At 71.6% G+C, this 48975-nt stretch carries 35 protein-coding genes (1 of these 35 cut by a window edge); 14 read left to right on the forward strand and 21 right to left on the reverse strand.

Annotation, left to right across the window (positions count from 1 at the left end; genetic code table 11):
• From CcI49_RS15200 to CcI49_RS15210, 3 genes are all read right to left on the reverse strand, one after another.
• A protein-coding gene (locus tag CcI49_RS15200; RefSeq protein ID WP_076827285.1) for a hypothetical protein crosses the window boundary here: on the reverse strand, positions 1-693 show its start. 1557 nt of this gene lie to the left of the window's left edge; 693 of the gene's 2250 nt are visible here — the first part of the coding sequence; its start codon is at positions 691-693; the stop codon falls past the left edge of the window.
• A 510-nt stretch (positions 694-1203) separates the two neighbouring features.
• Complete coding sequence (locus CcI49_RS15205) at positions 1204-3726, reverse strand: serine/threonine-protein kinase (RefSeq protein WP_241840074.1); 2523 nt, start codon at positions 3724-3726, stop codon at positions 1204-1206.
• Between the two features lie 2 nt (positions 3727-3728).
• Positions 3729-4148 carry a hypothetical protein gene (locus CcI49_RS15210; protein WP_235498237.1) on the reverse strand — a complete coding sequence of 140 codons (420 nt, stop codon included), beginning with the start codon at positions 4146-4148 and terminating at the stop codon, positions 3729-3731.
• Positions 4149-4194: 46 nt separating this feature from the next.
• Between CcI49_RS15210 and CcI49_RS15215 the strand changes: the two genes are divergently transcribed.
• The 3 genes from CcI49_RS15215 to CcI49_RS15225 all read left to right on the forward strand — a co-directional run bounded on the left by CcI49_RS15215 (position 4195) and on the right by CcI49_RS15225 (position 6692).
• Complete coding sequence (locus CcI49_RS15215) at positions 4195-4854, forward strand: hypothetical protein (protein ID WP_198955547.1); 660 nt, start codon at positions 4195-4197, stop codon at positions 4852-4854.
• Positions 4855-4959: 105 nt separating this feature from the next.
• Entirely contained in the window at positions 4960-5547 is a 588-nt protein-coding gene (locus CcI49_RS15220) for a hypothetical protein (protein ID WP_131831102.1), read from the forward strand.
• Between the two features lie 407 nt (positions 5548-5954).
• On the forward strand, positions 5955-6692 hold the full coding sequence (locus CcI49_RS15225) for a hypothetical protein (RefSeq protein WP_241840075.1): 738 nt from the start codon (positions 5955-5957) through the stop codon (positions 6690-6692).
• 40 nt (positions 6693-6732) lie between these two features.
• Here CcI49_RS15225 and CcI49_RS15230 read toward each other — a convergent pair whose 3' ends face one another.
• Together CcI49_RS15230 and CcI49_RS15235 are read right to left on the reverse strand one after the other, a co-directional pair.
• Positions 6733-7545, reverse strand: coding sequence for a mycofactocin-coupled SDR family oxidoreductase (locus CcI49_RS15230; protein WP_076827296.1), 813 nt, complete (start codon positions 7543-7545; stop codon positions 6733-6735).
• 244 nt (positions 7546-7789) lie between these two features.
• Entirely contained in the window at positions 7790-9238 is a 1449-nt protein-coding gene (locus CcI49_RS15235) for an alkaline phosphatase PhoX (RefSeq protein WP_076827298.1), read from the reverse strand.
• Positions 9239-9597: 359 nt separating this feature from the next.
• Between CcI49_RS15235 and CcI49_RS15240 the strand changes: the two genes are divergently transcribed.
• The 4 genes from CcI49_RS15240 to CcI49_RS15255 all read left to right on the forward strand — a co-directional run bounded on the left by CcI49_RS15240 (position 9598) and on the right by CcI49_RS15255 (position 13549).
• Positions 9598-10152 (forward strand): Uma2 family endonuclease, encoded by a 555-nt coding sequence (locus CcI49_RS15240; protein WP_076827300.1) that lies wholly within the window; start codon positions 9598-9600, stop codon positions 10150-10152.
• A gap of 496 nt (positions 10153-10648) precedes the next feature.
• Positions 10649-11956: a cytochrome P450 gene (locus CcI49_RS15245; protein ID WP_347280118.1), complete on the forward strand. Its 1308-nt coding sequence runs from the start codon at positions 10649-10651 to the stop codon at positions 11954-11956.
• Positions 11957-12189: 233 nt separating this feature from the next.
• Positions 12190-12963 (forward strand): hypothetical protein, encoded by a 774-nt coding sequence (locus CcI49_RS15250; RefSeq protein ID WP_235498235.1) that lies wholly within the window; start codon positions 12190-12192, stop codon positions 12961-12963.
• A gap of 202 nt (positions 12964-13165) precedes the next feature.
• Positions 13166-13549, forward strand: coding sequence for a hypothetical protein (locus CcI49_RS15255; protein WP_054569264.1), 384 nt, complete (start codon positions 13166-13168; stop codon positions 13547-13549).
• 56 nt (positions 13550-13605) lie between these two features.
• On the opposite strand, the gene CcI49_RS15260 is transcribed toward CcI49_RS15255, so the two are convergent.
• Together CcI49_RS15260 and CcI49_RS15265 are read right to left on the reverse strand one after the other, a co-directional pair.
• Positions 13606-14901, reverse strand: coding sequence for a DUF6596 domain-containing protein (locus tag CcI49_RS15260; RefSeq protein ID WP_076827304.1), 1296 nt, complete (start codon positions 14899-14901; stop codon positions 13606-13608).
• Positions 14902-14928: 27 nt separating this feature from the next.
• Positions 14929-15348, reverse strand: a complete 420-nt coding sequence (locus CcI49_RS15265) for a YciI family protein (RefSeq protein WP_054569262.1) — start codon at positions 15346-15348, stop codon at positions 14929-14931.
• Between the two features lie 474 nt (positions 15349-15822).
• Here CcI49_RS15265 and CcI49_RS15270 point away from each other — a divergent pair, with 474 nt between their 5' ends.
• Together CcI49_RS15270 and CcI49_RS15275 are read left to right on the forward strand one after the other, a co-directional pair.
• Positions 15823-16887: a hypothetical protein gene (locus tag CcI49_RS15270; RefSeq protein ID WP_076827306.1), complete on the forward strand. Its 1065-nt coding sequence runs from the start codon at positions 15823-15825 to the stop codon at positions 16885-16887.
• Between the two features lie 14 nt (positions 16888-16901).
• Positions 16902-17660 (forward strand): effector-associated domain EAD1-containing protein, encoded by a 759-nt coding sequence (locus CcI49_RS15275; protein ID WP_054569260.1) that lies wholly within the window; start codon positions 16902-16904, stop codon positions 17658-17660.
• A gap of 268 nt (positions 17661-17928) precedes the next feature.
• Here the strand turns inward: CcI49_RS15275 and CcI49_RS15280 are convergent, their stop codons facing one another.
• A complete protein-coding gene (locus CcI49_RS15280) occupies positions 17929-18264 on the reverse strand; it encodes a DUF6458 family protein (RefSeq protein WP_054569259.1) in 336 nt (111 codons plus the stop codon).
• Positions 18265-18693: 429 nt separating this feature from the next.
• On the opposite strand from CcI49_RS15280, the gene CcI49_RS15285 reads away from it, so the two are divergent.
• The 3 genes from CcI49_RS15285 to CcI49_RS15295 all read left to right on the forward strand — a co-directional run bounded on the left by CcI49_RS15285 (position 18694) and on the right by CcI49_RS15295 (position 22540).
• Positions 18694-19461 carry a response regulator transcription factor gene (locus CcI49_RS15285; protein ID WP_277872723.1) on the forward strand — a complete coding sequence of 256 codons (768 nt, stop codon included), beginning with the start codon at positions 18694-18696 and terminating at the stop codon, positions 19459-19461.
• Positions 19458-20915 carry a HAMP domain-containing sensor histidine kinase gene (locus CcI49_RS15290; RefSeq protein ID WP_076827310.1) on the forward strand — a complete coding sequence of 486 codons (1458 nt, stop codon included), beginning with the start codon at positions 19458-19460 and terminating at the stop codon, positions 20913-20915. Before CcI49_RS15285 ends, CcI49_RS15290 begins: the two co-directional genes overlap by 4 nt.
• 149 nt (positions 20916-21064) lie before the next feature.
• Entirely contained in the window at positions 21065-22540 is a 1476-nt protein-coding gene (locus CcI49_RS15295; RefSeq protein WP_054569257.1) for a cytochrome P450, read from the forward strand.
• 67 nt (positions 22541-22607) lie between these two features.
• On the opposite strand, the gene CcI49_RS15300 is transcribed toward CcI49_RS15295, so the two are convergent.
• From CcI49_RS15300 to CcI49_RS15310, 3 genes are all read right to left on the reverse strand, one after another.
• Complete coding sequence (locus tag CcI49_RS15300) at positions 22608-23123, reverse strand: hypothetical protein (protein WP_241840076.1); 516 nt, start codon at positions 23121-23123, stop codon at positions 22608-22610.
• Between the two features lie 219 nt (positions 23124-23342).
• Positions 23343-24824, reverse strand: coding sequence for an aspartate aminotransferase family protein (locus CcI49_RS15305; protein ID WP_241840077.1), 1482 nt, complete (start codon positions 24822-24824; stop codon positions 23343-23345).
• An 80-nt stretch (positions 24825-24904) separates the two neighbouring features.
• Positions 24905-26473 carry a CoA-acylating methylmalonate-semialdehyde dehydrogenase gene (locus CcI49_RS15310; protein WP_076827403.1) on the reverse strand — a complete coding sequence of 523 codons (1569 nt, stop codon included), beginning with the start codon at positions 26471-26473 and terminating at the stop codon, positions 24905-24907.
• A gap of 201 nt (positions 26474-26674) precedes the next feature.
• Here CcI49_RS15310 and CcI49_RS15315 point away from each other — a divergent pair, with 201 nt between their 5' ends.
• Positions 26675-28501 (forward strand): PucR family transcriptional regulator, encoded by a 1827-nt coding sequence (locus tag CcI49_RS15315; protein ID WP_158230772.1) that lies wholly within the window; start codon positions 26675-26677, stop codon positions 28499-28501.
• A 123-nt stretch (positions 28502-28624) separates the two neighbouring features.
• Here the strand turns inward: CcI49_RS15315 and CcI49_RS15320 are convergent, their stop codons facing one another.
• Complete coding sequence (locus tag CcI49_RS15320) at positions 28625-29047, reverse strand: TOBE domain-containing protein (RefSeq protein WP_054569254.1); 423 nt, start codon at positions 29045-29047, stop codon at positions 28625-28627.
• A gap of 365 nt (positions 29048-29412) precedes the next feature.
• Here CcI49_RS15320 and CcI49_RS15325 point away from each other — a divergent pair, with 365 nt between their 5' ends.
• Entirely contained in the window at positions 29413-30465 is a 1053-nt protein-coding gene (locus CcI49_RS15325; RefSeq protein ID WP_076827405.1) for a phospholipase A2, read from the forward strand.
• Here CcI49_RS15325 and CcI49_RS15330 read toward each other — a convergent pair.
• From CcI49_RS15330 to CcI49_RS15370, 9 genes are all read right to left on the reverse strand, one after another.
• Positions 30462-31070 carry a TetR/AcrR family transcriptional regulator gene (locus CcI49_RS15330; protein ID WP_054569252.1) on the reverse strand — a complete coding sequence of 203 codons (609 nt, stop codon included), beginning with the start codon at positions 31068-31070 and terminating at the stop codon, positions 30462-30464. The genes CcI49_RS15325 and CcI49_RS15330 overlap by 4 nt on opposite strands.
• A gap of 22 nt (positions 31071-31092) precedes the next feature.
• The gene (locus CcI49_RS15335) at positions 31093-32862 is read right to left on the reverse strand and encodes an ABC transporter ATP-binding protein (protein ID WP_076827316.1); all 1770 of its coding nucleotides are present in this window, start codon (positions 32860-32862) and stop codon (positions 31093-31095) included.
• Positions 32859-34067, reverse strand: coding sequence for a glycosyltransferase (locus tag CcI49_RS15340; RefSeq protein WP_076827318.1), 1209 nt, complete (start codon positions 34065-34067; stop codon positions 32859-32861). Before CcI49_RS15340 ends, CcI49_RS15335 begins: the two co-directional genes overlap by 4 nt.
• Positions 34064-34876: an alpha/beta hydrolase gene (locus tag CcI49_RS15345; protein ID WP_076827320.1), complete on the reverse strand. Its 813-nt coding sequence runs from the start codon at positions 34874-34876 to the stop codon at positions 34064-34066. The genes CcI49_RS15340 and CcI49_RS15345 overlap by 4 nt, the downstream gene beginning before the upstream one ends.
• A gap of 1 nt (position 34877) precedes the next feature.
• Entirely contained in the window at positions 34878-35183 is a 306-nt protein-coding gene (locus CcI49_RS15350) for an acyl carrier protein (protein ID WP_076827322.1), read from the reverse strand.
• On the reverse strand, positions 35183-39532 hold the full coding sequence (locus CcI49_RS15355; protein ID WP_076827324.1) for a type I polyketide synthase: 4350 nt from the start codon (positions 39530-39532) through the stop codon (positions 35183-35185). The genes CcI49_RS15350 and CcI49_RS15355 overlap by 1 nt, the downstream gene beginning before the upstream one ends.
• Positions 39533-39535: 3 nt before the next feature.
• Positions 39536-46627, reverse strand: coding sequence for a type I polyketide synthase (locus CcI49_RS15360; RefSeq protein WP_076827326.1), 7092 nt, complete (start codon positions 46625-46627; stop codon positions 39536-39538).
• Positions 46628-46774: 147 nt separating this feature from the next.
• Positions 46775-47599: an SDR family NAD(P)-dependent oxidoreductase gene (locus CcI49_RS15365; protein WP_054569245.1), complete on the reverse strand. Its 825-nt coding sequence runs from the start codon at positions 47597-47599 to the stop codon at positions 46775-46777.
• A gap of 1043 nt (positions 47600-48642) precedes the next feature.
• On the reverse strand, positions 48643-48975 hold a 333-nt coding region (locus CcI49_RS15370), incomplete at its 5' end, for a GMC oxidoreductase (protein ID WP_241840079.1).

Raw genomic sequence — 48975 nt, forward strand, 5'->3', positions numbered from 1 at the left:
GAACCGCCAGAGATGGTCGCTCGCCGCCGAGGAGGTGAGGTGATAGGCCTCCGAGCGGGCCTGCCGCCCCCCGATCGCCGGCAGCGGCAGGAACGGCGCCGCGTCGTCGACGGCGACGAGGTCGGTGGCGATGCGGCGGATCCGCGGTACCAGCGGGGCTGGGACCTCGTCGGCGTAGATCTGGTCACCGGACATGACGAGCAGGTGCGGGCGGGCGGACGGTGTGCCCGCGGCGAGCCGCCCGGTGATGAGCTCCTCGGCCCCGGCCAGGCCGTCCCGGCCGTTGCCGTGGACCTTGCGGCAGGAGGTGTGCAGGATCGTCAGGTCGTCGAGGGAAGCGGGCGGGGCGGGGAACGCCGGTCGCCCGGTGCCGATCGAGACCTCGCCCCAGTTCGGTTCGGGCCAGCCGGGTGAGCTGATCCGGTACTCGTAGAGGTCACCCGCGGTGAACTGCCCGCCCGGTGCGGTGCCGGTGACGACCACGATCCACAGGCTGCCGCCGACCCTGACCGGTGTCGCGCTCCCCGCGGCGATCTCCGAGGCGGGCACCCCGGCTCGGCGGACATGCAGCGTGACCGGATCCGGCCGGCTCAGCGCCAGCCACACGGACACCTTCGTCCGGGTCACCCGGCGCAGCACGGGGCCCGCGATGATGCCTGGGAGAGCCGCGACCTGCAGCGGCACGTCGTCCATTTCTGACCCCTGTCCGGCAGGTCGCCGCGGCCGCGCCTTCCTGCGCTGTCGTCGGTGACGGCAGCGGGCCCGGATCCGACCTACGCATCAGAAACTGAGCATTCATTGCGGGGAATGTCCGCACCGGACTGTCCGATGCGGACCATGTGTAGCAGAAACGCAGGGCGATACCGTCGGATATCAATCTTCCGCATTTAACTGTTCACCATCGCGCAACGCTGACCCGGAAGCCTCGTCGGGCTTGTCCGATTCGACTGCCTTGTCCGACCGGTTCTATCCGCGCGTAACGACGGATCTCCTTCGCTGAAAACGGAGCGGAATGTTGACTCCGCCTACACTCGCGATCGTTGCTCGGTGCCCGTCGCGGCCCCGATGGTGCTCGCGGCACCTACCCCCTGAATCCAGCGGCAACTTTACCGCGCCGAAAGGCCGGACCGCCGGGACTCCGGAATTTTTGTTCCTGAGCAGAGAACCCGGAAACCGGAATCAGGTTTCCGGGTGGGTGCGGTGTCAGGCACACGGCGGTTCAAAGCGCAGGCTCCCGAAGTGCTCACGCCATTCCCCCGTGGAGATCTGGTTCGCCGGGTCGGCGCAGGCGTTCCGGGCCAGCGCCGCGGGGTCGATGGTCCAGAGCCGGACCGATCCGTCCCCGCTGGCCGAGAGCACGGTCCGCCCGTCCGGCGTCAGCACGACCGCGTTCACCGCCTTCGTGTGCCCGCGCAGACCGGTCAGCGGGACGGGCCTGGCCGGCGACGAGACGTCGGTCAGCCGGACGATGTCGTCCTCGCCCGCGGTGGCGAGGATCCCGCCGTCCTGGTCGAAGCCGACGCTGGTCACCCCGCCCAGGCCGCCGGCGGTCGAGCCGAGGTCGACCGCCTCCGCCGAGCGGAGCCCCCACAGCTGCACCGAGCCGTCGATACCGCCGGCGGCGAGTGCCGAACCATCGGGGGAGAAGGCGACAGCCTGCAGCGTCCGCCCGCCACCGCCGCCGCCACTTTCACCGCCGCGCAGTGCGGGTCGCGCCGTGGGGCGCGCGGGATCCGTGGCGTCCCACAGCCGCACGGTGCCGTCGTTGCCGCCGAAGGCAAGCAACCGGCCGCGCGGCGAGAACGCGACCGCTCGGATCCCGGCGGTGGCGCCGTCAGCCGCCCAGGCCCGGGTGGGATTCGACGGATCAGCCACCGTCCACAACGCGATCTGCCCGTCGTCCCCGCCGGAGGCGAGGACCTGGCCATCCGGGGCGAAGGCGATCGAGCGAACCCTGTCCTGGTGGAACCTCATGGTGGCCAGCGCCTTCGGCCGTGCCGGGTTCGCCAGATCCCACAGGCGGACCTGACCGTTACCGACACCGGCCGCGAGCACGCTTCCGTTCGGATGGAACGCGACCGAATACACCCAGTCGCCGACGTTCGTGATGGTGCCGGCATGGGTGAGGCCGGCCGGGTCGGCACCGCCGCCGACAGCCCACAACTCGATCGTCCCGGCCTCCGTCCCGGCCGCTAGCAGTCGGCCGTCCGGGCGCAGCGCGGCGCTCAGCACCCGGCTGCCGAGCGGGACGGCCAGCGGATCGAGATCCGCGGCGAACAGGCCGATCATTGCGGATCGGGTGGCCGGCGAGTCCGGCGACGCCTGGTAGCTCGCCAGCGCGAGTCGGCGGGCAAGCGGGCGGTTCTCGACCTGCAGGCGCAGCGTTCTGGCCGCGACCTGCGCGGGGGTGTCCGCCGGTGGCGACTCGCCGCTCCTGGACAGCGCGACGAGCACAGCCGCGGCGACGACCACGGCGAGGATGGCCGCGAGCGCTCTCGCCCCGCGGGGCCCGATCCCGGCCCGCCCGGCCCGCCCGGCCCGCCCGGCCCGCCCGGTGGGTTTCCCGCCCGGCTTCGGCCGCTCGGACTTCCGCCGCTCCGGCTCTCGCCGCTCGGGGCCGGTGCCCACGGGCGGCGTCGACGGGATGACGGTCGGATGGGTCTCGACGATCTCAGCCACGGCGGGCTCAGCCGCGGCGGGACGAGCGGGGATCGCTGGCTCCGGGTCAGCGGAGTCCGGCGGGACCATCACTGTCGCCGCGGTCGACGTGGACGTGTGGGCCGGCGGGGACAGTGAGTGCGTCACTGCGTCCACGGGGGTCGCCGCCGTGCCGGGCGTCCGCGGGGTGACCGGCTCGATCAGCACCGTCACCTCCGCGAGCGGCGGCCCCACAGGTGGCTCGGACTCGGTGTGGCGCAGGTCGAGCAGGCGGGCGTAGAGCTGCTCGGCGGTGGGCCGCTCCTGCGGATTCTTGCGCATCGCGTCCTCGACGAGCGGGCGCAGGGAATCCTCGAATCCGTCCAGCGCCGGTTCGTCGTTGACCACCCGGCGGAGCAGCGTGGCGGCCGGGCCGGTGCCGAACGGATGATGGCCGGTCGCGGCGTAGACGAGCACCCCGCCCCAGGCGAACACGTCCGCCGCGGGGGTGATCAGGCCGCTGCGGGCCTGTTCGGGTGCCATGAACGCGGGTGTGCCCACCGCCTGGTCCCGGCTGGAGAAGACGGCCGTGTCGAGCGCGCGGGCGATGCCGAAGTCGATGACCTTCGGACCGAGCCTGGACAGCACGATGTTGCCCGGCTTGAGGTCCCGGTGCACGATTCCCGCCCGGTGGATCGCCATCAGCGCGGTGGCCATGCTCGCGGCGAGCAGATGCAGCTCCGAGTGGCTGAGTGGCCCGCGCGCACGTACCGACCCGGCCAGGGTCGGCCCGTCCACGAACTCCGTGACCAGGTACGGGACGTCCCCGGTGACGTCGACGTCCAGAACCGCGGCCGTGCAGAACCGGGCGACCCGCCGGGCACTGTCCGCCTCCTGCTTGAGCCGCTCCCGGAACTCCGGCCGGGAGGCCAGATCGGTGCGGATGAGCTTGACGGCCACCTGGCGGCCGGCGGGGTCCACACCCAGGTGGACGGTGCCCATTCCGCCCGCCCCGAGGCGCCGCACCAACCGGTACCGGCCGACCTCGGCCGGGTCGGCAGGCGGGTCCGGGGAGGCGGATGAGCTCATCGTCATCCGTCGCGGCCGGCCGTGCTCGGGGCGACGGCCGGCAGGCCGGGTATCCGCCAGCGCCGGGGCGCCGCCTGCTGGTGGACAGCCAGGCCTCCGGCGGCGAGGCAGAAAAGCAGCAGCAGGGACGAGACGGAGACGCTGCTGTCGGCCGAGACCAGCATCATGTCGACCCCGGCCTGAAGCCGAACGCCACAGTCGGCGACGACCTGCCGGTGGCCCGGCCGGAAGCTGGCGAAACGCACGACCGTCTCGAAGCGGCCGTCCTGGTCGGCGACGGTGCGCCCGACGAGCTCACCGCCCGCGGTCAGCATCGTCTCACCGCCTGGTGAGCAGCCGGCGCCCTGAGCGTAGAGAGGGTCACCAGCGGACAACACGTAGCGGTCGAAGCGCAGCTCGCCGGGTTCCGGTTCGCGTGCCACCGGCACACCACGCGCCGGCTGCGGAGCGCCCGCCCTCGCGATCGGGGTGCAGACACCCAGCACCCGCACGCTCCCCGCCCGGCAGGCCACCGTCTCGACCGGTTCGGCGCATCTCCCGCCGAGCGGCACGGTGACTCCGCCCGGGCAGAAGGTGCGCCCCGGCGGGCAGTCGGCGGTGCTCGGCGCGGACGAGCCGTCCCAGCAGGCGACGGACGTCCGCCTGGTCGCGGCAGGCCTGGGACACTGCTCCCCGACCGCCACGCTGACCGGGCTGTCGGGGCACTGGACACGCTGGACCGGGCAGGTGGCGGACGTCGGTGCCCAGGAACCGTCGGCGCAGCGCACCCACGGCGTGCCGTTCCCGGTACCGCTGCCATTCCCGGTGCCGGTGCCGGTGCCGGTGCCGCCCGCTGGGCCCGTGCCGCCGCCGGAACCGGAACCGGAACCCGAACTGGGACCGGAACTGGGACCGGGACCGGGACCGGATCCCGACCCGCTGGTGCCCGTGCTCCCGTCCGTCCCGCTCGTCCCGCTGGTGGCGGTGCCCGTCCCGCCCACACCGCCTCCCGTGCCGGGATCGGGGATGCCGTTCCCCGGCCCGTTGCCCGTGGTGGCRCCGCCGTCCGGCCCGCCGCCGGACGTGCTCCCGGTACCGCGGGTCGGGCTCCCGGCCGGCGGGCAGGACGCCGCGCGCTGCGCACCGTAGCCCCGGCCGGAACCCGGACATGCCGACGAGCGTGTCGGCGCGGGCCGCTGCGTCGGCGTCGGCATCCGTGTCGGCGTGGCCTTGGTCGTTCGTGTCGGTGTGGCCTTGGTCGTCCGTGTTGCGCGCGACGTCGGTGGTGGCGCCTGTGTCGCCCGTGCCGCCGGGGTTGTGGACGTGGCCCGGGTGGTCGTCGCCGGCTTTGTGGACGGTGCCCGGGTCGTTGTCGCCGGCTTCGTGGACGGTGCCCGGGCCGTTGTCGCGGGCTTCGTCGACGGTGCCCGGGTCGCCGGTCCTGCCGATGTCGCGGGTGCGGCCCGTGTCGACGGCGCGGTCGAGGCGGCCTGCGACCTCCGCGTGGCCGGGGACGTGCGCGTGGCCGGGGACGTGCGTGCGGGTGGAGACGTGTGTGCAGGTGGGGTTGTGCGCGCGGGCGGGGTGGCATCGCCGGACGTGTCGTGGCGAGCCTGCGTGTCCGCGGTGGCAGCGGTCGCCACCGGCGCAGGCGATGGTGGTGGCGGTGGTGGCGACGGCCGTGGGGTGGACGCGGCCACGGGCTCGGGCTCGGCGGTGGCGCCCGAGGACTCGGACCCGGCTGCCGGGCTCTCGGCGGCTGCCGCCACGGCTGTTGCCAGTGAGCCGCCTGCCAGGGCGGTGATCAGCAGCGCCGCGAGCGCGAGCAGCGGAAACCGCTGACGCCGCCGCCGTGCCGCCATACGCGCGACAACGGTCCTTCTCCAGCCCAACATCGGCCTGCCCCCAGATCGCCTGCCTGCCCGTGACGCGCGCCGACGGTGGCGTGGCGCCGGTCACCAACGAAATGCCCGCCATCGGCTTTCTCTGTCACCACCCGAGGGTGGAATTCAACGGTGACCTGCAGTGGAAAGGTGCGACGCTGCCAGCCATTGCACTGCCGGTTCATTGCGCCGCCACCTGCCGGCGTGCCTGCGTACCCTCCGGTCGTCGGCCGGAGCGCGTCACCTGTTTTCCAGCGTAACATCGGAGTTGGTGACCACCCGGTCCATGGGGGAGATGTGATTTCCGGATCGCGTGAACCGAAAGCAACATCAAAATGGCGTGTGCTGGCATTTGTTGTGGTGTTCGTGACAAGCCTCGGCGTGTTTCCTGCTGCTGCCGCCCGGGCGGGCGGAGACAATACCGCACGGCTGTCCGTCACCATCGATGGTCAGCCCCTCGATGGTGACGTCGTGCTGGACCTGTCGGCCGCCACGCAGCTCGTGGTGGGTGTCGAGAATCTCGGCGGCTCGGCCCTGGAGATCGATTCCGTGCGCCTGCGCGGAGCGGTCCTGGGGCTCACGTTCTTCGACTACGACACACGGGTCCGAACCACCGTGCCCGCCCGCGGCGAGGCCACCTGGACGGTGGACCTCGACCTGCGTGACCTCGCCGGCCGGGCGAGCGGCCTGATGCCGATCCGGGTGGAGATCCGCGACGGCGACCTGGCCGTGGCAGCCGTGCGGGACGGCCGCGCGCGGATCCATGGGTCGCTGTTGTCGACCTACGGCCTGTTCGGCCTGGGCCTGCTGATGCTGGCCGCGCTGCTCGCCGCCGCCGCGGTTCTCTCGCTGGGGCGGAACCCGTTGCCGGCGCCGTCGTCCCGACGCGGCCTGCGTTTCGTTCCCGCTGGCTGCGTCGGTGGGCTGTTCGGTGTCTTCGCGCTGTCGGCGCTGCGTCTGGTGACGCCTTCACCGCCGACCGACTTCGCGATCACCCTCGGCGCAACTCTGATCGTCTTCGGAATCGGCCGGCAGTTGCCCGCGGCCCGACCGCGCCGGGCCGACGAGAAAGCGGCGCCGACAGCGCCGACGGCGTCCTCGTGACCGCACCACCGCGCGCGGCCGTGTTCCGCGGCCGGCATCTTCAGCGTTTGTTGACGAATCCGGCGTCCACCGGGAGGGTCACGCCGGTGACATAGCGGGCGTGGTCGGAGGCGAGCCACAGGACGGCCTCGGAGATGTCCGAGCACTCCAGCATCGCCACTGGCAGGGCATGCGGATTCACCATGTTCGGGTCGCTTCGCAGAAACCCGAGCATCATGTCGTTCATCACCATCGGCGTGCCCACACCGCTCGGATGCACGGTGTTGACGCGGATTCGGTGCGGTGCCAGGGCGTTGGCCCAGGTCCTCATCAGGCCCACCAGCCCGTGTTTCGACGCCGTGTAGCCGAGGACCCCCGGCGTGTCGACGGACATCCCGGTGAGGCCGGCCGTCGAGCTGGTGATGACGATGGAACCGCCCGCACCCCGCTCGACCATGGCGGGCGCCGCGGCCCGGACGGTGTTGTAGGTGCCGGTGAGGTTGACGTCCAGCACGTCGCGCCATTCGTTCCCGCTGCCGGCGCCTGCGGCGGAGAACGGAGCGATACCGGCGTTGGCGACCACGATGTCGACCGGCCCCAGCGCCGCCACACCGGCGTCGAGGGCCGCCTGTAAGGCGACCGGATCACGGACGTCGGCCACCGCCGGGTGAATACCGCCGCCGAGGGCCTCGACCTGGCGCACCGTCTCCTTCAGGTCGTCCGGGGTGGCCAGTGGATAGCCGACCGAATCGATATCCGCGCAGATGTCGACGGCAATGATGTCGGCACCTTCCTGGGCGAGCCGCACCGCGTGCGAGCGGCCCTGCCCGCGGGCCGCGCCGGTGATGAAGGCGACCTTGCCGGCAAGAATCATGGGAGCCTCCTGGCCCTGGAACAGGTGACGGCGACGCGTAACGCGTAACGGTCGACGCGCGACTGTCAACGGGTGACGGCAACGTGGAACCAGAGAACGGCGCAACTCGACAGAACGCCGGACCGGGAACTTCGGGTAGCCCGGTCTGACGTCCGGTCAGCGTAGTGCCTTTCACGGTTGTACGTCGCCGCCAGAAGCCGGCGCGGTCGCTGTGTCCAGGGCCAGGAATGGAAGGGCGCGGTGATCAGACCAGGGCGCCCCAGGGGCCGGTGATGACGAGGGTGAGGCCCGGGTACTGGAGGTTGACGAACAGATGGCGGCCGTCGGCGGTGAAACGCGGGCCGGCGAGCTCGCTGGCGCCGATCGCGCCGGGCTCGGGGAAGTCCTCGGCCTCCCAGTAGTGCAGGTCCAGCGGCGCGATCACCTTCGCCAGGTCGACGATCCGTCCGGAGGCGGTGAGCAGCCGCAGGTAGTTGTCGCCGCCGTCCTCATCCTCACCGTCACCGTCCTCGGTCATCAGGACGCCGCCGTGCGGGCCGACGGTGACGCCGTCCGGCTGGTTGAGGACGCCTGCGCTCTTCGACTCGTACAGCAGGGTGAGGACGCCGGTGTCGCGGCCGGTCGGCTGATAGCGCCACACCTGGCCCTGGCCGGCGTCGCCGGACTCCGACGCGACGAAGGTCAGCGCCCCGCGCGCCCATTCGGCGCCTTCGAGGCCGATGAACCGGGCACCGCCGCGGGCCCGGCCCTGGCTGTAGACGGAGCCGGGGAACGACTCCGCATCGGACGGATCCGGATTCGCGATGTCGACCCAGGTCACCGGCAGCTTCTGGCTGACGCGCTGGCCGGTCTCGGTGTCGTACGTCGGCTCGCCGCGCACGGCGAGCATCTGCAGCCGCCCGCCGGCGGCGAGCTTGCCGGGCCGGGCCGGCAGGAAGCGGTAGAGGCCGTCGCCCGGGTCGCCGTTGTCCTCGGTCAGGTAGACGACGCCGGTCGCCGGGTCGACGGGCGCGCACTCGTGCTCGAACCGGCCCATCGCCCGCAGCGGCACCGGGTCGACCGGCCCGCGGGCGTTCGCCGGGACCTCGAAGACGTAGCCGTGCGGCTTCTCGTAGCCGGCGTCGATCCCGTCGACCGTCTCCTCGCAGGACAGCCAGCTTCCCCACGGCGTCGGCGAGCCGTTGCAGTTCACCAGGGTCCCGTTCAGGACCAGGAAGCTCTCACGCAGCCGACCGGCCGCCAGGTCGTAACGTGACGAGGTGACACCGGCAGGCGCCGCCCGGTCGTAGGCCGCCTTCCTGCCGATGCTGCGCTGGGTGATGCCGGGCAGGTCCGTGTCGATCTCGTGGTTGCGCAGCAGCACGACCGTGTCCCGGCCGGCGGCGAAGAGCGCCTGCCCGTCGTGGGCGAGCGGGGTGGCCAGGCCGTCCGACATCCGGCTGCCCGCCGCGCCGAAGGATCGGTAGCTGAAGCCCGGTGGCAGCGCCAGCTCCGGGCCCGCCTTGCGCAGCGCTCCGAACCCGGCCGAACCCGAGCCGGTGCCGCCCGAGGCCGTTCCGCCGCTCGTGCCCGCGCCCGCGCCGGCGCCAGAGGTGCTGCCGGCCCACGCCGCCTGACCGAGGCCGGGTGCTAGGCCCGCACCGAGCAGGCCGAGACCCGTCGCGGTGATCAGCTGCCTACGTGTCGTGGCCATGGGCCCCCCGTTTTCGTGTTTTCGCAGATGGCGCGTTTGGGACGAACGGATCGTAGTGAGGGACGCAAGGACCCCGGGCGGCGGCTTGATGTCTCGCGGGTAGCTATCCAGCAAACACCCGGCCACTTGCCGGAGGGTGGGACCCTTCGTGCGGCGCCGGCAATTCATCTCAAGAGAGACAAGAGGGGCGCAGGTTCGTTTGGTAATCAGCAGGACCGCACGACCGGACGCACCCGCCTCGATGAGGCCACCAAGGGCACACCGGGGCCGGGACAGGCGAATCCCGGCTTGGTTACGCTGGCCAAGGGGCCCGACCGACTGCAGGACCCGACTGAGGGAGGTCCGCCATCACCGCGGAGATGATCGCCCCGGCCTGGATGCACCAGCAGATCACGGCGGCGCAGTATGGCTCCTGGTCCGAGGAGCAGTGCGCGGGCATCGAGATCGTGGACGGGATGGTCGTCGTGAGTCCCAGTGCCTCCAGACGTCACAACCGGCTGGTCAGGCTCATCACGAACGCGCTGGACACGGCCGGAGGGCCGGGCTGGAAGGCTGACAGCGACTTTGATCTGCGGCTCCAGGACGTGCCGCTGACCAACCGCCGGCCGGATGTCGTTGTGTACCGCGCCGACACCCTCGACATCATGCCGGCCCGCCCCGAGCATGTGCTGCTGGTCGCGGAGGTGGTCTCGCCGGGCTCCGAGTCGACGGACAGATTCGTCAAGGCCGGAGAGTACGCGCGAGCAGACATCACCTACTACTGGCGCGTCGAGCAGCCCGCCGGCGGGGTTCCGCTCGTCTACGCACACATCCTTGATCCGGCCGCGGGAACCTACCGGGATGCCGGCGTCTGGGCGGGCGTCGTCGAGGCGGTCGCCCCCTTCCAGGTCACGATCGACCTCACCCGGCTGTAGCACGGTCCCAGCCACCGGAGGTCGGGTCGTCGTTGCCAGGCCCGCGGCGCCTGTGGCGGTGCCGCCGCCCACGCCCGCGGTGCCGCCAGCCCAGGCCGCCTGACCGAGGCCGGGCGCGAGGGGCCACTGCGCCGCACTCGCTGTGCCGGCGGGGACGGGACAACTCGGCGCCTGCTTTGACGCGTTGAAAATCGACGCCCGAATACCGTGCCCGGGAATATCGAATCCCCCGGAGAGGGACGTCTCCGGGGCTGGAGATGGCAGTTACCGCAGCCACTCCGAACCCGCGCCCGGCGACCTGGCCAGCTCCTGGTAGGGGCACAAGGCCATTCCTATCCGGTGATAGCTCCGTTACGCGAGCGTTGACGATCTTTATTTCACCTCATACGGTTGGCGACATAGGTCGTGGGTCGATTCATCGTCTTCTCTCGGCGTTTTCGTGGTCGTCGGAGAGATGCGGGTCGACTCCCTCGAACCAAGAAGGAGGATCGAGCTCGTGACAGCGGAAAATATAGACAGCGGATCGCTGACCAGGGCCGACGCCATCGAAACAGAAATCATGTCGACTGGTTCCGGGAGTGACACGAATCCGGTGCGGCAGGCCGTTGCGCAGCTGGCCGATCCAGAATTCCGCGCGGATCCGTACTCGCGATACCGCGTGCTGCGGGAAGCCGGGCCCTTTCACTCGACCTCATACGGGATGAACCTGGCCACACGGTACGCCGACTGCGCCGCGGTGCTGTCAAGCCCCAACTGGGGTCACGACAACCAGGCGGCCAGACTGCATCCCACGAGGGCCGCAGACGAGTTCCCCGCGGTCTTCCTGTGGATGGAACCCCCCGACCACACCCGGCTTCGTGGTCTGGTCTCCAAGGCCTTCACCCCCCGCCGGGTCGCGGCCCTGCGACCGCGGATCCAGGCCCTGGCAGCCGCGCTGGTGGACGACATGCTCGCGGCCGGTACGTCCGACCTGATCAGCGCGATGGCCTATCCACTGCCGCTCACCATCATCTGCGAGATCCTCGGCGTGCCCGCGGAGGATCATCCGGTGATTCAGCGCTGGTCGCACATGCTCGCCAGGGCCCTGGATCCCGACGCGACACTTCCCGCGGCGGTGCTCGCCGACCGGAACACCGCGATTCCCGAGTTCCTGGGCTACTTCCTGAACCTCGTGCGCCGCGAGCGCCTCGACCCGGGACCGAGCATCCTGGGCGCACTGGTGCAGGTCGAGGAGAAGGGCGAGAAACTCACCGATAGCGAGTTGCTGGGAACCTGTATCCTGCTCGTCGTCGCTGGCCATGAAACAACCGTGAACCAGATCGGGAATGGGATGCTAGCCCTGTTGCGGCACCCTGACCAGGTCGCCGACCTGCCCATCCGACGGGATCTCATGCCCAGCGCCGTCAACGAGCTTCTCCGCTACGACGCGCCTGTTCAGATGGTCAACAGATTCGCCAAGGAACGGGTAACGGTGGGGGGCCGCGTCTTCGAGGCAGGTGAAGGCGTCACCGTGCTGATCGCCTCCGCGAACCGTGACGGGAGCGCTTTTCCGGAGCCGGACCGGCTGGATCTCACCCGTTACCAGAACACACCCGGAACCGCACCGGCGAACAGGCACCTGTCGTTCAGCCTCGGTCACCACTACTGTCTCGGCACGCCGTTGGCACTCCTGGAGATGGAGGTTCTCCTGGGCGAGGTCCTCGACCGTGTCACGGTCCTGGATCTGTGCACGGATACGCCGTCCTACAAGCCGGACCAGCTCGTCCGCGGGCTGGCGGAGCTGCCGGTCTCCTTCCGCGCCTGATGGCGGAACGCCGACGCCGGCGGGTAGATCGGCGCCGGCACGGGGTGTGCTCAGCCATCCGCCGTGGCGGCGGGACGCTCTCCATGGATCCGACGCGCCGTGAAAGGATCGGATCGTCCCCTGGCGACGTCCGGATGTGCGTCCGGGCAGGCCCGGGTCGGGCCAGGTGAGAAGACGGGTCGGGCCAGGTGAGAAGAACTGCGGATCCACGACCGACAGCCGGGGTGATGTCCATGCGCGCCGCTGACGCCGATCGACTCGCGAGGTTCGTCCTGCTCGCGCAGCCGATGGCCATGGCAGCCGTCCACGTGACCCGGCCCGGTGACGTCGCGGGGACCGACGCGCGACCTCCCGCCGCCGACGAGGGCCGACAGGCGCGCCGGGAGCACGCGGACCGGGTCGTCCGGCACTGGCGCTCGGAGCTCGCGCCGCTGTCGGCGCTGCCCGGTTTCGCCGGGCGGTTCGGTGGGCCGGTGCGTGACGTCCTGTCCGCCACGGTGCAGGGCCTGTTGGTGCTGTCCCTGGCCCGCCTGTGCGACGTGACGGATGTGCACAGCCAGGTGCGGCTGCTCGCGCACACGGTGCTCGACGAGACGCTCCCCGCCGGTTGGGCACCGCCGGTTGCCGTGCCGCCGCAGCCGCCCGCCGGCGAGGTCCCGGCCCCGAGTGCCAGTTCCATCCCAGGCGCCCGCCCCGCCCAGGACGCCGACCCCAGCCTGGACGCCGGCTCCGCCCTGGGTATCGACGGAACCGAGGAGGAGCGGGCGCAGTGGCTGCGGCTGGTGCGTCGGGTGCCGGCCGGAGTCGTCGCGCTGGCCCGCGAGATGTGGGCCGTGCGGCGGCTGATCGACGGGCGTGCGGAGGGCCGGCGGTGGCATCGCGCGGTCGCGAACGTGCCCGCGGTCGGGGTGGTCGGCGCGGCCCTCGGGGAGCGGCACGCCGCCACCGAGATCTCCGCGCGGGTCTATGTCGCACTCGGCCTGGCCGACGAGCTTCCCGGCATCTGAGCTGTCCGACCGCCTGACCGCCTGACCGACCTTCCGCCGACCGGCTCCGGCCGATCCGTCGCGGCCTGGCCTGTTGTGTCCTGATCGGTTCTGACCGCTTCTGACCTGGGTGGATGGCGCCGCGACAACGGAGGCGCGACAGTGCCTCGCCGGACATCCGCGACTCTTGACAGAACGATCTACCGAGGCCAGGATCGAAAGTATGTTCGATCTCCTCGGGGTCCGGCCACGTCCTCGCACCGCTCACGGCGAGCCCGCCGTCCAGGGCGAGCACACGGCGCCGGGTCGTCCGCTGCCGTCACAGCGGAGTGCCCCGTCCGGCCGCTCGTTGCCCGGTCGCCCGGCGACGACGCTACCGCCCAGCGTGGCCCGGGTTGCGGCGCGTACCCGGCTGTCCGCTGAGCTGTTGGCGGCGATTCTGACGGTCGACGGGCGCACCCGCGCCACGCTCGACGACATGGAGCGGGCGGATGCGCTCGCCGATGTTCTTCTCGCCCGGCGCCGTGAGCGGGTGGGCCAGCACCGCCACGAGGCTCCCGTCCGGCCCTCGGGTGAAGGCGGTCCGCCGCTTCGCTGGTCGGCCTGACGCTCAGTATCAGGCCTGCCCCGACGCCGGGCTGCCTGGCCCGGCCCGGCCGGTGCTCAGCCCAGCGCGGCCGCCTTGCGCAGCAGCACCGACCGTTCGCGCAGGTTCTGGCACAGCCGCGCGGCGAGCTCCAGCTCGGCCCGCGCTTCGGCGGCGCGGCCGAGCCGGGCGAGCAGCTCGCCGCGCACGGTCGGCAGCAGGTGGGACTGTGCCAGCCGGCCACCGGCGACCAGTTCGTCGACGAGGGCCAACGCCTGGCGGGGCCCGTCGGCCATCGCCACGGCCACCGCCCGGTTGAGCTCGACGACCGGCGACGGCGCCACCCGGCCGAGCGCCTCGTAGAGCAGCACGATCCGCGCCCAGTCCGTCTCCGCGACGGACGGCGCCGACGTGTGGCAGGCGGCGATCGCGGCCTGCAGGCCGTACGGTCCGAGGCCCCGCCCGGCCGCCACGGCCTGGCCCAGTGCGCCCCGACCGCGGCGGATCGCCGACAGATCCCAGCGGCCCCGGTCCTGGTCCTCCAACAGGATCGCCTCACCGTCCGGCCCGGTGCGCGCGGGGAAACGTGCCGCGGTGAGCTCGCACAGCGCGAGCAGCCCGAACACCTCCGGCTCGTCGGGCAGCAGCGCGGCGAGCATCCGGGTGAGCCGCATCGCCTCGTGAGCGAGGTCGACGCGCAGCAGGCTGTCGCCGGACGTCGCCGTCGCCCCCTCCGTGAAGATCACGTAGAGCACGCTGAGCATCCCACCGAGGCGCTCGCGCCGATTGTCGGCCGGCGGCAGCGCGAACGGCACCGCCGCCGCCGCGATGGTCTTCTTCGCGCGGGTGATCCGTGCCTGGACGGTCGGCACCGGCACGAGGAAGGCCCGCGCGATCTCCTCGCTCGTCAGGCCGCCGACCGCCCGCAGGGTCAGCGCCACCCGGGCCTCGGCGGAGAGCACCGGGTGGCACGCAATGAACATCAGCGCGAGGACGTCGTCGTCGACCCGGTCGGGATCCCAGAGCAGATCCGGATCGGCTCCGAGGCCACCGTGGCGCGGGCTGCCCGCACCCGAGCTGGCCTCTCCCTCGGTGAGCGGCCCGGCGAGCAGCGTGTACCGCTCACCGAGGGCCGACCGGCGGCGGAAGCTGTCGATCGCGCGCCGCCGCGCCGTCGACAGCAGCCAGCCGACCGGGCTCGCCGGGGTGCCTGTCCGCGGCCAGCTGACGAGCGCCTCCGCCACCGCCTCCTGGGCGACGTCCTCGGCGAGCGCGAAGTCGCCGGTGTAGCGGGCGAGCGCGCTCACGATTCGCGCGGACTCGATCCGCCACACCGCCTCGACCGCCCGCCGCGCCGCCTCAGACCCGGCCATGGACGTACGCCGGAGCTGGCCGAGTGGTCAGAGCTGGCCGAGCTTCTCGCGCCACGCCCGCTCCTTGATGATCCACTCGTTGTCCTGGGGGAACTCGTCGATGCCCGGCACCCGCCGGATCTCGCACTTCGAGCCGGGGACCGCCGGCAGCCGCCGGGCCCACTCGATCGCCTCCTCCCTGGAAGCCACCTCGATCAGGTAGAAGCCGCCGAACAGCTCCTTCGTCTCGCCGTACGGTCCGTCGGTGACCACCGGCGTGTCACCGCTGAAATCGACGACGACACCCTCGGACGGGTCGTCGAGGCCCTCGGCGGCCACCACGACACCTGCCCGCATCAGCTCCTCGTTGTAACGCCCGATCCGGGCGAGCATCTCCTCGAACGGCGTCTCCTGCATCCGCGCGAGAGACTCGTCCGTGTTCCGCATGATCAGCATGTACTTCGCCATCGTGTGCCTCCCTGCCGCCGGGTCGCGCGTCGACCCTCTCACCCACAGGTCGAACGGCACGGCCCCGGATCGACACGTCGTGACCGCCGCTCGAAGATCCCGCACGGCCGCGGTGCACTGACAATTCATCCTAAGGTGGGCAAAAGGGGCGGAGATCCGCCTGGCGGCCCGCAAGAAAGAAGGATTCTGGTCGTTGCAACGACCAGAATCCTTCACTTTTGCGATTCGCCAAACCGGGCCGTCCGGGCACCGAGCTCTCGGCTCTCGGTCATCCGAATGTGCTCGTGGAGTGAATGCAGGATTCCTCGCTCGCCGACGGCCAATCTTGATCGGCGCCAGCCTGCGAGGCCCGCTGGCGACCAGAATCCCTGCCGTCCTGCTCGGCAGCCGCAGTACCGACTACTGGAATGCGGTGATCAATGGAAGCGACGGTTGGTGAAAGGTCTACTGGGGCGTCGCACTATCCTGATCGTCGTGCGAGTCCAAGAAACGACCGTCCTGGCCGACTATCACCAGTTCCTCGTCTACAGCGGGAACGGGGCTGGTCAAGAGGGGCATGTTCCGGAAGGATGCGGCGACGGGCTGGTCGTCGTCAACAAGGCCACCCTGAAGATTCTCACCGGGACCAGTTACGGCGAGGTCGGCGTGCGTCTGGAGCTCCACAACACGGAGCCCGCGCTGCCTGCCCCGGGCTGGACCGAGGTGTCCGACACGAGCTTCCACCTGCGGAACGGCCCGCTGGAGATCGGCACCCTGATGGGAGGGCCCGAGCCCGGCGGCCTCGACCTCGCCTTCGCCGGCCTGGGCTGGTACCGGATCAGGGTGGCGGCGAGTGGGCGGGACGACGGCCCGCGAGGCGGCGAGGTGCCCCCGGGCGGTCCACACGAGCGCTACGTCATCGCGGTCTGGGTAGGGCCGCGTGCGCCCGCGGTGACCCACCGCGGATCGGACCTGGCCGGCCGCGCGTTCCGCGGCGAGCCGCTTGCCCCGAAGCTCGACGAAGCGGTGGAGGGGCCGGCGCACGCCGCGTTCCGCGACCTCCTCCACCTGCTGCGCACCGGCGCCGGTGCCGCGTCGGCCGCGACCGGTCGCATCGACCGCACGACCGCGGTCGCGGTGAGGCCCGAGCGGCTGTCGGAATGGCTCGCCAACGCGGATTTCTGGGCTGGCTGGCTCGGTAGCGGTGGAGGTAGCACGAATCTTCGGGGCGGATGGAGTTCCCACCTGGACAGCACCGACAACCTGAAGATCGTGGGGGAAATGGTGCGCGGACCTGCGGCCGTGCACACGTCCTGGAACTACGAGCTGCTCACCACTCCCTCCGCCGCGGATCCGTTCCCGCGACGTGAGCTGCTGCTCCCCGCGACATCCCACCTCGACATCGACTGGGTCGCGGGCGGAACCGGGACGCTCGTCAGCGTTCGGCACCGTGATGTTCCGCAGGTGCTGACCGCATGCCTGGGGGATCTCTGGCGCTACTATCTCGCCCGGCTGGCGGGGCTGGGCGAGGCCGGAGCGTTCAGCCGACTGCCGTGGTAGGTACGGAGGAGCACATGGGGGGCCGCCCCGACCGTCTGACCGAGGCCGAGGTCACCGAACTCGCCCGAGTGCTCTATCACCTCGGCGACGCGCTCGGGGTTCTCGACGAGGCGGGAGCGGACCGGTCCCGCCTGCCGCACTGGCAGGGCCGCAGCTCCCTGGAGTTCTGGCGCGAGATCAACGTTCTGCTGGACGCGGGTTTCCTGGCCGACGGGCGGCGGCGGATTCTCACCGCCGCGGCGCGGCGGTTTCCGGTGAACGAGGTCTTCGGCCCCGGCGCAGACCTGCCTCCGCCCACCGAGGGTGGCTCCGCCACCGAGTACGGGCCCATGGGGATGCTGTCGACCGCTCAGGTCCGAGAGTTCGTCCTCGCGAAGTTCCCGCCGGTTCAGCTCTGGAACGACACGGACAGCCTGGTCAGACTGGTGAGCTGCATGCTGCTGCCGGGTGAGACGCCGTTCGACATCGGCAACGGCGTTTTCGGTCGTTCGACCCCTGGCTCGGGGGTCATGCTGCTGACCGACCGCGGCATCACCCTCGCCGACCGGACGGGACGTGGCGCTCTGGAGCAGGTGGTCCGGTTTGGCTGGCCGCTCGTGACCGAGGTGAGGCTCCTGCACCGGCGCCGGGTCGGCATAGCGGTCAGTGACGTCGATCTCGCGGCCGGCGGAAGTCGGATTCTGTTCCGCGGAATGCTGCGGGCACCGGCGCTCCGGATGGAGGATCAGATCCGGCGGAGAATTTCCCGCGGTGGAGGCAGCTCCAGGAGCTGAGGATGTGCGTCGTCGCGGCGACCATGACCGCCGCCACCCGTCAGACCCGACCGAGCCGACCTGTCTGACGGATCGCAGGCAATCTGGCGTGGTGGCTCGTTCGGCTCTCCTGGCAGGTGGTCTCGCGCGGGCCGCCCCCGTCACCGGGGGATTCTGGTGTGACGGGGGCGACCCGCGCGGGACCACGCTGTCCACGCACGGTAGGGCGGCCGGTGTGGCGATGTGGCTGCGGTCTGGTCTGGGAGCGCTGGTGGGCGCTGCGGTGCGATCAGCCGCGGTAGACGTCGGTGACCCGGCGCCGGCGCCAGGGCCGGCCGGCCGGCTGGTCCTCGTAGACGTCGGTGGTCCGCTGGTAGTCGCTGCCAGGCGGGGAGTCGACGCCGGGCGGGTAGAGCTCGCTGTCGGACTCCGCCAGGCCGGCGCCGTAGCCGACCCGGCGGCGGCGCGGCGCGAACACGGCGAGATCGAGGATGAGCCCGGCGGCGCCCGCCAGCATCAGAACAATGCCGATGACCGCGATGTCGAGCCCGGAAACGCTGACGTCGACGGCGAATGTGAGGATCGCGCCGAGCGCCATCAAAGCGATGGCTGCGCCGATGCCCATGGTCTGCGCTCCTTCCATGACATCCCGCGTGGGCGGGACGAGGCGCCCGGCCTGGCCTGCCCGGGCGGCGATGGAGCGTGAGCTACCCGGCATCGGGCGTGATAGTCCGTCGGATCCGAAGAAATACTCAAACAAAGAATTTTTCGGGCTCGCCGGTTTCCCCGGCGGCTCGGCCGGGTCAGGTCGGTCGCGTGGACGTCCGCGGGGCCTGTCCGGGGGCGACGGCGCCCACCTCGACGGTGCGGTGAGGGGTCGATCCAGGACCACCGCGCCACCGGCGCCTGATCCATCCGGCATCCGATCCGGCGCCTGATCCGGTATCCGGTCCGGCGCCTGAGCTGGCAGGTGACGGCCCGGTGACGCCCGATCCGCCACGAACTCGTATGTTCTCCTCACCGGGTCGCAAGCATGCAGCGTCGGGGGTGGGGCGTGGACACGAAGGCGCTGCGGCTGCTGGTCGTCGACGACGAGCCCAACATCGTGGACATGCTGCGGATGGCGCTGCGGTTCCACGGCTTCGAGGTCGAGACCGCCAGCTCCGGCCGGGAGGCCACCGCCGCGGTGACCGCCAGCTGCCCGGACCTGGTGGTGCTCGACGTCATGCTGCCCGACTGCGAGGGGCTTGCGCTGTGCCGGCAGTGGCGGCAGGCCGGCGTCGAGGTGCCGGTGGTGTTCCTGACCGCGCGGGACCGGCACGCCGACAAGGTCGCCGGGCTGACCTACGGCGGCGACGACTACGTCACCAAGCCGTTCGCGATCGACGAGCTGGTCGCGCGGGTACGCGCCGTGCTGCGGCGGACGCGGCGCGAGCAGCCCGTGCCGGTGCGGGCGTCGATGCTGGAGTTCGCCGACGTCGTCCTGGACGAGGACACGCATCAGGTCACCCGTGCCGGCCACCCGGTCGAGCTCGCGCCGACCGAGTTCAGGCTGCTGCGCTACCTGCTGGAGAACCCGAACCGGGTGCTGTCCCGGGAGCAGATCCTCGACGCGGTGTGGAGTGAGGACTTCCGCGGCGGTCTCACGGTGGTCGACCAGTACGTCAGCTACCTGCGGCGCAAACTGGCCCCGTACGGCCCGCCGCTGATCCACACCCAGCGCGGGTTCGGGTACGCGCTGCGCGCCGGCACCCGGGCGGAGCCGGGCAGCACGCTCCAACCGGGCGAGCCGGCCCGGCCGGGCAGCACGGTCCAGCCGTGACGTTGCGAGCCAGGTTGATGTTCGGCCTGGTCGGCCTGATGGCGGTCTGCCTGACCGTCGCGGGCGCCGCGAGCGTGCTGGCCCTGCGTTCCCATCTTGTCGACCAGACCGACCGCCGGCTGCGGGCCGCGCAGGCCCTGTTCGAGACCCGCGCCGCGACGGCGCTGTCCCAGCTCGCCCCGCTGCTGCACGGCGTCGGGCTGCAACAGGCGGTGGCCCCCACCGACTTCATCGTCGAGATGCGGGAGCCGGACGGCTCCCTGACGGTGTTGACCGGCCTCGCCGAGACGCCGGCCGCCGGCAGCTCAGGCGCCGGCGGTTCCGGAACCGGTAGCTCTGGCGGCGGCAGCTCTGGGACCGGCAGCCTGCTCGCGGCGGTCCCGGACCTGGACCGGCGGATCGCCTCGCGCGCGCCGTTCGGGCTGGTGGCCGGCGGCGTCCGGTACCGGGCGGTCGTCGGGGAGCTGCCGAGCGGTGTCACAGCCCTGGTCGCGCTGCCGATGCGCCCGGTCGTCGAGACGACCGGGCAGTTGATCCTCATCGAGGTCCTGGCCGGTGCCGCGGTGCTGGCGCTCGGCGGGGCGAGTGCCTGGTTCCTGCTCGGCCGCGGACTGCGCCCGCTGCGCGACATCACCGACACGGCTGTCGCCATCGCCGGCGGCGATCTCGCCCGCCGGGTGGCGCACGGCCCGCCCCGCAGCGAGACCGGCCAGCTCGCCGCCGCGCTCAACGTGATGCTCGCCCAGATCCAGGCGGCCTTCGAGGATCGCCGCCGCTCCCAGCAGCGCCTGCGCCGGTTCGTCGCCGACGCCTCGCACGAGCTGCGCACCCCGTTGACGTCGGTGCGCGGGTACGTCGACATGCTGCGCCAGGGAATGGTGCCGCCGTCGGGCGCGGACGACGCGCTGCGCCGGGTGCAGGACGAGACGAGGCGGATGGGAACCCTCGTCGACGACATGCTCTACCTCGCCCACCTCGACGAGGCGCGGCCGCTGGCACGCGACGAGGTCGACCTGGCCGCCGTCGTGCGGGACGCGGTCGCCGATGCCGCCGCAGTGGAGCCGGACCGCCCCCTGACCGTGCTGGGCCCGTCGGCCTGCCCGGTCGTGGGCGACCCTGACGCGCTGCGGCAGGTGATCGGCAACCTGCTCGCCAACGTCCGCGTGCACACCCCGGCCGGGACGCCGGCCGAGGTCAGCCTGCGCGGCCCGGTGGACGGTCAGGTCGAGCTGCGCGTCCGCGACGACGGCCCCGGGATGGCCCCGGCCGACCTCGATCGGATCTTCGACCGCTTCTACCGCTCGGCCGCCGGGCGGGAGCGCGGCCGCGGCGGCAGCGGCCTCGGGATGGCGATCGTGGCCGCGGTCGCCGCCGCGCACGGCGGCAGCGCCCACGCCCAGGCCAGCGCCGACGACGGCCGCGGCCTCACCGTGCGGATCGTGCTGCCTGGCTGACGTGCTGCCTGGCTGACGTGCTCCTGGCTGACGGGGTGCGGTCCGCTGCCGGCGCGCCTACCGTGCAAAGCGTGGCCGTGTCCGGTCTGAGCGGCCGGTGTCGGAAGACGCCCGTCCGCGACCGGCGCCCCGATCGCGAAAGGTCCCTTGTGGTGTCTGCTTCTCTGGTGACGACGCGGAGCACCCAGCGTGCGCCGCGTCCCGTCGACGAGGTGCCCGGGCCGGCCGACGGGCCGCTCGCGGCGGTACGTCGCATGCGCGCAGATCCGTTGTCCCAGTTCACCGCGCTGCACGACCGGTACGGGCCGTTGGTGCGCCTGATCCGGTGGCCGGTGTCGCTGTTCCTCGTCAGCGACCCGGAGGCGATCGGGGACATCCTCGTGGGCGGTCAGAAGGCGTACGGCAAGGGCGCGGTGCTGAGCGGCCCCGGTTCCCGGCGCCGCGTCGTCCAGCCGCTGCGGACGCTGCTCGGTGACGGCCTGCTGACCAGCGCGGGTGAGGATCACCTGCGACAGCGGCGGCTCATGCAGCCGCTGTTCCACAAACAGCGCATCGCGGAATACGGCCAGCAGTTCGTCGCCATCGCGGAGTCCACCGCGGCGAGCTGGCACGACGGCCAGCGACTCGACGTGCACGCCGAGATGTCCGAGATGACCCTGGCGATCGTCGCTCGGACCATCTTCGACGTCGACATCAGCGACCATGTCCTGGACGTCGTCCGCGCCGCTCTCGACGAGACGATGTCCGGCTCGGCGGTCCAGCAGGCCAGCGGGCTGGGGCTGGGGGAGTCGTCGCGGCTCCCTCTGCCGTCGGTCCGCCGTCGCCGCGCTACCCGGGCCGCGCTCGACCGGACCATCTACGACCTGATCGACGCGCATCGCGCCGCCGGGGCCGGCGGCACTGATCTGATGTCGCTGCTGATGGCCGCCCGGGACGGCGACACCGGCGGGCAGCTGACCGACCACGAGATCAGGGACGAGGCCGTGACCCTCCTGCTCGCCGGTCACGAAACCGCCGCGAATGCCCTGACCTGGACGTTCCACCTGCTTGGCGGTGCACCAGCGGTCGCGGCGAAGCTGGGCGAGGAACTCGACACCGTCCTCGCCGGCCGGCTGCCGACCTTCGACGATCTGCCGCGGCTTGCCTACACCAACGCGGTGTTCAACGAATCCATGCGGCTGTACCCGCCCGTGTGGGCGATGGTCCGCCACCTCGTGGAGGACCGGGAGGTGGCCGGGTACCTGCTGCCGGCCTGGTCGACGCTGGTCATCGGCCAGTGGGTGATGCACCGGGACGGACGCTGGTGGCCTCATCCGGAACGGTTCGATCCCGGCCGCTGGCTCGAACCGGCGGGTGGTGCCGCTGGTACGTCCGACGCGGCCGGTGGGGCCGTTGCGACTGATTCGTCCGGTACGCGGCCGCGGTTTGCCTATTTTCCGTTCGGTGGTGGCAGGCGTCAGTGCATCGGGAACGGCTTCGCCGTCGCGGAAGGTGTCCTGGCCCTGGCAACGATCGCCGGCCGGTGGACGCTGACTCCGGCCAGCAACACCCCGGTCCAACCCGAACCGGCGATCACCCTCCGTCCGCGGGGCCCCGTGTCGATGATCGTGCACAGCCGGCGCTGAGAGCGCGGCGGTGCGGGCACGCGGCGGCGCGGGAGCCCCCCGATCTGTCGGCTCCCGCGCCGCCGCGTCAGGAGCAGGCCCAGCTGATCGAGCCGGCCAGGGCACGCCCGCCGGAGGTACTGGCGTTGAAGGAGACCGCACCGCCATCCGCGGTGACCTGCACTGTTGTCGGGACCGCACTGATCGCGTATTTCGACCCGTCGGCCGCCACCACCGACACGCTGATCACCGCCGGATAGCTCCCCGGGCCCGCGTAGCCGGCGACGCGCACGTTCTGCGTGACGGTGGCGCCGTCGAGCGTGCCGGTGGCCGAGGCGACGTACCTGCGGGCGGCGGTTTCGCAGCTCACCGTGGTGTTGACGTGGCCGCTGAGCATGACCGGGCTGGTGATGGCGAGGGTCAGCGACCCCGGGCCGCCGTCGCCCGTGCCCACCGGCGCCGCTGGCTGCCCGGCTTCCGCCGGCGTCGTCGCGGCAGCCGTGGCCGGCGCGGCGGTCGCGGCGGTCGTGGTCGTGGTCGTGCTGTCGGCCGCCGCGCTGCCCGCCTGACCCGCGCCGGCCCGGCAGGCCGACACACTCGTCATCAGCACGCATCCGACAAGGACCGCGGCACCCCGGTGAACCCGGCTCCGAGCGTTCACAACCGCATCTCCCGACCTCGATGGCATGAGGACACAGGTCGGAGCCCTCGTACCGACGCGCCGCGCCGGCGGGATCCGACACCGTCACCACACCAGCGGCCGATGCGGAAGGGTTCTGAGGAACGTGTGAGATCCGTGAGAGGCCGGGAGAGGCCGCGCGGGTCAGCCTTCGGCGGCGCCCAGGGCGCGGTCGAGCATCGCGAGGCCGGCACGGGCGTCGCCGTCCGAGATGTTCAGCGGAGGCACGACGTGGATCCGGTTGCTGCTCACGAACGGCAGCAGACCCTCGGCCCGGCAGGCCGCGGTGATGCGTCCCATGCGTTCGCTGGTTCCGCCGGTCGGGGCGATCGGTGTGCGGCTCGCCCGGTCCTCGACGAGGTCGAGAGCCCAGAAGGCACCGACGCCGCGGACGTCACCGATCACCGGATGCCGCGCCGCGAGACCGCGCAGGCCCGGGCCGAGGACGTCCCGACCGAGGCGGTCGGCTGCCGCCACGGCGCCCTCGTCCTCCATCGCGCGGACGGTCGCCACCGCCGCCGCGCAGGCGAGCGGATGGCCCGAGTAGGTCAGCCCGCCGGGATAGGCCCGGTCGTCGAAGGCCCGCAGCACCGGGCCGGTGATCGCGACCCCGCCGAGCGGCACGTACCCGCTGGTGACGCCCTTCGCGAACGTCACCAGGTCGGGCCGGACGTCGTCGAGCTCGAACGCGAACCAGCGCCCGGCGCGGCCGAACCCGGCCATCACCTCGTCGACGATCATGATCAGGCCGTGGTGGTCGCAGAGCTCACGGACCCCCCGCAGATAGCCCGCCGGGGGAACCATGACACCGGCCGTTCCGGGGATGGACTCCAGCACGACCGCGGCGATCGTCCCCGGCCCCTCCAGCGCGATGACCTGCTCCAGGTGGGCGAGGGCGCGCTCGCGCTCCTGCGCCTCGTCCGTCGCGTGGAACGGGCTGCGGTACAGGAACGGCCCGAAGAAGTGGACGACCCCGGCGGCGCCGTGGTCGTTCTCCCACCGGCGCGGGTCACCGGTCACGTTGATCGCCAGGTCGGTGCCGCCGTGGTACGAGCGGTAGGTCGAGAGCACCTTGATCCGTCCGGTGTGCAGCCGGGCCATCCGGATGGCGTGCTCGACCGCGTCGGCCCCGCCGTTCGTGAAGAAGATCTTCTCGAAGGTGTCCGGCAGGTGCGACAGGATCAGCCGGGCCGCCTCGCCGCGCGCCGCGTTCGCGTGCTGCGGGGCGACCGTGCACAGCGTGGCCGCCTGCTGCTGGATCGCCGCGACCACCCGCGGGTGCTGGTGGCCGAGGTTCGTGAACACGAGCTGCGAGCTGAAGTCGAGCAGCGGGTGGTCGTAGTCGTCCCACACCCAGGACCCCTCGGCGCGGGTGATCACCATCGGGCTGATCCGCTCCTGGGCCGACCAGGAGTGGAAGACGTGCCTGCGGTCGAGCTCGTACGTCCGCGCGGCGGCGGGTGTGCGCGGCACCGCGGAGCCGCCGCCGCGCGCGGCCAGGCCGCCGGTCGGGGAGGTGCGGCTGGCCGACGCGCTGCGGCTGCTCGAGGTGATGCGGTTGCTCGAGGTGATGCGGCTGTTCGATGTGGTGCGGCCGGTCGCGGTGATGGTGTCGTTCGTCGTCATTGGTGGTCCTCTCGGCCGCGGTGGTCGGTGCCCGGGCGTCAGTGCTCCGGCGTCGGTGCTCGGTGCTCGGTGGTCGGCGGTCAGGCGTTCTGGGGGAACCCGAGCTGGAGGCCGCCGCCTGAGCGACTGGCCGGGTCCGGCCAGCGCGATGTCACGACCTTGGCGCGGGTGAAGAAGTGGACGCCCTCGGTCCCGTGGGCATGGGTGTCGCCGAACAGCGACCGCTTCCATCCGCCGAACGAGTAGTAGGCGACGGGGACCGGGATTGGCACGTTCACGCCGATCATGCCGACCCGCACCTCGTTCTCGAACCGGCGGGCGGCCCCGCCGTCGGCCGTGAAGATCGCGGTGCCGTTGCCGTACGGGTTGCCGTTGACCAGTTCGAGCGCCGCGGCGTAGCTGGGAACGCGGACGACCGACAGCACCGGCCCGAAGATCTCCTCGGCGTAGATCGGCATGTCCGGTGTCACCTGGTCGAACAGCGTCGGGCCGAGCCAGAAGCCGGCGGCGTCGCCACGCGGCTCGACGCCTCGGCCGTCGACGACCAGCTTGGCGCCGGCGGCCTCGCCCTGCGCGACGAGGTCCGCGACCCGGTCCCGGTGGGCACGGGTGACGAGCGGCCCCATGTCGCTTTCGCGGTCGGTGCCGGCATGGCCGCCGGTGCTGCCGGTGCTGCCGGTGGCGACGGCCGCGCCGTCCCCGGTGACGAGCCCGCGGGTGCGTTCGGCGATCCTCGCCACCAGCTCGTCACCGATCGGGTCGACGGCGACCAGCACGCTGATGGCCATGCACCGCTCGCCGGCGCTGCCGTAGCCGGCGCTGACGGCGGCGTCGGCGGCCAGGTCGAGGTCGGCGTCGGGCAGGACGACCATGTGGTTCTTGGCACCGCCGAGGGCCTGGACGCGCTTGCCGTGGGCGCTGGCGCGGGTGTAGACGTACTCGGCCACCGGGGTGGAGCCGACGAAGCTGATCGCCGCGACGTCCGGGCTGTCCAGCAGGGCGTCGACCGCGGCCTTGTCCCCGTGCAGGACGTTGAACACCCCGTCGGGAAGGCCGGCCTCCTGCCACAGCCGAGCGAGCCAGAGCGCCGCCGAGGGCGCCTTCTCGCTCGGTTTGAGCACGACCGCGTTGCCCGCGGCGATCGCGATCGGGAAGAACCACATCGGGACCATCGCCGGGAAGTTGAACGGGCTGATGATCCCGACCACCCCCAGCGGCTCCCGACGGGAGTGGACGTCGACCCCGGTCGACGCGCTCGGTGAGAACCCGCCGCGAAGCAGGTGGGAGATACCGCAGGCGAACTCGACGACCTCCTGGCCGCGGCTGACCTCGCCGAGCGCGTCCGAGTGGACCTTGCCGTGCTCGCTGGTGATGATGCGGGCCAGCTCGTCCTTGCGGGCGTTCAGCAGCTCGCGGAAGCGGAAGACGATCTGTGTGCGCCGGGCGAGCGAGGTGGCGGCCCAGCCGGGTGCCGCCGCGGCGGCACCCCCGATGACGCGCGCGGCGGCCGGTGCGTCGGCGAGCAGCACCGCGCCGGTCGTCGCGCCGGTCGCGGGGTTGGTCACGGGGGCCGTCGCGCTCCCGGCCGGCTCGTACAACGCTCCGTCCACCCAGTGCGCGATGGTGTCGGTGCTGGTCGTCGTGGTCATGTTCTCCTGCCTCACCTGTCGCGCGGCTCGTCGCGTCAGCTCGATTAGAACGCCGCCGGCCCGCGGCCGCCTCCGACGATCCGTAACGAAGTTGGGACACTTCCTTACAGTTCGTCAGGAGACGTCCGTACGATGCGCCGGGGCGCCGGGCGGTCGACTCGGCGGCGGGGAGCGGGAAGTGGGGAGCGGGGAGGAGCCGGGGTGGCACTGCCGACGTTGCGTGAGGTGCTGCGGATGCCGGTCGTGCGCGGTGCGCGGCCCCTGGTCGTCGCCGGTGAGATCGGTCTCGACCGGGACGTCCGGTGGGTCCACTCGTCCGAGCTGCCGGACATCGCGACCCTGCTGCGCGGCGGCGAGCTCGTGCTGACGACGGGAAGCCTGTGGTCGTCCGACGAGGCTGCGCAGGTGGCCTTCGTCGCGAGCCTCGCCGACGTCGAGGCGGCCGGCCTCGTCGTCGAGCTGCACCGCCGCTGGTCGGCCGGTCTGCCCGCGGGTGTCGTGCGTGCCTGTGCCGCCCATGGCCTGCCCTTGGTGGCCCTGGGCCGGGAGGTCCGGTTCGCGGCGATCGCGCAGGCAGTCGGTGAGCGCATCGTCGACGGTCAGCTGACCGAGCTGCGGGCGGTCGAACGCATCCACACGACCTTCACCCGGCTGAGCCTCGCCGAGGCCGAGGTCCCGGAGATCCTGCAGGCGGCGCACCGGATCGCCGGCCTGCCCGTCGTGCTGGAGTCGGACGAGCACCATGTCGTCGCCTTCGCGGCCGACCCGACCGGTGACGACGCGGAGCTGCTCGCCGACTGGCCCGAGATCTCCCGTCTGGTGGGCGCCCCCGGGCCCGCGGACGCGGCCGAACCCTCCGACGGGGCCGAACCCGCACGCCCGGCCGAGCACACAGGCCCGGCCGAGCACACAGGCCCGGCCGAGCACACAGGCCTGTCCGCGACTGTCGAGGCCACGACGACCGCGCTCACGTCCACTGCCGAGCTCACCGCGACCGCGGGATCGACGCGCTGGGACGCCTCGGTCGGCTGGCTGGTCGCACCGGTCGGCGCCGGGAAGCGGCGCTGGGGCCGCCTCGTCATCGTCACCGCGCAGCCGCCCGGAGACCGCCTCGTCGTCCTCGCCGAGCGGGCGGCCGCGGCCGTCGCACTGCGGCGGCTCAACGATCGGGACCGCGACGGCCTCGTCCGCCGCAGCCACCACGAGATCATGCTGGCGCTGGCGGTCCGGCCGACCGCGGACGCCCTGCGCCGCTGTGAGCTGGCCGGGCTGCCGCTGCGGCGGCGCCGCTTCGTCGCGGTCGCGCTGCGTCCTACTGCCGGATCGGACATCGGTGACGTCGTCGCGGCCGTCGTGCACGCCACCCGTACCCGGCGGCTGCCCGCCCTCGTCAGCCAGATCGGGCCGGACGTCCACGCGCTGCTGTCCCTGCCGGCCACGAACGTCCCGGGAGGCGCGAACGTCCCGGGAGGCCCGCATGCCCCGGGCGGTGYGGTCGACGCCACGGTCGACGGTCTCGCGGCCGACGTCCGCCGGCGCCATGCGGTGGTCGTCGCGGCGTCACGACCGGTCAACGAGCCGGCGCGACTCGGTGCGACGCTCGCCGAGGCCCGGCAGGTGCTGGAGTCGGTCGGCGACACGTCCGGCGCCGACCCGGCACGGGTGGTGCACCGGCTCGACGACGTCCACGTCCGGGGGCTGATCGCGTTGCTCGGCACCGACCCGCGGCTGGCCGCGTTCGTCGACCGGGAGCTGGCCGGTCTGCGTGCCCATGACGCCCGGTGGTCCACCGACCTCGTCGGCGCCGTGCGGGCCCTGCTGGCCCATCCCACCAGCAAGGCGAGTGCCGCCGCGTCGATCCACCTGTCCCGACCGGCGTTCTACGCACGGCTCGAGAAAGCCGAGCAGGTGATCGGCGCCAGCCTGGACGACCCGGAGATCCGCACGTCGCTGCACCTGGCTCTGCTGGCGCACGACGTGGCGGCCGCCCGCCCGAACACGGCGGTTCGTCCGCCGCGGCCTGGATAGGCGCCGACGTCACGCCTCTTCGGCGGCCGCCGGCGGCCAGGCACGATGGTCGCGGGTGCCCCGGTGCCGGCCCGTGGTCGGTGGACCCGGACCGGCACCTGCGCCAGGACGCGCCGGGCCGGATCAGACCGCCGAGAGCGACACCTCGGTCGACTTGATCAGCGCCGTCACGGGCGAACCCTGGGCGAGGCCGAGGGCGGTCGCGGCGTCCACTGTGATCGCCGAGGTGAGCTCGCCGCCGTGCTCGAGGGCGATGTGTGCGACGGCCATGGCGCCACCGGTCTCCAGGCCGGACACCGTGCCGGGCAGCTGGTTGCGGATGCTCAGGCCGTCCACGCTGCCGGTGGCCAGCGCCACCTCGGTCGACTTGAACAGCACCTCGACCGCGGAACCCGTGGAAACACCGAGATCCTTGACCGCATCGAGAGTAATCGCCGCTGTCACGGTCTGCCCGCCGGAAAGGGTAATCCGTACTGTGCTCATTACTGCGCCGTCGGAAATTTCGGCCACTGTTCCGGTCAGCCGGTTACGAATGCTCAGACTCATCGTTCCCCCTGGTGTACTGGGCTCTGCCTGGCTGCTCTCCCCTCCTTACCTGAGCGGACGTCACCTGCGCACATCGACGGCGCGCCGCCGGTTCCGAAAGCGCGGACCTGTTCACGTCCGCATCCCCGTGCCTGCGGAGTGGCAGGGGTGTTGCCCTACGCATCCAAGAACATGGACTTTCACGGGAACGATCATCGTGGGATGGGTGGCCACGGCCGCCCCCGGCCGCCCTTGGTGGCGTAAGCCGCGCGCCGCGGCGCCACGGAAGCGGTCGGTGACCGACCTGTCGGTCATTGCACAGGAGAAAACGGGTCACCACGGGCCGTTCGGGACCTAGTGTGCGAATGGTCGAGAGGAAGCAGACCATGTCGGAGCGTCGAGGCCCCGCCACGCGCGTCCGGCTGTCGCGCCGTGCCGCGACAGCCGCGGCCACCATGCTGACGCTCGTCCTGCTGACGGCCGGTTGTCAGCCCGGCGCCGCTGGTCTGCAGGCCGGCGAGCCGTCGCCGTCGATGACCCCGGCGGGAACGGAGCCGACGAGCCGGCCGGATCCGCCCCGGACAACGGTTGACGCGGATCTGATCGACTCCGCGGATCCGGGCGGTCCCGCGGAGCCGGACGCCGACCCGTCGGCCGATCCGACAACGCGGCCCGCGACGCCCGCGGCGGGCGGTGACACCTGCCACCAGGTCGGCGACTTCGACGTCTGCGGGCAGATCTACACCCGCTACGCCCAGCTCGGTGGCACCACCGGCGCACTGGGACGTCCCGTCGACGACGCGACGCGAGCCGGCGTCGGCTCGACCCAGCGGTTCGAGAACGGCACGATCGCCACCAGCCCGTCGACCGGCACCCACGTCGTCACCGAGCCCGCTGCCGACGCCTGGGCGGACGGCGGCGGCGCGGACGGCCCGCTCGGCTACCCGCTGCTGGACCCCCGCCCGGCCGCAGGCGCGGACAGCGTCAGCTACTTCCAGGGCGGCGCCGTGTACGTCACGGGGGAGGACACCGACACCCACGAGTCACCCGGCGGGGAGGTGCCCGCGGTCGACGTGCCCAGCGTGTACGGGCTCCCGCTGGCGGACTTCGTCGTCGTGCGCGACGCCCGGGCGGCCGGCCCGGCCGGCGGTGAGCTGGTGTGGACGACCGACGGCTGCAGCGGCCCGACCCCGCCCGAGGTGGACGCCCTGTTCGCCGGCCCGTGCCTGCGCCACGACTTCGGTTACCGCAACTTCCTGAACGGCCCGAAGGTCGACCCCACCCAGCAGCGCAGGCTCGCGATCGACAACCAGTTCCTCACCGACCTGCGCGCGACCTGCGGGTCGGCCGGCGAACCGCAGGTGATCTGGTTCGGGGTGAAGGTCACCTGCCAGCGCGCCGCCCAGCTGATGTACGACGCCGTCCGCGCCTTCGGCTAGCGAGCCGAAGGGACCCGGCGGGGAACAAATCCCTGGGCGAGACCGTCGGTGTGCCGGTTGATGAAGTCGAGCACACTCTCGTAATCCGAACCCAGGCCGAGCTCCGCGTCGATGGCGATCAGCTGGGTGACGCCGAGCATCACCAGATGCGCCACCGGTGGTGGGCAGAGGTCCGGCGGGACGCGCAGATCGGCCAGTGCCGCGGTGAAGGCGTCGAGCTGAAGCTGGCGGTATCGCTGGTAGTACTCGACGATCGCCGCGCGGATCGCCTTGCGATGGTTGGCCAGAGCCATGAACTCCAGGTTGAAGCGAGTGCTCGTGATGACGCCCACCTCGCGCAGGTCCCACAGCTCGCGCAGCGTCGGGCGGGAGCGGACCAGTTCGTGTAGCAGCTGGAGGCCGGCGTCCGCGCGGCGGCGGAACATCGCCAGGAACAGGTCGTCCATGGTGCGGAAGTAGTAGTGCACCAGCGGCGGGGTCAGCCCGGCGTGGGCGCCGACCCGCCGTGAGGTGACAGCCGCGTAGCCCTCCTCGAGCAGTAGCCGTTCGGCGGCGTCGAGCAGACGGTCACGCGTGGTGGGCTCGGCATCGTCGATGCTGGTCACGGCACCTTCCCATCGGATTCATTCAGGTCGGGATGAGCAGCTGCGTTCTCGCGAGCTCCTGGTAGACCGGATCGAAGTCGAGCAGTTCCCGGTGGGTGCCGCAGGCGCGCACCCGTCCGGATTCCATGACGAGGATCTGGCCGGCCTCGACGACGGTTGACAGCCGGTGGGCTATGACCATCACTGTCGTCACCTCCGAGGCGGCGGCGATGGTGGCACGCAGCGCCGCCTCGTTGGTCGCGTCCAGGGCCGAGGTCGCCTCGTCCAGCAGCAGCAGCCGGGGGCGACGCAGCAGCGCCCGGCCGATCGCGATCCGCTGCCGTTGACCGCCGGAGAGGCTGCCGCCGCGGTAGCCGATCCAGCCGTCCAGGCCGCCGGGAAGCGCCTGGACGACGTCGCCGAGCTGCGCGAGGTGGACGATCTCCCACAGCTGCCCGTCACTGATGCCGGCGAGTCCCAGGGTGAGGTTCTCCCGCAGCGTCCCCGCGAGTACCGGGCTTTCCTGCTCCACATAGCCGATCGCCTGCCGCAGGTCCGCGAGCGGCCATTCCCGAATATCGAGCCCGTCGACCAGTATGCGACCCGACTGTATTTCGTAGAAGCGTTCGAGGAGTGCGAAGAGGCTTGTTTTCCCGGCTCCGGACGGGCCGACCACGGCGGTCATTCTTCCCGCGGGAACAGCGAACGTCACACCGCGATGCACGGTCGGCAGTCCGGGTCGGTAGGTGAACACGACATTCTCGAAGAACACGCTCGCACGGCTTCGGTCGGGGCCGGGCGCCGCTGATTTTGTTCCCGCGGGTTCGACGGCGAGGGCCAGGACGGCCTGGACGCGTGTGATGGCGGCGCTGCCGACCTTGAGCTGGCCCCAGGCGCCCGCCAGGGTCATGACCGGCTGGGTCAGGAAGAACATGTAGAGGAGGTAGGCGATCAGGTCCGCGAGGGTCAGCTTTCCGGCGGTCACCCGGGCGCCGCCCACTCCCAGGACGGCGAGGAACGACGTCTGCAGGATGAGGCTCGTGGACGCCCCGCTGGCGGCCTGCCATCCGGCCACCCGCAGGCCGCGCCGCCACGCCGTGTCGGCTGCGGCGGTCAGCAGGTCGATCTCGTGCTGCTCGGCTCCGGCGGCCTTGACCGTCCTGAAGGCTCCGAGGTCGCGGTCCAGGAGGGTCGCCATGAAGCCGACGGCCTCCTGGGCCTTTCCCGACGCGCGTCCGATCCTGACGGCGGACCAGCGCACCACGACGCTCATGGTCACGACGGCCGTCAGGGTGACCGCCAGGAGCATGTAGTCGATCAGTCCCATGATCACCAGCGAGCCCACCAGGCCGATCGTCGCGGTGATCGACGCCACCATGGCCTGGGTGGTGACCTGGCGCAGCAGGGTTGTGTCCGCGACCAGGCGGGAGATGAGATCCCCCGCCTCGACGTCGTCGAACACCGGTGTCCGCAGCCGGAGGATGCGCTGCGCCAGCAGCCGCCGGACGGTTCGCACCACGGATTCGCCGACCGACTCGACGACGAAGTAGCCCAGCGCGGCGATGACGGTCCCGAGGGCGACCGCCCCGGCGAGCAGCGCCAGCAAGGTGACGATCGGCTGGTCGCGAGCGAGTCGGTCCAGGATGCGCTGCGCGATGAGCGGCTGGGCCAGGGAGAACGCTGTTCCCGCCAGGGTGAGGACGCTGCCGACCGCCAGCCGAAGCCGGAAGCCGGTGGTGTAGCTGAGGGCCAGCCGCAGCGGGCTGTGTGGGCGATGCCGCGGCAGGTGAAGGTCGTGCGCCTGGGCGTTCATCGGACCGGGGTGCCTGCGTCGACGAGGCGCACCAGCAGATCCGCGGCGGCCACGGCGCCGCCGGCCCGCCGGAACGAGGCACCGATCCGCCGGGCCGCGAGCCCGTAGCCAGGCTCGCGCAGGACGGCGACGATGGCGTCCGCGATCAGGCCCGGGGTCGCCCTGGCGAAACGCAGCCGGATGCCGGCGCCCGCGTCGACCACCTGCTGGGCGACGACCGGCTGGTCGTCGCGTATCGGCGCGACGACCAGCGGCAGATCGTGCGTGAGCGCCTCACACACGGTGTTGTGACCCGCGTGGCAGACGACCGCTGCCGTGCGCGGCAGCAGAGCCAGCATGGGTAGGTGCCCCCAGGTGAGGACGTTGTCGGGGACGGCGTCGACCGCGCCGAGCGGGTCGGCCAACACGCCCTGGACGCGGTCGCCGAGCTGGCCCAGGGCCTGCGCGCAGGCCCGTAGGAAGGGCCCGCCGACCCGGTTGTTGACCGTGCCCAGGCTGACGATGATCAACGGCCGCCGGGCGTCGAGCCGTGCCCAGGGAAAGGGGTTGGCTGGCTTCGGGTCGTCCTGCGACCGGTCTTGCCTGCGCAGCGCGGGGCCGATCCAGGCGGGCGGTGGCCCCGTGATCTGGACCGTGCCGGCGAGAGCCTCGGTGGTGAAGGCGAGAACCAGATGCGGGGAACGTTCCAGGGTCGCGGGGGTCAGCGTCGTGGCCGCGTCGCCGGGCAGCCGTGCGATCAGGTCCGTGAACAGTCCGTCGAGCCACTGCCGGATCCTGGGCGTGGCGGCGAACATGTCTCCCAACGAGCCCGAGGTGGAGGCCGAGGTGGCCCACGGGATCCCCAGGCGGGCCGCGGCGAGCGGGCCGGCCAGCGCCTGCATGTCGGCGACGACGAGGTCGGCGTCGAACCGCTTGGCCGCCTCGGCCACCGACTCGTGGGTGGCGGCGGCCAGCGGGATGAGGTAGTCCTCCCAGAGCGCCTGCGCGGCGGCGTATCCCCGCAGGTCGGCGCCGCGGCTGGCGGCGCCGACGTTGCCCGCGAGCGCGGGGTGTACCACCGCGGTCGGGCCGGCCAGCTCTCTGATCGGTGCCGGGTCGCCGGACCAGACGACCCGGTGCCCGAGAAGACCCAGTTGCTCGGCCACGGCGACCAGTGGGGTGATGTGACCCGTGAGGGGTGGAACGACCAGCAGGAAGGTGCTCACGTCCGACCACCGGGCCCGGCGGCGACCGAGCTCTGGGAGAAGATCCAGTCGAGGAGCAGATCCCGCACCCGCCGGTGCGCCTCGACGAGCACGGAGTGATCCTGATCCTGCAGGACGACCGTGCGGCAGTTCGGCAGCAGGCCTTCCAGCAGGAACGGGTCCTCGGACTGGAAACCGTCGCTGCCGATGATGCTCAGGACCGGCACCCTGATCCGGCCCAGGTCCACCAGGTCCAGGAAGGGGCCGGCCGGAATCTCYTCGGCCATCGTCGTTTCCTGCAGGCGCCGGAAGGCCTGCCGTGACAGCCGGGCATGGTGATCGCCGAAGGTCGCCGAGATCAGCTGGTAGGTCTCCTCGCGGGCGAGCTCCTGCCTGGTGTTCTCCAGGACCTGGCCGACCCGGTCAGCCCAGGCCGTGGTGGGCGGTTCCGACTCGATCGACACGATGCTGGCTGTCCTGTCGGGGTGCGCCGCGGCGAACGCGAAGGCGATCGTCCCGCCGAAGCTGTTGCCGACCAGGTGCACCGGGGACGGCACGTCGAGCGCGGTGAGAAGCCCGTCGAGGTCGGCGACGAAGTCGTGCACGCGGTACCCGCTCGCGGGCCGTTCGCTGTTGCCATGGCCACGCAGATCGTAAAAGATCATGTTGATGCCGGCGGCGGTCAGGGGAGCTGCCAGGGTCAGGTAGAAACTGGCCAGGCTGTCGGTTCCCAGCCCGTGTACGCAGACCAGTGTCGGTGCCGGGCCGTCACCGCGCCCCGGTGCATGCAAATAGTGAATATCGCCGCCGTTGACGTGAATCGTCGGCATCTCAACCCGCGGTCGCGGAAGCGCTGGTCTGGGCGGTGACGTAGTCGACCAGCTCGCCGACGCGCAGGGCGATGACCTCACCGAGTTCTTTCTCGGCGAGGAACTCGGCCATGCTGACATGGTCGCCGTAACGTTCGGCCAGCAGGCCGCCAAGCGTCACCAGGTCTATGCTCTCCAGTTCGAGATCGCTGTGGAAGTACGTGTCCATGGTGACCTGGGTGGGCGGCGAGCCGTATTTGCGGATGATTTTATTGATCATGTCGTTGATTTCGGTCAACACCTGGCTGGCAGGACTTTTTCTTGTCATCACGCCTCGGTTCTCGTTGACATCGCATGCGTCTCGTTGTGCCGCTCTTCTTCGGCGGTCGCCGGCTGGGCGATCGCCCTCGCCGCGTCCGGAGTGCTGGTGACCGAGACGGCGAAGGGCGGCAGGGGATAGCCGTGGACTCCGGCCACCGTGACGGCGGCGGCGTCCCGGTCCGGTGGCTCGACGCGGTCCGTCACCCGGATCTGGACGGGGAAGACCTCCCGGCGCCCGGCCTTCCACAGCTCGCCGCGAACGGCGTCCTTCACCGCGATCCGCCGCAGCAGCCATTCCCTGCGTTGGCGCGGTGGCGTCAGGTCGTACTCCGGCCGCTCGGCCGCGCCGATGTACCGGCTCAGCACCATCTCCCGGACGGCGAGATCCGCCCAGCGCTCGGTGGCGACGACGGAGCCGTCCGGAGCCTGCTGGGAAAGGGGGTGCAGCTCCGGCCAGCGGAAGGCCTCGTCCAGCTCCGCGGGCAGATCGAACCGCCGGTCCACCCAGCCGTGGACCACCGCCCAGACCTGGTTGCCGTCGACGAGCTGCATATGGGCATCGACCTGGGAGCCGTTGATCTCGCGGACCCAGACGTGGCAGGTGACCGGGGTCCCTCGCGCCGGTTCGGGGCCGTGGAACTCGATGGCCCCGAACCGCACCGGGAACATGACGAACCGGTCCTTCTCCCGCATCCTGATCCAGTAGCCGAGCAGCTGGCCGGCGGCGTCCAGCAGTGCTCCCGGTGTGCCGGTGCCTCGCAGCACCGCCCGCACATGGGAGGGGCCGTACCCCAGAAAGGTGGTCACGGCCTGGAAGGCCGGCCCGTGGAACATCATCCGTGTCCGGTACAGATCTCGACCGGTGATGGTGGGCGCCTGCTCGGTGTCGTGGTCCACCGGCCACCGCGGCGGCCGCACATCGGAATACGCGTCGGCCACCCGGACCAGCCCGCTCGCGTAGCCGGCGAAGGTCACCCGGAATCGGTCCGAGGCCTCGGGCCGCACACTGACGGCGACGTCGACCGGCGGCTCCGCGCGCAGCCAGGAGTCGAAACGCACGTCGTAGACGCCGACCGGAATCCGGCCCGACGCCTGCGCCGCGTAGTCCGCCATCAGCCGGACGATGGTCGTCGCCGCCACCACCGGCCGGCTGTCCTCCAGATCCGGCCAGGAGGGCGGCTGCGGGGTCATGGAATGGTCAAGCAGGTAGGGCATGGCGGCCACCGAGACCCGCAGGGTCGACGTCCATCCCTGCCCGGAGGGCTCCTCACGCAGGACGCCCGTGGAGCTCGCGGGGCCGGCGCCGCGGCCGACCTCCGGCGCCGGCACCGGCACCGGCACCGGTTCGGTGGTGTGCGTGTGCGTGTGCGCCAGCAGGGCGGCAGCGGTGTCGGCGGTGTCGGTGATCAGGTCCAGGATCTGTCTGGCCATCGGATCCCGGTCCGCCCAGGCCGCCAGCGGGTGCCCGGCCATCGCCGTCGCGGGCTGCCCCGGCCCGGCCGTGGGTGGCCCGACGCGCGGCAGCCGCGTCGGGTCGACGGCGGCGACCTCCGCGCCCAGGGCGAGCCGTACCAGGGCGGTTCGACCGCCCGGGCCGGACGCAATCGCCGGTCCGTCCAGCACCGCGAAGTCGGGGTTCCCGTGTTCGACCCAGAGGGCCACCGCGACCCGGCGGAGCTGGCCGATCCCGTCCCGGTGGGCGGAGTTCGCCGGGATCGTCAGATGCGGCCGGTCCTCCAGCACCCCGTCGATCAGCCCACCCAGCCTGCCCGGGCCGACCTGGATGAACACCCGGACGCCAGTCGCGTACATGGCCTCGATCGTCTGCCGGAACAGGACAGGCTCGACCAGATGGCGGATGAACAGCTCACGGACGGCGGCCAGATCGGCGGGGTACGGCGCGCCGGTGGTCGCCGACCACAGCTCCACCCGCGCCGCCTGGCGGATACGGAGGCGATCCGTCCGGGCCCGCAGCGCCGGCAGATAGGGCAGCAGCATGGGCGTGTGGAAGCCCGAGCGGAAAGGCATTATCTGGACGACGACGTTCTTCCGCCGCAGCCGGTCGGCGAGTCGCTCGATCGCCGCCGGCGGGCCACAGACAACCGTGCTGAGCGGCGCGTTGTCGTGCGAGAGAACCACATCCGGAAGGTCGGCTATGAACTTCCGGGCATCGTCGCTCGAGCAGGCCAGCGAGGCGTAGTCGACCTGCGGAACGTCCCCGTCGTACGGATCGGCGGCGAAGACGCTGGCGTCCGCCTCGCTTTCGTCGAACATTCCGGCGGCGAACATCGCGCTCCACTCGCCGATGCTGTGCCCGGCGAGGGCGTCGGGCTCGATGCGCATCCGCCGCAGCACCCGGTCGAGCACCCGGCTGACCAGCAGGACGCTCGTACCGTGTGTGCCCAGCGCCGCGGCGGAGAGGTCCGGCGGCAGGGAGAACCCGAAACGGTCGGCGACATCGTGGATCTGTGGCGAGAACTCCGGTTCGAGCCCGGGGAAGACGAACGCGGTACGGCCGGCGCCGGGCCCGCCTGCCAGCGGTTCCGCACTGGCCCAGACCTCGCTGCGGCCGCGCCACGCCTGCCACGTCCCCAGGCGCATACCGCCGACCGCGTGCCGGGCGGCGGCGAGTCGTCGCGGGGTCGGGTTCACCAGACCGAGCCGTGCCCCGACGCCGGTGAAGGCGGGCGTGCCCACCGCGTCGCGCCGCAGCGTCTCGTCCTCGACCTCGACCATGACCGCCAGCTCGTCCGGTGTCGCCGCGGCCAGTCTCAGGACCACCTCGGGCTCGGCCACGGCGCTGAGAAGGCTCGCCCTCTCCCTCGCCCGCGGGCTCGTGTCTGCGGCCGGGTCTGGAGCGGGCGGCGCGGCAGCGGGGGACTCCTCCAGCACCACGTGCGCGTTGGTACCGCCGAACCCGAACGCGTTGACGCCGGCGCGGCGCACGCCCGCGGATTCCCACGGCACCGGGGCGGGTAACAGCCGAAAACGGGTGGTGGTGAGCGCCGGATGCGGCTCGGCGCAGTTCACCGCCGGCAGCAGGACCCGGTGGTGCAGCGCCAGCACGGCCTTCACCAGTCCGGCGATGCCGGCGGCCGCCATGGTGTGCCCGATCATGGCCTTGACCGAGCCGAGCGCGGCGAGCCGGGTCTCGTCCGGATCACCGTCGCCGGGGCCACCGAAGACCTGGGCCAGGGTTGCCAGCTCAGCCTCATCCCCGGTCGGGGTGCCCGTCCCGTGGGCTTCGATCAGGCCCACCGCGTCGGCGGCGCGTGGGTCGAGGCCGGCGGCGTCCCAGGCCCGTTCGATGGCGGCCGCCTGCCCGGCCGGATCGGGACTGACCAGCCCGCCGCCGCGCCCGTCACTCGACACGCCGGTGCCGCGGATCACCGCGTAGATCCGGTCCCCGTCCCGCCGCGCGTCGGCCAGCCGCCGCAGGACGACCATTCCGGTGCCCTCGCCGATGAGAAGCCCGTCCGCGTTCCGGTCGAACGGCTGACTGCGCTGGGTCCTCGACAAGGCCCGCAGCTGCGTGAACACACTCCACAGGGTGATGTCATGACAGTGGTGGACGCCGCCGGCCAGCATCGTGTCGCACCGCCCCGAAGCCAGCGCGGACACAGCGCTGTCCACGGCGACCAGCGAGGAGGCGCAGGCCGCGTCGACGGTGAACGCCGGGCCGCCGAGATTCAGCCTGTTGGCGATCCGGGAGGCGGCCAGATTCGGGACGATGCCCATGGCCGACTCCGGCGCCTCGGGGCCGAGCGGCTCGAGGAACGCCGCGCGGATCCTCTCGAGATCATCACTGTCGAGGTCGGGGAGCAGGGCGCTGACCGTGTCGACCAGGTGGCGGGCGGTTCGTACCCGGTGATTGAGACGGACGAAGCCGGGGCTGAGATACCCGCCGCGGCCGAGCACGACGCCGGTCCGTCGCAGATCGCCCAGCCGTTCGATGCCACCGGCATCGTCGATCGCGGCCGCCGCGACGCGCAGCGCGATGAGCTGGTCGGGCTCGATGCTCTCCACCTCGTGCGGCGGAATGCCGAAGCGGAGCGGATCGGCGTGGGCGAACTCGTCGACGAACCCGCCGCGCCGACAGTAGATCCTGTCGGCGCTGGGCCTGCCGGTCGCTCCCCGCGGGTCGTAGAGTGCCGGATCCCAGCGGTTCGGCGGCACCTCGGTGATGGCGTCCGTGCCGGCCAGCAGGTTCCGCCAGTATGTGTCCAGGTCCGGGGCTCCGGGCAGGAGCACCGCCATGCCGACCACCGCGATCGGCGGCTGCCGCCAGTCCGACGAGGCGCCCGGAGGTGTGGCGGCTGTGGGTGTGGCGGCTGTGGGCGTCGAAGAAGTGGACATCGCCTACCAGCCGGAAGCCGTGTACACGACACCGCAGATGTCACGAGGCCCCCAGGCCAGCTCCCGCAGGAGGCTTCGGTGGCCCTCGTCGGGGTCGATCAGGTCCACGCCGCGCCGGACGAAGTCCTTCTCCAGGTCGGAGCTGACCATTCCGGGGTGCCGCGGGTCCGGAGCCCAGGGGCCCCAGTGGACCGTGAGCGCCCGCAGGCCGGTTCGGGCCTGCCAGTCCGCGCCCAGCGTCTCGAGCGCGTCGTTGGCTGCGGCGTAGTCACTCTGGCCTCGGTTGCCGAGCACGCCGGCGATGCTGCCGAAGAACACCACCGCCCGCGGCGGAAAGGGAAGCTCGCCCAGCGCCGCGAGCACCGTGCGGGCACCGGTGACCTTGGTCTCGAAGACCCGTCGGAACGCCTCGGGTTCCTTGTCCGCGATCAGTCGATCGGCGATGATCCCGGCGGAGTAGACGACCGCGTCGATCCGGCCGTGACGGGCGTGGACCTGCTTGATGAACTGATGGACCGCCTCGGTGTCCAGGACGTCGAGTCGGTGGTATTCGGCCCGCCCGCCGCGGGCGCCGACCTCGGCCAGCGTGGCCCGGATCTCCCGCTGCGCCAGCACCAGCCGTGCCCTGCGGGCCACCTTGCCCGGGCTCTCCTGCCCCAGGCCGCTCAGGATCCTGATCAGTGCCTGCTGGTCGACCGCCGCCGCCAGCCGCGGGTCCTCGTCGTCCGCCGGCGCGGGGGTGCTGCCGGCGAGCTCGAGATGGCATCGGCCCGCGCCCGCGAGCAGCGTCGTGAAGCCCGCCGTGATGCCCCGGGCCCCGCCGATGAGGATGACGACGGCATCCCGGTCCAGGCCGAGCGCGGCGGCCTCGGCCGCGCCGTCGTCGGCAGGTCCCGCACCGACCGACGCCATCGGCCCGGCACCGACCGCCGTCAGCGCCTCGGTCTCGCGCCGCGCCCCGTCGTGGAAGACGACCGCGGCGGGTCCCGGAGGCTCGTTCAGCTCGGCCACCACGAGATCCCCGAGCCTCGGTACCGCGTCCGGCCCGGCCTCCAGCAGCCGGACGGCGATCGCCGGGTACTCCCGGCTGATCGTGCGGAACAGCCCGCGCAGGCCCGCTGTGCGGGTGCTGCCGGCGGGTGCCACGGCCAGCAGCCAGCGCAGACGCCCGCGGAGCGCGCTACGCAGCGATCCGAAGGCGCCCGGCAGCTCCGGCCCGCCCAGGTCGCCGCCCCACCCGGCCAGGTACAGGACGCCGTCGAACGCGCTCAGGTCGGCGGCGTCGAGGTCCTCGCCCACCCGGGAACTGACCCGCGCACCGAGTTCGACCAGCCGGCCCGCGACGGAGGTCTCGATGGCCGGCTCGGGGCCGCGCCCGATCACCACCCAGGAAGTTCCGGCCAGATCAGCCTGACCCGGTGCCGCCGGCGACGGCTGCCGCGTGATCATGAAGCGCTGTGGGCTCCTGCCGCGTGCCCGGCCGGGGGGATCGGCCTGGATCGTGGGGGAGGGAGATGGTGCGGACGGCGCGGCGGTCTGGTCGGTGATCCAGGAGACGATGCCGCGAACGGTGCGCAGGCGGCTCAGTTCGTCGACGCCGCCGCTGCGGTCGGCGAACCCGAACTGCTCCGCGAGCGTGCCGGCGAGTTCGGTGCGTTTGAGGGAGTTCACCGACAGGTCGGTCTCGAGATCGAGGTCGATCTCGATCATGTCCGGTGGGTAGCCGGTGCCTTCCGCGATGACATTGACCACGGCCGTCGTGACATCCGGCGCCACCGCCACCGGCACTGGCACTGGCACGGGTGCCTGCACCGGCACCGCGGCTGGTGCCACTGCCGGCGGCGTCGTCACGGCGGCCCACGGCGCTCCGCTGGTGCCAGGGCTCTCGACGGTCTGGCCGGGCAGCGCTGGAGCGGGCAGAAGCTCGGCGAGGGTACGGCTCCGCGGAGCCGGCGCGGCATCCACGCCGAGGTAGGACAGCAACACGTCCCGTTGCCCGGCGAGGTTGTCCCGCGCGGTCTGCAGGAACTGGCTGACCAGAGCCCCAGGCGCGGGCGCGGTGGGCGCGCCGGGGAACGCGGCGGCGGGCGCGCCGCTCGGGGACAGCTGGACTCGCCGGGCGGGGACCAGGCCGCCGGGCACCGGCTTCCCGTCCGCGAGGCAGATGCTGCGCCCGTCGACGCTCCACCGGTGGCGGTCAGGGGGCATCGTCGCGGTGCGGTCGACCGCGTTGCGGCCGTCGACCAGCCAGTCCGTGCGCAGGGGCACGCCCGCGACGGCGAGCGCTCCGACCGCGTCCAGGAAGCCGGTCAGCCCGCCCCGACGCCCGTCGCAGGCGACCGCCGCGTGCGGCCGGTCGGCGAGGATCGAGGTGACCAGGCCGGTGAGCACCCGGCCGGGTCCGGCTTCCACGAACACCCGCGCGCCCGCGGCGTACATCGCCTCGATCTGTTCCACGAACCGCACCGGCGCCGCGATCTGTGCGCCGAGCTCGACCCGTACGGCGTCGCCGGTCCCGTCCGTGGCCGGGTAGGGGGCAGCCGTGCGGTTCGACCAGACAGGGAGCACGGGGGCGGTGACGCGGGCCTGCTTCAGCGCCGCGGCGAAGACCTTGCCCGCGTCAGCGACGAGCGGGCTGTGGAAGGCGCACGCGACGGGCAGCCGGACAGCGCTGTGCCCAGCCTCGCGAAGGAGCCTGATCGCCGTTTCGACATCCGCTGTCGGCCCGGAGATCACGACCTGGTCGGGACCGTTGTGGTTGGCGAGGACCACCCTGCCTGCGAGCTGGTCGGCGGCCAGCACCGACGTCGCGGCCGTGACGGTGGCGCGGACGGCGGCCATCGCGCCCTGGTCGGGTTCTGCGCTCTGGTCGGGTTCTGCGCCCTCGGCGGCCGGATGTCCGCTGACGGCGGCGACGATCGCCTCGCCCCGCGCGGCGGAAAGCTCGAGCAGGGTCTCGGCGTCGAAGGCGCCCGCCACGCAGAGCGCCACCAGCTCGCCGTAGCTGTGACCGGCCGCCAGGTCCGGTGTCAGGCCCAGCCGAGACAGCAGGTGGTACATCCCGAGACCGGCGACGCCGAGAGCGGGCTGCGCGATCCGGGTGTCCTTCAGCCGCTCCGCCGCGCCTGCCACTGCGCCTGCCACCGCGCCTTCAGCCGCGTCGAAGTGCGAGGGCGGCAGGATGGCGCCCTCCCACGCCTGCCCCAGCCGCAGATAGTCCCGCAGCTCGGGGAACGCCACGAACAGCTCGCCGAGCATGCCCGGTCGCTGGCTTCCCTGCCCCGGGAAGAGCATGGCCACCTTGCCGGAGGGCGGCCCGTCGGGGAGCGATCCGTCCGCCACGAACAGCCCGCCGCGTGGATCCGATCCGCCGCTCGCCGCCAGCGCCAGCAGACGCGCGCAGTCATCGAGGTCCCGGGCGACGACAGCGATCTGGACCCGGCCCTGTCGGGCCTGGGCCATCGCCACGGTGGCTGCGATGTCACGCAGCGGCCACGGCCGGCCCTGGGCGTCGTTCGTGGCCAGCAGGTTCCGCAGCTCCGAGACGGCGTTTAGCGCCGCCGCCAGGTCAGCGCCCCGGAAGAGCAGCAGCTCAGCCGGCCACTCCTCGAGGGCGTGCCGGGAGTCCACCGCATCCGGGTGGCCAGTGAGCACGGCGTGGTAGTTCGCCCCGCCGAAGCCGAAGGCGCTGATCCCGGCGACCCGTTCGGACGCCGGCGGGGACCAGGGCCGCGCCGTGTCCGAGAAGACGAACGGGCTGACGTCGGGAGCCCACGCCGGGTTGGGCGCACTGATGTGCAGGGTCGGTGGCAGCACTCCGTGATGTAGCGCCAGGGAGACCTTCACGAGGGAGGCGAGGGCAGCCGCGGTCTTGGTGTGCCCGATCTGGGATTTGACGGACCCCAGGGCGCAGGAGCCGGCGGCGGCCCCAGCCTCGGTGAACACCTCCGTGAGGGCATCGATCTCGGTGCGGTCGCCGACAACCGTCCCGGTTCCGTGGGCCTCGACCAGACCCACCTGGGCGGGTGAGACGCCGGCCGCGCGGTACGCACGGTCGAGCGCCAGCCGCTGGCCCTGCGGGCGCGGGGCGGTGAGGCCGAGCGAACGCCCGTCGCTGGCCGCGCCGACTCCCTTGATCACGGCGTACACGCGGTCACCATCGCGTTCGGCGTCGGCGAGCCGCTTCAGGACGACGCAGGCGACCCCCTCGCCCAGGGTCGTTCCATCCGCCTCGGCGGCGAAGGGCCTGGCTCGACCGGTCGGCGAGAGCGCGCCCACCGAGGAGAACATCAGATAGTCGAAGATGCCGTTGTGCAGGTCGGCGCCACCGCAGATCATCACGTCGGCGCCGCCGAACCGAAGCTCCTTGCAGGCCATGTCCAACGCGGCCAGGGACGAGGCACAGGCGGCGTCCACGGTGTAGGCCGGCCCGCCCAGATCGAGCCTGTTCGAGATCCGGCTGGCAATGATGTTGCCGAGAATGCCGGTGAAGGTCTCGGGCGTCACCCGGGGAAGCAGATCGTCGAGCTCCGCGGGTACCTCTCCGAAATATGCCGGCAGCAGCGCACGCAGGGTCAGCGCCGCGGAAAGGTCACTGTTGGGCTCGGTTCCGAAGACCACTCCGGTCCGTGTGTGATCGACCTCGTCCGCGTCCAGCCCGGCGTCCTCGAGGGCACGGCGCGCGGTTTCCAGCGCGAGGACCTGGACCGGCTCGATGCTCGCCAACGCGGAGGGCGGGATTCCGTAGCGCAGGGGATCGAAGGGGATCCGCGGCAGGAAGCCGCCCCATTTCGAGCGGGTTCTCTCCCCGCTCGGCCCACTGGCCTGTGGGTCGAAATAGATCTCGGTGTCCCAGCGGTCCGCCGGAACAGGGGTCACGGAATCCTTGCCGGCAACCACATTGGACCAGTAGGTGGCCACGTCGGGCGCGCCCGGCAGGACGCACGCCATTCCGACGACCGCGATGTCCAGCGGTCCAGCACCGAGGGCCGTCGGCGGGTCCGCCAGACCGTACTCCGCCCGCAGCCGGCGAGCCTGGTCGTGGAGGTACAGGCGTGCGCCTTCGGTGACGCTTTCGTGGAGCATCCGGACTGTCGTGGTCGTCGACCGGAGGACAGCGACCTGCCCGGCCATGAAGAGTCCCTCGTCGCGCTGCTGCTCCCGGCCGACCGAAACCAGGCTGTCGCCGCGTCGTTCCAGCCCCTTGCTGGCCACCCTGAGCCGACCGATGTTCAGCTGTTCCAGTCGTTCCCAGATCTGCTCATCGGCCAGGCCCTGCGCACGCAACTCGTTGTTCTCGGCCCGGAAGCGGTCAACGTACGGGCTCTCCACACAGCGGGTGACATGGCCCGGGGCGGTCCGCAGGAGCGCGGTCCTTCCCGCCGCCACCGCCTGGTGTTGAAACTCCTCCTGGATGGCCCCGTGTTCCACGGCCTCCTCGGTGAACAGGTAGGCCGTGCCCATGAGCACACCAACGCCGACGCCGCGGTCGATCAGCGGACGCGCCATCGCGGCCACCATCGCCGCCGAACGGGCATCGTGCACACCGCCGGCGAACAGGATCTGGATGTCCGTGGACGGGTCCACACCGGCCGAGGACGCGCCGATGTGGTCGAGGAGCACCGAAATCTGAGCCTCCCACAACGGGAAGCTTGCGCGCGGGCCGACATGGCCACCGCACTCGGAGCCTTCGAAGACAAAGCGCCGGCAGCCGGCAGCCAGATACTGGCGGAGGAGTACCGGCGACGGAACGTGCAGGAAAGTCGGAATCCCGATTTCCTCAAGATCGGCGGCCTGAGCGGCCCGGCCACCCGCGACAATCACACAGGAAGGACGGATATCGCGGACGGCTTCCAGCTGGGCCGTGCGCAGGTCCTCGGGAGCGAACCCCAGCAGACCGACTCCCCAGGGCCGCTCACCAAGCAGATCTCGGGTCTCGGTCAGCAGCTGGCGGGACTGCTCTCCGTTCGCCAACGCGAGCGCGAGAAAGGGAAGAGCCCCGTCATCCGCGACCCTTTGCGCAAAGCTGGGGCGGTCACTCACCCTGGTCATCGGTCCCTGCGCGACCGGCCTCGTGATTCCCAGTGCGCGGCACAGGGGCGACTCTCCGGAGAAGACGGCCTCCGAGACACCGCCACCCACCGTGCCCGCGGCGGTGCCGAGCTCCTGACGGATCGCCTGGACCACCTTTGCCACCGTCCCGAACCGGGCGGCGAACTCCCGGGCGAGGAACACGTCCTCGCCCACTGGCAGGAGCTGCAGGTCGGGGTCATCGCCGCCCAGGCTGGAGACAACCACCTCGGTGGGCCAGCTTTCAGCGTTTCCCCTGGTTCGCCTCGCAGTCGCCGACTGGTGGACACGATGACCGCCGGTAATCACGGTCTCGGTGCCGTCCATCCTGCGCAGCGCGGCTGCGGTGGGCACCGGCGTCGAGGCTTGTCGAAGCAGCGCGAGTTGGGTATCCAGAACCACCCCGACGGCGCCTCCGACCACTGCGGCCACCGCCGTCCGTAAGCCCACGCCGCCCCAGCACCACACCGGCAGCGAGGAACTTCCGCGGCATAACTGGTCCGCTTCCAGAATCTGCTGCAGCAGGACAAAGGAGGAGAGCTCGCCGATTCGACCGCCGGCCTCGCTGCCCCGTGCCAGAAATCCGTCGGCACCCGCGTCCACCGCTGCTGCCGCTTCACTGAGGCTAGTGATCTCGATCAGGAGCCGGGCGCCGGGAAGCTCTTTCTTCAACCTGGCAAGCTGACGCCTGCTATCGGGGCCGGCCAGCGCATCGCCGGACCAGAACACGGTGTCGATCTTTTTCTCGTGTTGGGCCAAGTAATATCGGGCCAGTTGCGCGGGTTCGGAGACTCGAATGCCGAACGAGGTACCGGAAATCCGTGAGGTCAGGCGCAGGGCGGCGGCCGCCCTGGTCGGGTCGCGGCCGAGGTCGAGCACCCCCAACGCTCCCGCGCCACCGACCGCGGCGACCAGCCTGGGATCTGGTAGGCCGAAAGGGCTGACGCCGATAATCTGATCCCGTCGCCGAATGTGTGTCCGGGACCCGTCGATCTGGTCGCATCCGTTGTCTCGACTGTGTTTCATGCCGTTTTTCACAGGTCACATCCATCGTGTCCGTGGGTCAGCCGGTCGAGTCCGGTGCTCCTGCCTGCGTTGTTCGAGGCAGCTCAGATCTCGAGGCAGATCAGATCGGGTTCCTGCGACTGAATCAGTGATGGGGAAGGGGGCCAGTCAGACCGAGATACCACCGCTGGTGCGGCTGGCAGCGGAGAAGAGGGACGCCCGTCTTCCGGACAGCCATTCGTCGATGTCTGCGGCCTTCTCCGCAAATGCCGCGTCAACCTCGAGATGAGGCGTGATCAAAAAGCGGTTGGCCGCCAGGCCCTGAAAAGCGCAACGGGCGACCTGTTCGGGCTCCAGGACCGGGGCGCTCGCCACCACCGCCCGCGCAGACGGGTGGCCGGAGTCGAATCCGTTCCTCAGCATGTCCGTGTTGACACCCAGCGGGCACAGCGCGCTGATCTGAACACCCCGGCCGCCGTAACTGAGTGCGAGCCATTCCGCCAGGGCAACCGCGGCAGCCTTCGTCACGGAGTAGGGGGCGTCGCCCGGGAGACCGAGCAGCCCGGCGGCCGAAGCAGTGATCAACAATGCACCCGAGCCGCGGTCCACCATGGCTGGGAGCAGTGCCTGCGCGACATGGACGTGAGCCATGACGTTCACGGACCAGGTCCCGGCCCACTGGCGCGGCCGGGCTTCCAGGCCGGCACCGACGGCTATCCCGGCGTTGGAGCAGAACACGTCGACAGGGCCGAAATCCTTTTCGGCGCAGCGGATGAGGCTGTCGATGTCCGCCCGGTCCGCGACATCCACGCGGACGGCCTTCGTTCGGCAGCCCTGTCCTGCCACAATCTCGGCTACTCGTTTCGCCGCGGCCAGGTTGACATCGGAGACCACGACGGTGCCGGCGCCCTCCACGGCAGCCCGTACGGCCAGCGCCGCACCTATGCCACTTCCGCCGCCGGTGACCACAACCAGCTTCCCGGCAAGAAGCACAGCACCTCCCCTGATGAATGTGGCGTCGCCGAACTCTGACCTCGGTCGGCGCGGGCCGACTGTGCATCTCGTCGCCGCTGGCGATGAGTGTGAGAGCGTTCCTCGACAGTGAGCACTTACTCAGGTCACAGCGCAGCCTAGGACTGGCCAAACCGGGACGCAAGGTCCCGGATGAACTTGAACTAGTGCCAAATTCCGCAAGGTTCACCGTGGCTGGCTGGGTGATGGACGTGCCGTGCTAGGTGAAACCTTGCGAACAAGGCGCTAAAGGTGCTCCGGAGGCCGCCATTGGCGGGTGGGTGACGGCATCGGCGGCCTCATCGACATCCCCTGGTGGAGGTCATGCGGCACCATGTGCCGGACTGGCGGTCAAACCAACCGGGCGGCTAGTTGGACTGGATCCAATTAACTGAGAACGCCATTTTCTTCCGTAGAAAATTGCTTTAAAGCAAATGGTGTTCCGGCGGACCTCGAGTGTGCCCGGAGGGCAGGTCCGACGCAGGCGGCACCGCCTGGTGGTCTCGTCGGGGCCTCTCGTCCACCGGGCGGAGGTCTGCCGGTGCCGTCGGTCGGCCCAGGGTCGCTCCTGACAGGGTGAGGTGACGGACAGCCCGGGTCGACCCGGGCTGTCCGCCGGTCCGCTGCTGGTGCCGCCATCGACGCGAGCAGGCGGCGGCAATCATGTTCCGGGTGCAATCGGGCCCGTCATCGCGACGACGGAAAATCTGCCGGCGTAGCGGTACTCGGCCGGGATACTTCGGTGGTGTGTTCCTGTCGTCGAAACCCACCCGGGGCGCGGACTCTCAGCCGGAAAGTCCGCGCCGACAGGTCCTCTCGGCCTGGGCGGAGGACGTGACACGTCGCGTCCGTGGGCCCAGACCGTCTCGAGCGGACTCACCTCAGGTCGCATATCGGAATTCCTGTCGACATGTCATGCCGAGGCTTCGAAATGGGCCGACGCCGTGTCAGGAGCGTTGGCCGGGAATGTCCGACTGCCGGCGGGAGTATTGGACCAGTAGTCGAACACTCCCCGGTTCTTCTGTTCAGAAGATGGTGCCGACGTCCTGGGTGACGATGCGGGACATGCTGTGTTCGGCGAGGGCGGCGATGGTCATGGACGGGTTGCACGCGCCGGTGGAGCCGGGGATGCGGGCGCCGTCGAGGACGTAGAGGCCGCGGTGGCCGACGACGCGGCCGGTCAGGTCGACGGCTGATCCCATGGGGACGCCGCCGAGGGCGTGCCAGGTCGAGTTCTCGGTCAGGTTGGTGTCGATCATGACGCCGCCGCCGGTGAGGGCGAGGCCGGTCATGCGTGCGGAGATCAGGGTCTGCAGTGCGGTGTCGGCGCCGATGGGCCAGGTCAGGACGGCGTCGTC

It is taken from the genome of Frankia sp. CcI49 (assembly GCF_001983215.1).
Taxonomy (GTDB): domain Bacteria; phylum Actinomycetota; class Actinomycetes; order Frankiales; family Frankiaceae; genus Parafrankia; species Parafrankia irregularis.

Excerpts from the sequence above, each read along its gene's own strand:
- CcI49_RS15320 (WP_054569254.1), bottom strand. The coding sequence starts at position 29,047 with ATGAGTCTGAGCATTCGTAACCGGCTGACCGGAACAGTGGCCGAAATT.
- CcI49_RS15335 (WP_076827316.1), bottom strand. The coding sequence starts at position 32,862 with ATGAACGCCCAGGCGCACGACCTTCACCTGCCGCGGCATCGCCCACAC.
- CcI49_RS15235 (WP_076827298.1), bottom strand. The coding sequence starts at position 9,238 with ATGGCCACGACACGTAGGCAGCTGATCACCGCGACGGGTCTCGGCCTG.
- CcI49_RS15350 (WP_076827322.1), bottom strand. The coding sequence starts at position 35,183 with ATGACAAGAAAAAGTCCTGCCAGCCAGGTGTTGACCGAAATCAACGAC.
- CcI49_RS15325 (WP_076827405.1), top strand. The coding sequence starts at position 29,413 with ATGTCGGAGCGTCGAGGCCCCGCCACGCGCGTCCGGCTGTCGCGCCGT.
- CcI49_RS15360 (WP_076827326.1), bottom strand. The coding sequence starts at position 46,627 with ATGAAACACAGTCGAGACAACGGATGCGACCAGATCGACGGGTCCCGG.
- CcI49_RS15280 (WP_054569259.1), bottom strand. The coding sequence starts at position 18,264 with ATGGGCATCGGCGCAGCCATCGCTTTGATGGCGCTCGGCGCGATCCTC.
- CcI49_RS15240 (WP_076827300.1), top strand. The coding sequence starts at position 9,598 with ATGATCGCCCCGGCCTGGATGCACCAGCAGATCACGGCGGCGCAGTAT.
- CcI49_RS15310 (WP_076827403.1), bottom strand. The coding sequence starts at position 26,473 with ATGACCACGACGACCAGCACCGACACCATCGCGCACTGGGTGGACGGA.
- CcI49_RS15265 (WP_054569262.1), bottom strand. The coding sequence starts at position 15,348 with ATGGCGAAGTACATGCTGATCATGCGGAACACGGACGAGTCTCTCGCG.
- CcI49_RS15305 (WP_241840077.1), bottom strand. The coding sequence starts at position 24,824 with ATGACGACGAACGACACCATCACCGCGACCGGCCGCACCACATCGAAC.
- CcI49_RS15205 (WP_241840074.1), bottom strand. The coding sequence starts at position 3,726 with ATGAGCTCATCCGCCTCCCCGGACCCGCCTGCCGACCCGGCCGAGGTC.
- CcI49_RS15300 (WP_241840076.1), bottom strand. The coding sequence starts at position 23,123 with ATGACGAGTGTGTCGGCCTGCCGGGCCGGCGCGGGTCAGGCGGGCAGC.
- CcI49_RS15230 (WP_076827296.1), bottom strand. The coding sequence starts at position 7,545 with ATGATTCTTGCCGGCAAGGTCGCCTTCATCACCGGCGCGGCCCGCGGG.
- CcI49_RS15275 (WP_054569260.1), top strand. The coding sequence starts at position 16,902 with ATGGGGGGCCGCCCCGACCGTCTGACCGAGGCCGAGGTCACCGAACTC.
- CcI49_RS15250 (WP_235498235.1), top strand. The coding sequence starts at position 12,190 with ATGCGCGCCGCTGACGCCGATCGACTCGCGAGGTTCGTCCTGCTCGCG.
- CcI49_RS15260 (WP_076827304.1), bottom strand. The coding sequence starts at position 14,901 with ATGGCCGGGTCTGAGGCGGCGCGGCGGGCGGTCGAGGCGGTGTGGCGG.
- CcI49_RS15255 (WP_054569264.1), top strand. The coding sequence starts at position 13,166 with ATGTTCGATCTCCTCGGGGTCCGGCCACGTCCTCGCACCGCTCACGGC.
- CcI49_RS15355 (WP_076827324.1), bottom strand. The coding sequence starts at position 39,532 with ATGTCCACTTCTTCGACGCCCACAGCCGCCACACCCACAGCCGCCACA.